At 61.0% G+C, this 55,965-nt stretch carries 54 protein-coding genes (2 of these 54 running past the window's edge); 14 read left to right on the plus strand and 40 right to left on the minus strand.

Annotated features, from left to right (window positions below):
- From AC07V8_RS08415 to AC07V8_RS08425, 3 genes are all read left to right on the plus strand, one after another.
- On the plus strand, window positions 1–804 hold the 3' end of the coding sequence (locus tag AC07V8_RS08415; RefSeq protein ID WP_211472047.1) for a carbamoyltransferase family protein. It extends 918 nt beyond the left edge of the window; the window shows 804 of its 1,722 coding nt (coding positions 919–1,722); its start codon lies beyond the left edge, outside the window; it ends in the stop codon at window positions 802–804.
- A 93-nt stretch (window positions 805–897) separates the two neighbouring features.
- Window positions 898–3,291, plus strand: a complete 2,394-nt coding sequence (locus tag AC07V8_RS08420) for a penicillin acylase family protein (RefSeq protein ID WP_494678239.1) — start codon at window positions 898–900, stop codon at window positions 3,289–3,291.
- A gap of 104 nt (window positions 3,292–3,395) precedes the next feature.
- The gene (locus tag AC07V8_RS08425) at window positions 3,396–4,142 is read left to right on the plus strand and encodes a thioesterase II family protein (RefSeq protein ID WP_494678238.1); all 747 of its coding nucleotides are present in this window, start codon (window positions 3,396–3,398) and stop codon (window positions 4,140–4,142) included.
- Between the two features lie 71 nt (window positions 4,143–4,213).
- Here AC07V8_RS08425 and AC07V8_RS08430 read toward each other — a convergent pair whose 3' ends face one another.
- The 4 genes from AC07V8_RS08430 to AC07V8_RS08445 all read right to left on the minus strand — a co-directional run bounded on the left by AC07V8_RS08430 (window position 4,214) and on the right by AC07V8_RS08445 (window position 8,013).
- Complete coding sequence (locus AC07V8_RS08430) at window positions 4,214–4,846, minus strand: response regulator (protein WP_211472043.1); 633 nt, start codon at window positions 4,844–4,846, stop codon at window positions 4,214–4,216.
- A complete protein-coding gene (locus AC07V8_RS08435; protein ID WP_494678237.1) occupies window positions 4,843–5,643 on the minus strand; it encodes a sensor histidine kinase in 801 nt (266 codons plus the stop codon). The genes AC07V8_RS08430 and AC07V8_RS08435 overlap by 4 nt, the downstream gene beginning before the upstream one ends.
- A 331-nt stretch (window positions 5,644–5,974) precedes the next feature.
- Window positions 5,975–7,315 (minus strand): ATP-binding protein, encoded by a 1,341-nt coding sequence (locus AC07V8_RS08440; protein WP_494678236.1) that lies wholly within the window; start codon window positions 7,313–7,315, stop codon window positions 5,975–5,977.
- Window positions 7,315–8,013: a response regulator gene (locus AC07V8_RS08445; protein ID WP_494678235.1), complete on the minus strand. Its 699-nt coding sequence runs from the start codon at window positions 8,011–8,013 to the stop codon at window positions 7,315–7,317. The genes AC07V8_RS08440 and AC07V8_RS08445 overlap by 1 nt, the downstream gene beginning before the upstream one ends.
- Before the next feature lie 227 nt (window positions 8,014–8,240).
- Between AC07V8_RS08445 and AC07V8_RS08450 the strand changes: the two genes are divergently transcribed.
- Both AC07V8_RS08450 and AC07V8_RS08455 read left to right on the plus strand, forming a co-directional pair.
- On the plus strand, window positions 8,241–9,056 hold the full coding sequence (locus AC07V8_RS08450; RefSeq protein WP_494678234.1) for a MipA/OmpV family protein: 816 nt from the start codon (window positions 8,241–8,243) through the stop codon (window positions 9,054–9,056).
- Window positions 9,057–9,080: 24 nt separating this feature from the next.
- Window positions 9,081–10,298, plus strand: coding sequence for an SDR family oxidoreductase (locus AC07V8_RS08455; RefSeq protein ID WP_494678233.1), 1,218 nt, complete (start codon window positions 9,081–9,083; stop codon window positions 10,296–10,298).
- A 77-nt stretch (window positions 10,299–10,375) separates the two neighbouring features.
- Here the strand turns inward: AC07V8_RS08455 and AC07V8_RS08460 are convergent, their stop codons facing one another.
- From AC07V8_RS08460 to AC07V8_RS08505, 10 genes are all read right to left on the minus strand, one after another.
- Window positions 10,376–10,621: a GlsB/YeaQ/YmgE family stress response membrane protein gene (locus AC07V8_RS08460; RefSeq protein WP_061943502.1), complete on the minus strand. Its 246-nt coding sequence runs from the start codon at window positions 10,619–10,621 to the stop codon at window positions 10,376–10,378.
- A gap of 193 nt (window positions 10,622–10,814) precedes the next feature.
- The gene (locus tag AC07V8_RS08465) at window positions 10,815–11,330 is read right to left on the minus strand and encodes a DUF3761 domain-containing protein (RefSeq protein WP_494678232.1); all 516 of its coding nucleotides are present in this window, start codon (window positions 11,328–11,330) and stop codon (window positions 10,815–10,817) included.
- Window positions 11,331–11,631: 301 nt separating this feature from the next.
- The gene (locus tag AC07V8_RS08470; RefSeq protein ID WP_494678231.1) at window positions 11,632–12,657 is read right to left on the minus strand and encodes a TonB-dependent receptor; all 1,026 of its coding nucleotides are present in this window, start codon (window positions 12,655–12,657) and stop codon (window positions 11,632–11,634) included.
- A gap of 80 nt (window positions 12,658–12,737) precedes the next feature.
- Window positions 12,738–13,058 carry a DUF2946 family protein gene (locus AC07V8_RS08475; RefSeq protein WP_494678230.1) on the minus strand — a complete coding sequence of 107 codons (321 nt, stop codon included), beginning with the start codon at window positions 13,056–13,058 and terminating at the stop codon, window positions 12,738–12,740.
- A gap of 155 nt (window positions 13,059–13,213) precedes the next feature.
- On the minus strand, window positions 13,214–14,839 hold the full coding sequence (locus tag AC07V8_RS08480; RefSeq protein ID WP_494678229.1) for an alkaline phosphatase D family protein: 1,626 nt from the start codon (window positions 14,837–14,839) through the stop codon (window positions 13,214–13,216).
- Between the two features lie 136 nt (window positions 14,840–14,975).
- Entirely contained in the window at window positions 14,976–15,548 is a 573-nt protein-coding gene (locus AC07V8_RS08485; protein WP_211443482.1) for a YceI family protein, read from the minus strand.
- A gap of 42 nt (window positions 15,549–15,590) precedes the next feature.
- Window positions 15,591–16,166: a YceI family protein gene (locus tag AC07V8_RS08490; RefSeq protein ID WP_494678228.1), complete on the minus strand. Its 576-nt coding sequence runs from the start codon at window positions 16,164–16,166 to the stop codon at window positions 15,591–15,593.
- 35 nt (window positions 16,167–16,201) lie between these two features.
- Window positions 16,202–16,726, minus strand: a complete 525-nt coding sequence (locus AC07V8_RS08495) for a cytochrome b (RefSeq protein WP_211472025.1) — start codon at window positions 16,724–16,726, stop codon at window positions 16,202–16,204.
- 189 nt (window positions 16,727–16,915) lie between these two features.
- Window positions 16,916–18,079 carry a hypothetical protein gene (locus AC07V8_RS08500; RefSeq protein WP_494678227.1) on the minus strand — a complete coding sequence of 388 codons (1,164 nt, stop codon included), beginning with the start codon at window positions 18,077–18,079 and terminating at the stop codon, window positions 16,916–16,918.
- Between the two features lie 2 nt (window positions 18,080–18,081).
- A complete protein-coding gene (locus tag AC07V8_RS08505; protein WP_494678226.1) occupies window positions 18,082–19,779 on the minus strand; it encodes a SulP family inorganic anion transporter in 1,698 nt (565 codons plus the stop codon).
- A 268-nt stretch (window positions 19,780–20,047) separates the two neighbouring features.
- Here AC07V8_RS08505 and AC07V8_RS08510 point away from each other — a divergent pair, with 268 nt between their 5' ends.
- Window positions 20,048–20,950: an NAD-dependent epimerase/dehydratase family protein gene (locus tag AC07V8_RS08510; protein ID WP_494678225.1), complete on the plus strand. Its 903-nt coding sequence runs from the start codon at window positions 20,048–20,050 to the stop codon at window positions 20,948–20,950.
- A gap of 73 nt (window positions 20,951–21,023) precedes the next feature.
- On the opposite strand, the gene AC07V8_RS08515 is transcribed toward AC07V8_RS08510, so the two are convergent.
- The 7 genes from AC07V8_RS08515 to AC07V8_RS08545 all read right to left on the minus strand — a co-directional run bounded on the left by AC07V8_RS08515 (window position 21,024) and on the right by AC07V8_RS08545 (window position 28,293).
- The gene (locus tag AC07V8_RS08515) at window positions 21,024–21,923 is read right to left on the minus strand and encodes an efflux RND transporter periplasmic adaptor subunit (RefSeq protein ID WP_494678224.1); all 900 of its coding nucleotides are present in this window, start codon (window positions 21,921–21,923) and stop codon (window positions 21,024–21,026) included.
- Between the two features lie 43 nt (window positions 21,924–21,966).
- Entirely contained in the window at window positions 21,967–22,170 is a 204-nt protein-coding gene (locus AC07V8_RS08520) for a DUF1656 domain-containing protein (RefSeq protein ID WP_061943467.1), read from the minus strand.
- Window positions 22,171–22,172: 2 nt separating this feature from the next.
- On the minus strand, window positions 22,173–24,296 hold the full coding sequence (locus AC07V8_RS08525; RefSeq protein WP_494678223.1) for an FUSC family protein: 2,124 nt from the start codon (window positions 24,294–24,296) through the stop codon (window positions 22,173–22,175).
- 12 nt (window positions 24,297–24,308) lie between these two features.
- Window positions 24,309–25,835: an efflux transporter outer membrane subunit gene (locus AC07V8_RS08530; RefSeq protein WP_494678222.1), complete on the minus strand. Its 1,527-nt coding sequence runs from the start codon at window positions 25,833–25,835 to the stop codon at window positions 24,309–24,311.
- 222 nt (window positions 25,836–26,057) lie between these two features.
- The gene (locus AC07V8_RS08535) at window positions 26,058–26,330 is read right to left on the minus strand and encodes a DUF4148 domain-containing protein (RefSeq protein WP_211443473.1); all 273 of its coding nucleotides are present in this window, start codon (window positions 26,328–26,330) and stop codon (window positions 26,058–26,060) included.
- A 366-nt stretch (window positions 26,331–26,696) separates the two neighbouring features.
- Window positions 26,697–27,815 (minus strand): tRNA 2-thiouridine(34) synthase MnmA, encoded by a 1,119-nt coding sequence (gene mnmA, locus AC07V8_RS08540; protein WP_494678221.1) that lies wholly within the window; start codon window positions 27,813–27,815, stop codon window positions 26,697–26,699.
- Entirely contained in the window at window positions 27,802–28,293 is a 492-nt protein-coding gene (locus AC07V8_RS08545; RefSeq protein WP_494678220.1) for an NUDIX hydrolase, read from the minus strand. Before AC07V8_RS08545 ends, mnmA begins: the two co-directional genes overlap by 14 nt.
- A 345-nt stretch (window positions 28,294–28,638) precedes the next feature.
- Here AC07V8_RS08545 and AC07V8_RS08550 point away from each other — a divergent pair, with 345 nt between their 5' ends.
- From AC07V8_RS08550 to AC07V8_RS08565, 4 genes are all read left to right on the plus strand, one after another.
- Window positions 28,639–29,754, plus strand: coding sequence for a Re/Si-specific NAD(P)(+) transhydrogenase subunit alpha (locus AC07V8_RS08550; protein WP_494678219.1), 1,116 nt, complete (start codon window positions 28,639–28,641; stop codon window positions 29,752–29,754).
- Window positions 29,755–29,878: 124 nt separating this feature from the next.
- Window positions 29,879–30,241: an aspartate 1-decarboxylase gene (gene panD, locus AC07V8_RS08555; RefSeq protein WP_061534353.1), complete on the plus strand. Its 363-nt coding sequence runs from the start codon at window positions 29,879–29,881 to the stop codon at window positions 30,239–30,241.
- A 59-nt stretch (window positions 30,242–30,300) separates the two neighbouring features.
- Window positions 30,301–30,627 (plus strand): NAD(P) transhydrogenase subunit alpha part 2, encoded by a 327-nt coding sequence (locus AC07V8_RS08560; RefSeq protein ID WP_098493953.1) that lies wholly within the window; start codon window positions 30,301–30,303, stop codon window positions 30,625–30,627.
- Window positions 30,624–32,060, plus strand: coding sequence for an NAD(P)(+) transhydrogenase (Re/Si-specific) subunit beta (locus AC07V8_RS08565; RefSeq protein ID WP_494678218.1), 1,437 nt, complete (start codon window positions 30,624–30,626; stop codon window positions 32,058–32,060). The genes AC07V8_RS08560 and AC07V8_RS08565 overlap by 4 nt, the downstream gene beginning before the upstream one ends.
- Before the next feature lie 76 nt (window positions 32,061–32,136).
- On the opposite strand, the gene AC07V8_RS08570 is transcribed toward AC07V8_RS08565, so the two are convergent.
- From AC07V8_RS08570 to AC07V8_RS08590, 5 genes are read right to left on the minus strand one after another with little or no spacing between them, the layout of a single operon-like run.
- Window positions 32,137–33,315: an FAD-dependent monooxygenase gene (locus AC07V8_RS08570; RefSeq protein ID WP_494678217.1), complete on the minus strand. Its 1,179-nt coding sequence runs from the start codon at window positions 33,313–33,315 to the stop codon at window positions 32,137–32,139.
- Entirely contained in the window at window positions 33,312–33,974 is a 663-nt protein-coding gene (locus AC07V8_RS08575) for an HAD family hydrolase (RefSeq protein ID WP_494678216.1), read from the minus strand. The genes AC07V8_RS08570 and AC07V8_RS08575 overlap by 4 nt, the downstream gene beginning before the upstream one ends.
- A gap of 46 nt (window positions 33,975–34,020) precedes the next feature.
- Window positions 34,021–35,385, minus strand: a complete 1,365-nt coding sequence (locus tag AC07V8_RS08580; protein ID WP_494678215.1) for an aminopeptidase P N-terminal domain-containing protein — start codon at window positions 35,383–35,385, stop codon at window positions 34,021–34,023.
- Between the two features lie 34 nt (window positions 35,386–35,419).
- On the minus strand, window positions 35,420–36,127 hold the full coding sequence (gene murU / locus AC07V8_RS08585) for an N-acetylmuramate alpha-1-phosphate uridylyltransferase MurU (RefSeq protein WP_494678214.1): 708 nt from the start codon (window positions 36,125–36,127) through the stop codon (window positions 35,420–35,422).
- A 27-nt stretch (window positions 36,128–36,154) separates the two neighbouring features.
- The gene (locus AC07V8_RS08590) at window positions 36,155–37,219 is read right to left on the minus strand and encodes an aminoglycoside phosphotransferase family protein (RefSeq protein ID WP_494678213.1); all 1,065 of its coding nucleotides are present in this window, start codon (window positions 37,217–37,219) and stop codon (window positions 36,155–36,157) included.
- 197 nt (window positions 37,220–37,416) lie between these two features.
- On the opposite strand from AC07V8_RS08590, the gene AC07V8_RS08595 reads away from it, so the two are divergent.
- From AC07V8_RS08595 to rsmA, 4 genes are all read left to right on the plus strand, one after another.
- Window positions 37,417–39,777, plus strand: coding sequence for an LPS-assembly protein LptD (locus AC07V8_RS08595; RefSeq protein ID WP_494678212.1), 2,361 nt, complete (start codon window positions 37,417–37,419; stop codon window positions 39,775–39,777).
- Between the two features lie 59 nt (window positions 39,778–39,836).
- Window positions 39,837–41,249, plus strand: coding sequence for a peptidylprolyl isomerase (locus AC07V8_RS08600; RefSeq protein ID WP_494678211.1), 1,413 nt, complete (start codon window positions 39,837–39,839; stop codon window positions 41,247–41,249).
- A gap of 23 nt (window positions 41,250–41,272) precedes the next feature.
- Entirely contained in the window at window positions 41,273–42,340 is a 1,068-nt protein-coding gene (gene pdxA / locus AC07V8_RS08605; RefSeq protein ID WP_494678210.1) for a 4-hydroxythreonine-4-phosphate dehydrogenase PdxA, read from the plus strand.
- A gap of 68 nt (window positions 42,341–42,408) precedes the next feature.
- Window positions 42,409–43,182 carry a 16S rRNA (adenine(1518)-N(6)/adenine(1519)-N(6))-dimethyltransferase RsmA gene (rsmA, locus tag AC07V8_RS08610; RefSeq protein WP_494678209.1) on the plus strand — a complete coding sequence of 258 codons (774 nt, stop codon included), beginning with the start codon at window positions 42,409–42,411 and terminating at the stop codon, window positions 43,180–43,182.
- Here the strand turns inward: rsmA and gloA are convergent, their stop codons facing one another.
- The 14 genes from gloA to miaB form a co-directional block, all read right to left on the minus strand.
- Window positions 43,183–43,593: a lactoylglutathione lyase gene (gene gloA, locus AC07V8_RS08615; RefSeq protein WP_494678208.1), complete on the minus strand. Its 411-nt coding sequence runs from the start codon at window positions 43,591–43,593 to the stop codon at window positions 43,183–43,185.
- A 93-nt stretch (window positions 43,594–43,686) separates the two neighbouring features.
- Window positions 43,687–44,631, minus strand: a complete 945-nt coding sequence (locus tag AC07V8_RS08620; protein ID WP_494678262.1) for a M48 family metallopeptidase — start codon at window positions 44,629–44,631, stop codon at window positions 43,687–43,689.
- A gap of 16 nt (window positions 44,632–44,647) precedes the next feature.
- Window positions 44,648–45,391 (minus strand): lysophospholipid acyltransferase family protein, encoded by a 744-nt coding sequence (locus AC07V8_RS08625; RefSeq protein ID WP_494678207.1) that lies wholly within the window; start codon window positions 45,389–45,391, stop codon window positions 44,648–44,650.
- 63 nt (window positions 45,392–45,454) lie between these two features.
- The gene (gmhB, locus tag AC07V8_RS08630; RefSeq protein WP_211443457.1) at window positions 45,455–46,012 is read right to left on the minus strand and encodes a D-glycero-beta-D-manno-heptose 1,7-bisphosphate 7-phosphatase; all 558 of its coding nucleotides are present in this window, start codon (window positions 46,010–46,012) and stop codon (window positions 45,455–45,457) included.
- Window positions 46,013–46,029: 17 nt separating this feature from the next.
- Complete coding sequence (gene glyS, locus AC07V8_RS08635) at window positions 46,030–48,147, minus strand: glycine--tRNA ligase subunit beta (protein ID WP_494678206.1); 2,118 nt, start codon at window positions 48,145–48,147, stop codon at window positions 46,030–46,032.
- The gene (gene glyQ / locus AC07V8_RS08640) at window positions 48,144–49,124 is read right to left on the minus strand and encodes a glycine--tRNA ligase subunit alpha (protein ID WP_494678205.1); all 981 of its coding nucleotides are present in this window, start codon (window positions 49,122–49,124) and stop codon (window positions 48,144–48,146) included. Before glyQ ends, glyS begins: the two co-directional genes overlap by 4 nt.
- 140 nt (window positions 49,125–49,264) lie before the next feature.
- The gene (lnt, locus tag AC07V8_RS08645; protein ID WP_494678204.1) at window positions 49,265–50,827 is read right to left on the minus strand and encodes an apolipoprotein N-acyltransferase; all 1,563 of its coding nucleotides are present in this window, start codon (window positions 50,825–50,827) and stop codon (window positions 49,265–49,267) included.
- Window positions 50,828–50,892: 65 nt separating this feature from the next.
- Window positions 50,893–51,774 carry a CorC family transporter gene (locus tag AC07V8_RS08650; protein ID WP_325672447.1) on the minus strand — a complete coding sequence of 294 codons (882 nt, stop codon included), beginning with the start codon at window positions 51,772–51,774 and terminating at the stop codon, window positions 50,893–50,895.
- A 178-nt stretch (window positions 51,775–51,952) separates the two neighbouring features.
- Complete coding sequence (locus tag AC07V8_RS08655) at window positions 51,953–52,219, minus strand: pentapeptide MXKDX repeat protein (RefSeq protein WP_211471979.1); 267 nt, start codon at window positions 52,217–52,219, stop codon at window positions 51,953–51,955.
- A 72-nt stretch (window positions 52,220–52,291) separates the two neighbouring features.
- The gene (locus AC07V8_RS08660; protein WP_494678261.1) at window positions 52,292–53,071 is read right to left on the minus strand and encodes a molybdopterin-dependent oxidoreductase; all 780 of its coding nucleotides are present in this window, start codon (window positions 53,069–53,071) and stop codon (window positions 52,292–52,294) included.
- Window positions 53,072–53,081: 10 nt separating this feature from the next.
- Complete coding sequence (locus tag AC07V8_RS08665; protein ID WP_494678203.1) at window positions 53,082–53,696, minus strand: cytochrome b/b6 domain-containing protein; 615 nt, start codon at window positions 53,694–53,696, stop codon at window positions 53,082–53,084.
- Window positions 53,697–54,019: 323 nt separating this feature from the next.
- Window positions 54,020–54,487, minus strand: a complete 468-nt coding sequence (gene ybeY / locus AC07V8_RS08670) for an rRNA maturation RNase YbeY (protein ID WP_494678202.1) — start codon at window positions 54,485–54,487, stop codon at window positions 54,020–54,022.
- A 5-nt stretch (window positions 54,488–54,492) separates the two neighbouring features.
- Window positions 54,493–55,650 (minus strand): PhoH family protein, encoded by a 1,158-nt coding sequence (locus tag AC07V8_RS08675; RefSeq protein ID WP_494678201.1) that lies wholly within the window; start codon window positions 55,648–55,650, stop codon window positions 54,493–54,495.
- 37 nt (window positions 55,651–55,687) lie between these two features.
- On the minus strand, window positions 55,688–55,965 hold the 3' end of the coding sequence (gene miaB, locus AC07V8_RS08680; protein WP_494678200.1) for a tRNA (N6-isopentenyl adenosine(37)-C2)-methylthiotransferase MiaB. Its footprint extends 1,063 nt past the window's final position; 278 of the gene's 1,341 nt are visible here — the last part of the coding sequence; its start codon lies off the right edge, out of view — the gene reads right to left on this strand; it ends in the stop codon at window positions 55,688–55,690.

Below are 55,965 nucleotides of genomic sequence, written 5' to 3' on the forward strand. Positions count from 1 at the left end.
CGCAACCTTTGCATGGCGGGAGGCGTGGCGTTGAATTGCGCGGCCAATGGCGTGATCGTGCGCGAGAACCTGTTCGACGACGTGTTCGTCCAGCCGGCCTCGAACGACTCCGGCACCGCGATGGGCGCCGCCTTTCTGATCTGGAACCAGATCCTCGGCCAGCCGCGCGAGTATGTCTTCAATCACTCCTATCTCGGCCCCGAATATTCTGACGGCGAGATTGAAGCGGTCTTGCAGCGCACCAGCCTTTCCTACCAAAAAGTGGATATCGCCAAGGAAGTGGCAAAAGTCCTGGCCGGCGGCAGCATCGTCGGCTGGTTCAGCGGCCGCATGGAATGGGGGCCGCGCGCGCTGGGCAGCCGTAGCCTGCTGGCTGATCCGCGCAACAAGGATGTGCGCGAACTGATGAACGTGAAGGTCAAGCATCGCGAGCTGTACCGCCCGTTCTGCCCGAGCATTCTCGGCGAGCATGCCGAGGAATGGTTTTGCGGCAGCGCCCGGGTAACCGCCGGCAAGTACATGCTCACCACTTCCACGGTGCAGCCGGGCAAGGCCGAGCTGATTCCCGCTGTCGTCCACTTCGACGGTACGGTGCGGGCGCAGGCTGTATATGAGCAAGACCATCCTGGCTACCACCGGCTGATCTCGGAATTCAAGGCGCTGACCGGCATCCCGCTGTTGCTCAATACCTCGTTCAACGATTCGGAGCCCATTGTGTGCACGCCGCAGGATGCGATCAGCACCTTCATGAAGACTGACATCGATTACCTGGCGTTGGGCAATTATCTGGTTTCCAAGCACTGACTGGTCCTGGTTCCAGGGAATTTTGCTGACGCCCGGGCGGTTTGAGCTGCCCGGGCGCGGCAGTAGCGGCGAGTTTAATCGAAAGAATTGGCAATGAAATCCAGAACGAATACAGTCCGGCGCTGGTTCAAGTACCTGCTGAGCGCTTTTTTTCTTTTCCTGCTTGCCGCGCTGGTTGGCGCGGCGGTTTTTTTGCGCGCCAGCCTGCCGCAGCTGGATGGCGACATCCGTGAGCTCGGTCTGGGCGATGCCATGTCCGTGGACCGCGACGCGGCAGGCGTGCCGACCATCAAGGCCGGCGATCAATTCGACCTGTCCTATGGCCTGGGCTATCTGCATGCGCAGGATCGTTTCTTCCAGATGGACTATCTGCGCCGGACCGGCGCCGGCGAACTGTCCGAACTGTTCGGGCCGGCTGGCCTGGAGCTTGACCGCGAACATCGTCTTTATCAGTTCCGTGCCCAGGCCGAGGCGCTGCTCGCGCGCCTTCCGGCCGACGACCGGCGCCGGCTGCAACGCTACGCCAAGGGAGTCAACGACGGCTTGCGCGGCTTGTCCGCGCGTTCGTTCGAATACGCTGTGCTCGGCATGCAGCCTGCGGAATGGCAGCCGGAAGATTCTTTGCTCGTCATCTGGGCCATGTATTTCCAACTGCAAGGAACGCTTCCTGCGCGCCAGATTGCGCGCACCTGGCTGCGGCAGCAAGCCACTTCCCAGCAACTGGCATTGCTGTTGCCATCGGCTAGCGAGTTCGATGCGCCGCTTGACGCCGCCTCCATCGCGGCGCCGGCCGTACCGCTGCCGGCCGCGGCGCCGGCCTGGTTCAGCGCCGCGGGGACCGGCGCCAGCAAGAGCGCATCGCTAGACTACCGTTCCTCCGTAGGCAGCAGCAACTGGGCGATCGCGGGCAATCGCAGTACGCGCGGCGGCGCGATTGTCGGCAACGATATGCATCTGATGCTGGGCCTGCCGAATACCTGGTATCGCGCCGTGTTCGACTATCCCGGCAAGGGTGGCGGCAACTGGCGGGTGGCTGGCGTGACGTTGCCCGGCTTGCCGGCGATGGTTGCCGGCAGCAACGGCCATGTGGCATGGGGCTTCACGGTGGCTTATGCGGATTGCTTCGAGCTCGTGCCGCTGGAACGGGATAGCGCCGATGCGCGCAGGTTCAAGCTGGATGGCGCCTGGCAGCTCGCGGCCGCCGATGTTGAAACGATCAAGGTGAAAGGCGCGCCGGCTGTCGCACTGACCGTGCTGAAAACTGCGCACGGTCCAGTGCGGGAAATCGATGGCAAATTCTACGCGATGCATTGGGTGGCCCAGTCGGAAGGCGGCGTGAACCTGGGAATTGTCCGTATCGCCGAGGCCAGCGATATCGCCGGCGCCATGGCGGCCGCCAGCCAGGCGGGCATACCTGCGGAAAACATGGTGGTGGGAGACCGGGCCGGCCACATCGGCTGGACCATCGCCGGCGCGCTGCCGGACCGCCGGGCCGGGCTGGCCAGCGACGACCCTGGCCGGCATGACGGCGGCGCCGGATGGCAAGCGCTGCTGGCGCCGGCCGACTATCCGCGGGTCGTCGATCCCAGCGGCGGGCAGCTATGGACGGCAAACAACCGGCAGCTGGCGGGCGATGCCTATCGCCTGATCGGCGACGGCGGCGCGGATATCGGCGCCAGGGCGAGCCAGGTGCGCGATGACCTCAGCGCTCTGGGAATGACGGATGAACGTGCCGCGTATCAGATCAACCTCGACGACCGTGCATTGTTCATGGAACGCTGGCGCGGCCAGGCGCTGCGTGTGCTCGATGGCGCGGCGCTGGCGGGGCGGCCGGAGCGGGCAGAGTTCCGCCGCCTGCTGATGGACAGTTGGAGCGGACACGCCAGCGTCGACTCGGTCGGCTATACGCTGGCGCGCGGCTACCTGCATCAGCTGTACGATGTGATCTTTGATGGCGTCAATGCCCGCCTGAAGCAGCTTGACAGCGGGGCCGACTATGAGTTGGCGAATCCGCGCTGGCCCGCGCTGGTAAGCCGCCTGCTCGATGAGCAGCCTGCCGCATGGCTGCCGGCCGCCGCGCGCAGCTGGAACGAGGTGCAGCTGATGGCTGTCGATCGGACGATTGCCTCCCTCAAGGCCAAGGGAGTGGCGCTGGACCAGGCCAGGTGGGGCGATCGGAATACGTTGAAGATCGCGCATCCGTTCGCGGCCAGCATCCCCGTGCTTGGCCGCTGGCTGGCTGTGGCACCGGAGCCGGTGCCGGGCGATTCGCATATGCCGAGGGTGGCCGGTCCCGATTTCGGGCAGTCGGAACGCATGGTGGTCTCCCCCGGCGCCGAGGAGCACGGTGTTTTCAATATGCCGGGCGGTCAGAGCGGCCATCCGCTAAGCCGGTTCTTCCTGGCTGGCCATGAAGCGTGGGTCAAGGGCGAGAGCACGCCATTCCTGCCGGGGGCGACTCGTTACAGCCTGAAATTTTCACCTTGATGCCGGGTCAGGCCGCCATATCATCGGGCGGCTCTCCGCGCCACAGGCTGTGCCCGCCTGGCATGCGGCGCGTGTCCTGGACTGTATCGGTAAATGAGATTGATATGAAAAACATGACGCACAATAACCGCTGGCTGGTGCGCCGGCCGATCGCCGCGCCGCGCCTCAGATTATTTTGCTTCGCCCATGCGGGCGGACGCGCCACCGATTTCCTGCCGTGGCAGGCGCAGCTGGATCCTCATGTCGAAGTCTGCGGCGTCCAACTGCCCGGCCGCGGTGCGCGATGGTCCGAGGAGCCGCGGATGGCTATGCCCTTGCTGGTCGAGACCGTCGCCCGTGTCATCGAACGCCATGCCGACGTTCCCTTTGCCTTGTTCGGACACAGCCTGGGCGCGATCCTGGCGTTTGAGGTTGCCCGCTATTGTCAAAGCCATGGCTTGCCGGTCCCGGTCCATTTGCTGGTGTCCGGCTGCAGCGCTCCGGGCCGTTTTGGCGGACAGCAATGGCATACCCTCGACGATGATGAGCTGATCGGAATCTTGAAACGGCTGAACGGCACGCCGGCCGAATTCCTGGAGCAGGAAGAACTGATGCAGCTGGTATTGCCCATGCTGCGCGCCGATTTCGAATTGGTAGGCACTTATGCATATTGCCGCGGGCCGCGGCTGCACATGCCGATTACCGCACTGGCCGGCGTGGCCGATGAACACGTGCGCTTGGATTCGTTCAGCGGCTGGGAAGACGAAACCCATGCCGGATACGATCAGTTCCGATTCGAAGGCGGGCATTTTTTCGTCCAGGAGCGCAGCGCCGAGGTTGTCGCTTGCCTGATGGAGAAGCTGGGATTCTGAACCGGCCGGCGTGGCGCAGCCATGGCCTGCCCAATCTGGCCGCGGCGCCGCGCTGCTCGCGCGGCATGCGTTCATTCAATCAGGTTATAGGTAACCGCATAACGGACCAGGTCGACATTGTTCTGGAAGTTCATTTTCTGCATCAGCCGCGCCTTGTGCGTACTGACAGTCTTGCTGCTGATCGATAGTTCTTCCGCGGCTTCGTTGACACTGTTGCCGCGGACCAGCAGGCGCAGGATATGGAACTCCCGGTTGGACAGGAATTCATGGGGCGGACGCTGGTCCGGGCTGCCTGCCTCGAACACCATCTGCTCCGCCAGCTCTGGATCGATGAAGCGTCCTCCCGCAACCACCTTGCGGATGGCCGCCATCAGTGTTTCAGGCTGGTTGTCCTTGGTCAGATACCCTGATGCGCCAGCCGCCAACACCCGGCGCGCGATGGGCGGCTCGTTGTGCATGGTGAGGACCAGCACCGGCGGATAGGATGCATGCGCGCGTATCCGCTGGATAAGATTTACCCCGCTAACGCCTGGCATGGTCATGTCGAGCAGCACAAGGTCGATGCCGCCGGCCCGTAAAGCATCCAGCACCTGTCCGCCGTTGGATGCTTCAGCCGCTACTTTCACCTCATTGCCCAAAGCGAAGAGCTGCTTCAAACCCTCACGCATGATAGCGTGATCATCTGCGATCAATACGCGTATCATGATTTACCCGGCGCTGCATTTCTGGGAATGACTACCTTGATTTTTGTTCTTTGATTGGTCAGGCTGGAAATTTCAAGTTCGCCGTTCAGCATCAATACGCGCTCGCGGATGCCGATCAGTCCGAAGGATTGTTTTTTCTGCAATGACGGGTCGAATCCTATGCCGTTGTCGAGCACCTCTAACACGTAATGACTGGCGGTTCCCTTCAAAGCGACTTCAGCCTTGCTTGCTTGCGCATGGCGGCCGATGTTGGTCAATGATTCCTGCACAATGCGGAAAATTTCGGTGGCGCGCTTCTCGTCCAGATCGATTTCGTCCTCCGTCGCGTGCAATGTGCACTGGACCTCCGGGTGGGTATCATTGAATTCATCGATCAGGTACTCCAACGCGGGGACGATTCCCATGTCTAGCGCCGACGGCCGTAGCGAGGCAACCAGGTTTCTTACCATCAGGATAGTTGAATCGACCAGCGTTATCATGGGTTGAATCATTGCCTGCAATGCCTCATCCTGCTTGCATCGCATGCCGATCACCGACACTCCCATGCGCAAGGCGGACAGGCGCTGGCCGAGCTCGTCATGAATCTCGCGTGACAAGTGCTTGAGTTCTTCTTCTCTCGCGCTGTCATTGCGCGCAGCCAGCTGCCGCGATTCCTCCAGATACCCTTGCGCCGTCTTTTTACAAATAACATTCCTGCCTGTCGCAAGAGCGCCGGCCGCGCCGCCTCCCGACAGGTGGTTCTCTACAACATGGAAAGCACAATCGCTGATGTTTTCATCTTTTTTGGAGATTTTCATTGTAAAGAATTCCGATAATTGTGATTTATAACCCTATGCTATTCATTTATGGTTTTCCGTACATCTGTTTGCTTTGTCAGCCAAGCAATTTATTTGGTGCACAGATTTTTACATACACAGACAGGTCTGTATAGCACTTTGGGTAATGATTTATATTTGCGTTACTGTTAAATCGAGGATTTTTCCCGGAATACGGGAAATCTCCGGAAATCGGTGTTTGCCGGAGATTTTCAATGACGCAAAGGGGGAGGGGGAGACTGGACATGCCGCGATTGCCGCGGCGTCCCGGCCGCTCGCCATGGCTGACGCATGGCGTTGATATCGACTTCTGTCAGTTTGATTTATCTGGAATAACCAAAGGTGATAGATGGGGCGAGCCTTGTCCGCTGCGTAAAGGGAAGTGCAGTATGAACATCGCGCCGCCCAGTTCCGAACCAGTGACTCGTACTCCGCCGCCAAGGCGTTCCGCAATTTTCTTGACGATCGCCAGTCCCAGTCCGTAGCCGCCGGTGGCGCGGTCGCGGCTGCGGTCGAGCCGGTAGAACGGTTCGAAAATCCGTTCCCGGTCATTCTCCGGAATGCCGACGCCGTCGTCTTCCACAATCAGTTTCCACGAAGCGGCGCCTGGCTCGGCCCGCACCCGGATGGTACTGCGGGTGTAGCGCAAGGCATTCTGCAGCAGGTTGGAAAAGGCGCGTCCGAGGCTGCGCGGCTCGATCACGATCTCCCGCATGGCGGGCGCGATCTGCCAGACGATGGTGCAGCGGCGCAGGCCGAGTTCTTCATCGGTGACGCCGGCGGCGGAACGCAGGAAATCCTCCAGCATGATTTTTTCCCTGCTTTCGGGCACCGTTGCCTGCTCCAGCATGCTCAGCGTCAGCAGTTCGCCGACCAGGATATCCAGTTCCTCGACGTCCTTGCGCATGGCCTGGATGCGTTTGTGGGTCTTGTTGTCTTCGGTGGTGTCCATCAGGTTGACCAGGCCGAACTCGAGCCGCGCCAGCGGCGTGCGCAACTCGTGCGAAGCGGCGTTGACCATGTCCCTTTGCGCCGTGATCAGGGCGCCGATGCGGTCGGCCATGTTGTTGAAGTAGGAGCACAGCTGCTTGATCGAAGAGTTCTCGGACAGCTTGGCGCGCGCGTCTAGCGCACCATCGCCGAAGCGGGCGGCGGTGATGCGCAGTTTTTCCAGGTCGCGCCAGTGCGGCGTCAGCCAAACCAGTATCGCCGCCAGCATGACGCTGAAAATAATCACATAGGCGAGCATCTCCATCCAGTCGGGAATAAGCGGATGGACTTCCACCAGACTGCCGTCATGCAGCGCGATGTAGACATTCGTGCGGTTGATGTCGCCGCCGCCGCTCCACGCCAGGCCGTATTGCGCCAGCTCCTGCCGGGTGGCCGGCGACAGCACACGCTTCTGTTCTTCGGATACGCGGCGGTAGCGCTGCCCATTGGAACGATTCATGCTGTCCAGCCTGGCTTGCCGGGTACTGTCGTCGAGCGGGCCCAGGTAGTCGCGCAGCAGCATCGCTTCACTGGCGTATTCGCGATGCATCTGCGCCATCAGGTGCGTCGAGAACAGATAGGGGAAGCCCTTTTGCACGAACACGATCGACAGGACCAGCAGCACGGCGACGGTCAGGTACAGGCGTATCAGGATTCTTAGCATTATTCGTCCCAGGCGATGGGGCTGAACAGGTATCCGCGTCCCCACACGGTCTTGATCTTGCGCGGTTCGTTGGCGTCGTCGTCGAAGCATTTGCGCAGGCGCGAAATGCTGACGTCCACGGTGCGGTCGAGGCCGTCGAAGCCGATGCCGCGCCAGCGCTTGAGCAGCTCGTCGCGGCTCAGGACCTTGCCGGCGGCTTGCACCAGGATCACGAACAGATTGTAGTCGGCGGTCTTGAGGTCGACTTCCGCGCCTTTCCAGCACACCTGGCGCGCCGACAGGTCAACTTCCAGTCCACCGAACTGCAGAAGGGTGCCGCGCGCCGGCTGGTCGCGCAAGTCCATCCAGCGCAGGATGACGCGCAGGCGCGCCAGCAGTAGGCGCGGCTCCACCGGCTTGAGCATATAGTCGTCGGCGCCGATTTCGAGGCCGGCGACCTGGTCGAAAATGTCGGCGCGGGCGGTCAGCATCAGCACCGGCAGCGCCGAGGTTTTGCGGATGGCGCGGCAGATATCCATGCCGTCCATGCCGGGCAGCATCAAGTCCAGCACCACCACATCCGGCTGTTCGCGGGCGATGGCGTCCAGCGCCAGGTCGCCGCGCAGCACCAGCGTGACTTCGAAATCGTAGCGGCACAGGTATTCCGATATCAATTCGGCAAGCCGTGCATCGTCTTCAATCAATAAAACCTTCTTCATTCATTTTCCTTTTTTTTCATCATAGCGTCTCGCTCCAGCTGCCGATGAGCCGATTACAAACAAACACATAAATGCCAAGGATTCACACATATTCCCTACCAATGCTTCACAGACGCGCGGCTCCGGCGTGTCGACAATGTGCTCTGTGAAATGCCTTGCGAATTTGCCGCATGCATCTGCATCGCAAATTTGCGCCACGAATTTACATCACCCCACCCGGAGAAACAATGAAACACCAAACCAAGTCCATCCTCGCTCTCGCCCTGTACGGCGTCCTGGCCTCGCGCGCGGCGCTGGCGCAGCAGGCGGCGCCGGCGCCGTCCAAATCATGGCTACAGGACAGCCAGGCGACGATCGGGCTGGGCGTCGGCGGCATGGCGCGCTATGCAGGCAGCGACGAATACCATGTGGTGCCGGTACCGATACTGAAAATCGCGACGCCATCCGGATTTTTTGTCGACACCATGGAGGGAGCAGGCTACCGTTACGACATCAACGACATGTTTTTCGCAAGCGCCGCCATCGGTTACGATGCCGGCCGCAAGGATTCCGACGACGGCCTGCAACCCGGCTCGGCAAAGCTGAAAGGCATGGGCGAGATCAAGGGCTCGGTGCTGGCCAATATCGAGGCCGGCATCAAGCTGGGCCGCATCGGCACACTGTCGCTGGCCATCTCGGAACCGGTCAGCAACCGCGAACGCGGCCTCAGCTACCGGGCCCAGATCAGCAGCACCGTGCTGGCGCTGGCCAAGGACAAGGTCAGCGTCAGCGCTGCCGCCATGTTCGGCGATGCCAAGTACAACCAGACTTTCTTTGGCGTCAATGCCATCCAGAGCCGTAATTCCGGCTATGCCCGGTACACGGCGGAATCCGGCCTGAATGCGGTGAATGCCTCGCTGACATGGACTCACAGTTTCAACCGGACCTGGTCGGTGTCCACCATGCTCGGCGCCACGCATTATATGCAAAAAGCCGCCAGCAGCCCGCTGGTGCTGGCCAAGACCAATTACAGCGGATTTGCAACCGTCAATTATTCATTTTGACCGAACCCGGATTGGTGCATCAACATGGTTTTTAATCTGTTTCCAAGATCGAAGTGGCTGCGCGACAAGCAGCAGGTGGCGCAGCGGAGTTTGCCGGTCGCCGCGCCGCCGCGGATTTTCCTTACCGGCGTCACCGGTTTTGTCGGCGGCGCGATTGCGGCCGAACTTGCCGGCAGCGACAGCTTCAAGGAAATGCTATTTCTGGTTCGTGCGGAATGCGCTGCCGAAGGAGTACGCCGGGTGCGCGAGTCGATCGCCCGCTTCACGCCAGCCGACATGCCGCTGCACATCTCTGAAAGCCAGATCATCCTGGCTGACTTGAAAGATGCGCAGGCGTTTGCCGATCCGCGGCTGGACCGGGTCAGCCACGTCATCCATGGCGCCGCGGTGACTTCCTTTGCCGACCGGCCGGATCTCTGGGAAATCAATGTCGACGCCACCATGCGCCTGGCCGAGCGCTGTTCGCGGCTGCCAGGCTTGCGGCGCTTCATGTATGTCGGCACGGCCATGGCATGCGGCGTGGCGCGCGGGCCGGTCGTGACCGAAAGCCTGCGCCTGCCGGTCGAGCGCGCGCATCTGGTGCCGTACACGGCCTCCAAGGCGCAGGCCGAGAATCAGTTGCGCGAGCGTTTTCCGGAACTGCCGCTGGTGACGCTGCGGCCGTCGATCATCGTCGGCCATACCTCGCTCGGCTGCAAGCCGTCGGCCAGCATTTTCTGGCTCTTGAAAGTCGTCTCGCAGCTGAACCGTTTTGTGTGCCCGCCGACGGCCTACCTGGATATCGTGCCGGTCGATTACTGCGCGCGGACGATAGTCGCCCTGACCCTGAAGGAAACGCTGGGCTTTTCCACTTATCACATCTCGGCGGGACGCAGCGGCAGCGTCATGGTGGAACAGTTGCTGCAAGCCTTCCAAGGCCTCAATGCGGTTGCGCGGCACCAGCCTTACGAAAGGGTGCCGGAAGCCGCATTGCGGCAGATGGCGCTGGCGTATGGCGTGCGCCACGCTGTGCAAGGCTGCGCCACGAGGGCGGGACGCAACGAGCCTATCAATACCCGCATGCTGCACAAGGCATTGATGCTGTACGGCCGTTTCTCCAGGCTCAATTATGTGTTCGATGAGCGCAGGCTTCTCAGCGAAGGGCTGGCGCCGGCGCCTTGCTTCCTCGACTATATCGGCCAGTGCGAACGCAGTGCGGCGAAAATGTCGCTGAAGGTGCAGATGGCGCATGACTTCAAATAGAGGAGGTTTCCGCCTCCGCAAAAGAAAAAACCCGCACTTGGCGGGTTTTTTGATCCATCGTCTGCTGTCGCTGAAATTCAGGCGCGCTTGATAAGCCGCAGGATGAACAGCAAGATCACGGCACCTACGGTGGCAGTCACGATCGAGGCGATCCAGCCGCCGCCAACCTGAATGCCAAGTACTCCGGCCAGCCAGCCGCCGATGAAGGCGCCGACGATACCGACGATGATATCAACCAGCACGCCGAAGCCGCCGCCCTTGACCAAAACACCTGCCAGCCATCCTGCAATCGCGCCAACTATCAACCAAGCGATGATGCCCATGAGATTTCCTTTCAGAGTTGACCATGTTTAGACTACCCGGCAAGAGTAGCGTAAACATCATCAAAAAAAGTCGTCCAATTGTAAAAGATAGATAAACCCGAAAGACTGCTTTACCGGCTGCGGCGCTGCAAGAAAAAACGGCCGCACGTGCAAACAGGGCCAGGTTATGCACCTGGCCCTGTAGCGTCAGCTGTTAGCTGCAAGCCTTGCCATGATCGGCGTGGTTGCCTGCTGCCTTGGCGGCTGCTTCTGTCATGTAGGAACCAGCCTTGGTTTTGCCATAGTACTTGGTGCCTGCGCAGTGATACACCTTGCTCGAGCTGTTGACCCAGACGTCGCCTGGATTAGCGCCGGCTGCAGGAGCGGCTGCCGCTGCGGCTGGTTTTGCCGGAGCCATCGCTGCAGGTGCGGCAGCTGCTGGCTTGGCCATGGCAGCTGGCGCTGCAGCAGGTGCTGCTGCCGGGGTAGCTGCAGGAGTAGCTGCAGGTGCGGCCGCTGCGGCTGCCGGTGCGGCGGCTGCAGCTGTGTACCATTCCTTTACGCCTTTATGGCCGGCGCAAGCGCCTTTCTTGGTTGCGTTGGAGGAATAGCTGCCGTCCTTGCACAGGCCGGTGCTGCCGGCCGGCGCTGCTGCCGGCGCCTGGGCGAAGCTGGCGGCGGAAGTCAGTAAAGCTGCTGCAACTGCTGCTGAAATAAACAATGCTTTCATTTTCTTCTCCATGGAGTAAATAGTGCTCACGTGTTGCTGATCTCAACACCTTGGGTGTCAATCTGTCTACTTGCAGCACGACCATGCAACTTGTTGTGCGCCGCACCTGGCAATATGACCGAGGTAGGTAATCAACGCGGTCATATTGGATATGGCTGACATAAACTTCGCTACAAATGAAAACAATTGTGAGATTTTTATGCTCGCAGGCGAATCAGTGTTGCGCTCCAGGCATCTTAATTGTCAAAGAAGTACTGATCCATGGAATGGCGGCCGGCAGCGGACTGCCGGCCGCATTTTGCTAGAACGCGTAGCGGACGCCCACCGTGGCGGTATAGCGCGGAGCAAGCTGTACGCCATTGACCTTCTGGTAGACCGGCAGCTGCACAAAGCCGTATAGCGAGACTTGTTGCGAGACTGGCACGCTCACGCCGGGGCTCAGATAGACCAGGGTGCCGCCGGTGCTGACGGTGTCGGCATTGGCGCCGACGTCATGCAGCACGCGCCGTACGTTGAGTTGGATTTGCGGCGTGAAGTTGCTGTTGCCCACATAGCGCAGGCCCAGGTTCAGATTGGCGCCGTCGCCGGGACGGTACTGATCGCTGGAATTGAGCGCCTTCTGTACGATGCCCTGGGCGAAATAGTCCCAGTTCTGGCTGAGCGTATCCATATAGTAGACGCCGAGGATGGCATCGGTGGTGCCTGTGCCTGGCTGCAGGCCGCGGTCGATAGGCACTGGTCCGGGCGCCGTCGGATCGCTGGACATGGCGGTGTCGGTATGGCTGCCGGTGGGCAGTTTCAAGCCGAACAGGATGCCGAAGTTATGCTCCGGCGTAAAACCCTGGTAGCGGCCGATGACCTTGAGGTCGCCGATGCTGGAGGTGCGGGAGTCGTACTGGCCGCCGCCGTCGCCGGGAGTGACGCCGTCCGAGGCGGTGCCCAGGGTGCTATGGCTGCGCATGATGTAAGGCAGTTGCAGGTTGATGCCCCAGTCCGGGTTGAAACTGTAGTCGAGACCCAGCGTCAGGTAGTTGTTGCGGGTGTATTTTTCGACTTCCTGCGGATTGCCGTTATTGGAAATCTGGCTGGCGGCGCCGGGCGAGATCTTGCCGGTGCCGCTGCGCAGCTGGTTCTGGTTCAGGTAATCGTAGCGCAGGTCCATTTTCAATCCGGACGAGCTGCCGATGCCGAGGTTGTCCCAATCGGAACTGAGGGTGCAGCCGCAGCTGGCGCAGGCTAACGCTGTCTGCGGCAAGAGGGCCGTCAAGGATATGGCCGCAAGCGGCAGCAAGGCAAGGCCGGCGCGACGAGAGAATGGCGTAGCCATGGTAAAGGGCTTTCTTGTTTAGATTGTAAGGCGTAAAGGCGCACTTTCATTGAATGAAGCTGCGCCGCCGGCTAAGCAAATCAGGACAAGGCGGGCGGGCCGCGCGATTGCGGATGCAGCCGGACGATGCTGGCATGCAGGGAGAATGGGGCTTGCGGAAGAGCGATGCCCTCGCTGGCCGGCAGCTGCCACTGGCTGATGCCGGGCGGCAGGCCGATATCGGCGGCATGCAGGAAACACAGCAGGCAATGGCCTTGGTGATCCTCGTCCGGGGTATCGTGATTGCCGGCGGCGGGCGCCTGCAGACGGTCGGCGCTACTGCACAGTTCGCCCAGCCCGAGCGGCTGGCCATGGGCAGCCGGCAGCAACTGCACCACGCTGGGCAGCAGGGCTGCAAACATGGCCAGGCAAACGGCAAGCTGGCGCAATCGGCGGGGCAGGCGGAACATAGAGCGGCACGGGTAAGCTGTTCGCCGAAGTGGCAAACTTAGCCGTATGGTAACGCCTCGCCACGAGAGCAGCAAGTCGGGTAAACCCTATGGATGCATGGATGACCCTAGGCTTCCGGATGCAGGTCGACCTTGAACAAATCCTTGCCGTCGACATTGTGCAGCGACACCGTCATGACCTTGCTCCTGGCGTCGACCTTCCCCACACCGAAGAATTGCAGCAGCTCGCTGGGCGGGCGGTTCTGCTTCATGTCGGCGGGGATGCTGACGTAGCGCACGTCCGGGCCGAAGGTGCGGTCGATTTCTCCCGGACCGAAAGTGCCGGCATGCAGGGGGCCGCCGACGAATTCCCAGAACGGCTTGAAGTCGGTGAACTGGGCTTTCTCCGGAGAGTAATAGGTGGCGGAGGCGTAATGGACGTCTGCAGTGACCCACACGACGTTCTTGATATCGTGCTGCTTGATGAATTTCAGCAGGCTGGCTACTTCCAGCTCGCGCCCGCGGGGCTTGCCGTTGTCGCCGTTGGCCCATGCTTCAAACGTCCCTTGCGGCACGTCCGGGTTGAGGTCGGGCACCACGATCGAGATCGGCATGTCGCTGGCGATGATTTTCCAGGCCGAGCGCGAGCGCAGCAGCGCCTGCTTGATCCAGCGCAGCTGGGCCGCGCCGAGAAAGGCGGCATCCTGCGTCAGCGCGCTCTGGCGATTTGGCGAGTTGGGGCCGCGGTAGCTGCGCTCGTCGAGCATGAACACTTCCAGCAGCGGGCCGTAGTTGAACATGCGGTAGACCCGTTCCGGATCGCTGGGATCGATGCGGAACGGATTGTATTCGAACATCGCGCGCTTGGCGTTGGCCGCCAGCGTCGACAGGTCGCGCTGTTGATAGCGCTTTTCGGCGGCGCCGATGGTCTGGCCGGGATACCAGTTGTTGCGCACTTCGTGGTCGTCCCATTGCACCAGGAACGGCACCTCCGCGGCAAAGCGGCGCTTGTTGACGTCCAGCAGGTTGTAGGCGAAGTTGCCGCGATAGTCGTCCAGCGTTTCCGCCACCTTGGACTTGGCCGGCGTCACCAGGTTTTGCCACAGCGTGCCGTCGTCGAGCCGGACTTCCTTTTCGATGACGCCGTCGGCGTAGATCTGGTCGCCCGAGTGGATAAAGAAATCCGGCTTGAAACGGCGCATGGTTTCATAGATCCGGTAGCCGCCCCAGGCTTCGTTGATGCCCCAGCCCTGGCCGGCTTCATCGCCGGAAAAAGCGAAAGTGATGTCGCGCCCCGCGCCGCCGGGAATCAGCAGGCTGCCGCTTTGCGGCGCGCTGTAGATGGCAGGATTCTGGATATCCTGGAAACGCACGCGGTAGAAAATGGATTGCCCGGTGGGCAGGCCGCTGAGATCGACCCGCGCCGAGAAGTCGCTGCTGGAAAGGGCTATCGGCCCGATAACTGTCTGCGCGTTCTGGAAGTTTTCGTTGGCGGCATATTCCACCACCATGCGCGAAGGCCGGTCGGCGCGGCTCCAGATAATCGCCTTGTCGCGGCTGATGTCGCCGCTCATCACGCCGCTCGGCATTTGCGGCCGCAAGCGCTCGGCCGTGACCAGGGCCGGCGCCGTGTTTTGCCCGGCGCTCTGCGCGATCACGCTGTGCAGCGGCGCGCCGCTCAGCAGAACACCGGCGCCGGCGCTGACCTTGCGTAGAAAAGTACGGCGTTTGTAGGGTGTGGCGTCGTTCGGCATGGCGTGCTCGGCGGGAGGGGCGGAGCAACGATTTTATCTTGCTTGTGTTACAGGCAGATGAACTGAGATGGACCTTCACGAGGCAAAAAAAAGCCGGCCAGCGCAATGCTGTCCGGCTCTGCTGCCAATGCTGGAATTAATTGTTCTTGACTGCTTCGACCTGGATAGCCAGTTTCACTTCCGGCGCGAATTTCGGCACGCCATAGCTGATGCCGAAGTCGCTGCGGTTGAATTCCGCGGTGGCGTCGGCGCCGCACACTTCGCGTTTCAGCATCGGATGCATGATGCACTTGAACGAATTGATGGTCAGCTTGACCGGCTTGGTGACGCCATGCAGGGTCAGCTCGCCGTCGATGGCCACCGGCTTGTCGCCGTCGAACTGGATCGAAGTACTTTTGTAGGTCACGTCAGGAAATTTCTTGACGTCGAACATGTCTGGGCCGGACGCATGCTCGTTCATCTTGGCGTGGCCGAAATCGATGGTGCTCGGGTCGATATGGATATCGATCGAACCGGTCTTGGCTGCGCGGTCCAGCGTGACGCTGCCGCTGGTTTTTTCAAACTTGCCGCGCCAGAACGAGATGCCCATGTGGTCTGCGGTGAAGCTCGGATAGGTGTGGTTGGGATCGATGGTGTATGTGTCCGCGGTAGCGAATGCGCTGGCGGCGCTGGCGGCGAGCAGGGAGGCGATGATGAGCTTGAGTTTCATTTCGGATGATCCTTTCAGTGGGATGATGTTTTGATAGACTGATTAATTCGCTACAAGATGAAACTTGATGGTGATTTCGTCCGCCACCATGCTGGTGTCTTTCCATTCGCCCTCACCGATATTGTAGGTGAGCCGCTTGATCGGCAAGGAGCCGTCGAATACCTGGGCGCCGCCTTCTTTCTTGACGCTCAGGGGGAAGCTGACATCGGTGGTCTTGCCCTTGATGGTCAGCTTGCCGCTGACGTCGTACTTGCTGCCTGCCGGCGCGCCGGCGCTGGCCTTGATCGAACTGGCGACAAAGCTGGCTTTGGCGAATTGCGCCGCATTGAACCATTCTTTTTTCAGCACTTCCTTGTTGTATTCAGGATCGCCCAGGTCGAAGCTGGCGATGTCGATGTCGACGCTGGCTTTTGTGGAAGCGGGCTGGGCGCTGTCGAAATCGATGGCCGGAGTGAATTTCTTGAACTTGGCTTCGACCGGCACGTTCATCTGCTTGAACACGATGGTCACGTTGCTTTTCGCCAGGTCGGCTTTCAGCGGCGCGGCCATGGACGACCAGCTGGCGCCGAGGGCCAGCAGGCCGGCGGCGGTTGCGAGGGTGAGCTTTTGCAAGGTCATGGAGATTCCTTTTGATTGATTGTTTGATTGAGGGACTAAGGCAGCATGCGTTTCAGCACGCCGTCGCGATCGATGAAGTGATGTTTGAGCGCCGCCAGCACGTGCAGCGAAACAGCGCCCAGCATGATCATGTTGAGGGTGTAGTGGACCAGTTTCAGGACGGGCTTGAGATCCGGGTTGGAGGCGATCAGCACCGGCATCGGCCAGATGCCCAGGTAAGTCACCGGCACGCCGGCCGCCAGGCTGTAGAAATAGCCGGACAGCGGCACCGCGAATATCAGCACATACAAGAGCACATGCAGGCCATGCGCGGCCATTTGCTGCCAGGGCTGCATGCTGGCCGGATACGGCGGCGCGCCCTTTGCCTTGCGCCATAGCAGGCGCAGGCAGGCCAGGCCGAACACTGTCACGCCCAGCCATTTATGCCATGAAAAGTATTTCAGCTTGGTGGGCGTGAGGCCGGGAATATCGACCATGGTCAGGCCAAGTGCAAAAGCTGCAACGATGAGAATAGCGACCAGCCAGTGCAGCACGATGGCTGGGATTGAGTAACGTTGCATAAAGTATCTGGACGTAAATGTAACAGCGAAAATAGGATCGGAAGCGCCGATTGCCGCTGCATGCCGGAAGGCGCATGCATCCGGGTATGACCTGCAAAACGGCAACGAGTTTCCGTCAGCGCATTCAGCGAGTCGCTATAGTATCGGAAATTTCTGAACCATGTTTTTCCGCGCCGCCCCGCGCCGTTGTTACGGCTTGCGCTGATAGCTGCCCTCGATGGCAGGGGCGCCGTCCATGTCGTCACCCTGGCCATACAGAGAGATCGTCACCTTGCCGGGTGTTGCCGAAGGCCTGATGCGCAGCTGTTCGACCTGTACTTTGTCGATGATGCAAGGGCTGTCTTTGCTGACCTGCAGCCGCACCAGCTGCGGGCTGCTTTCCAATACCTGCGTCCTGGCCTGGTTGCAGGTGATGGCGTTCACTGCATGCGCGGAGATCGCCACCGCGTCGCCCGAATAGATTTCGGCGTAAGGCGATGGCGTGGCGCTGGTCGGCAGCCATGCGCCGGTTGCCCAGCGCGGCACTTGCGGCGGCGGTGGCGGTGGGACCGGAACCGGCGGCACCGCCGGCACCGGGGATTCGGCCACGACAACCGCCGGCGCCATGGCCGTTTCCTGCGGCAATGCGGATGGCGCAGGATCTGCTGCCGGCGCCGCGCCGAGGTCCGGCGGTATGGCTGGAATCGGCAAAATCGGCAGCATCGGCGGTCTTGGCGCATTCGGTTCCGGCGCGGTCATTGCCGTCATTGCTGCCGCGGCTTCCGGCGCCGGATCCGTGATTGCCGGCGGCGGCGCGTCAGGCTCCGGCGCCGCCATTGCCGTCATTGCCGCCGCGGCTTCCGGCGCTGAATCCGTGACCGTTGGAGGCACTACCTGCTGGGCTTGCGCCTCGACCGGCGGCATGGCGAACAAAGGTTCTGGATTGGTTGCCGGCGCTATTGCCGTTACGGCAGGCCGGGTGGCTGGCGGGCTGTCGCCGCCATTCACGCCCAGCAGGTTTGGCAGGAGCGCGATGGCGGCCTGCCTTGAGATGGAAACACGCATCTGCGGCGCGTCGATAGTGCTTTGGACGCGCGACGTGCTGACCGCCTTGCCGTCGATCAGCACGGTCAGGTCCTGCTCCAGCGCTGCGCTGGTGACCGCCTGCATGCGCTGCTGCGCATCCTGGCTGAGCGTCACTTCCAGTTCGATGGAATCCGGGCTGCCGTTATAGGTATCCTTGATGTTCAGGCTGATTTCGGTGAAATCGCTTTGCGAGGAAAAGGCGATTTCGGCGGCATTGGCTGCTGTCGTCGCGCCGGCCGCAAATGCCGCGCACAGCGCAGCTGTCATTATTTTCCAGCGTGCACGCATGATTATTCTCCCTGGATGATATCGGTAGCTTGCTTGGTTGGCTGTTGCGCCGTCAACGCCAGGTGCACTGCCTCGGCGACGCTCAGCGCACTGAGAGAGGCGGCCGGGAAGGCAGGCGCGACAGCGTTTTTCATGATGTCGTAAACCGGATCCTTGAGGCGCGCGAGCAGCAGCCGCAAGCCGCTGGCGCTGACGAAGCTGAAAAAATCGTGCAGGCCTTCCAGGCTGGAACTGTCCAGGTCGGGCGACTCTTCCAGGCTGAGGATCACGGTGTGCAGTTCCGGCGCGGCGGCGATGGAACGGCGCGCCTGGCTCAGGATGCGTTCGGCGTTGGCGAAGAACAGCGGCTCGTTCGGCCGCAAAATGATGATGCCGGCTACCGGCTGGGCGGCGGGATGGGTGCGCATGTTGACGAAATCATGCGTATCGCCGAGCTGTCCGAGGATAGAAATGGTGGATTGCGAAAACTGCCGCAGCATCATGAAAATACTGATCACGATCGATGCCAGCAGGCCGTCCAGCACGCCCAGCAACAGCACGGCGATGACCGAGGCGATCACTACCAGGCGGTCGCGGCGCCACTGGAAGTAAGGACGGAACACCATCGGATTGAGGGTATGGCTGACGGCGTGGATCACAATTGCCGCCAGCACCGGCTCCGGTGTCAGGGCTATCCCCGGCAGCAAGGTCAGGACAATTGCCAGTATCACGAGCATTGCCACCCAGCCGGACAGGCGCGAAGTGGCGCCGGCCGCTTCATTGGCAGAGGTGGCGGAATAACCGGCGCCGACCGGCATGCCGTGGAACAGGCCGGAAAGCAGGTTGGAGGCGCCCAGCGCCAGCAGGTCGCGGTTGGGCGCCGTGGTGTCGCCGTGCTTGATGGCAAAGCTGCGGATCGCGCCATACGATTCGGCATACAGGATCATGCCCATGGCAAAGCCCAGTTCGCCGAGGCGCAGCCAGTCGGCGCGCGACAGCATGGGCAAGGTCGGCACCGCCAGCTGCAGATGGATGCTGCCGACCAGGCCGACGCCATATTGCTGCAGATTGAGCCACTGGCCGGCAGCGACGCCGATGACGATCACCAGCAGCGCGCCCGGCACCCGCCGCAGCCGCGCAAACAGGAACAGCAGAGCCAGCGCCGCCGCCATGACAGCGACGCTGATCCAGTTCCAGCGGCCGGCCTGCGCCAGCATTTCCGGAATGAAGCGGGTCATGTCGCTATGTTCGGGATGGACGCCGACCACGCCGGCGAACTGCTTGAGAATGATGACGATGGCCAGGCCGAAAGCAAAGCCGCGCAGCACCGGCTTGGCGATGAAGTCGGTGACGCTGCCCATGCGCGCCAGTCCCGCCAGCAGGAAAAACAGGCCGGTGATCATCACCAGGCCGATCGCCAGCGTCATGCGCAAGCCGATGTCGCCGTTGGCCATGGAGGCGGTGGCTGCCGCCAGCACTGCCGCGGAGGACGAAGTGGCGGAGACGATCGCAAAGCGGCTGCTGCCGAACAGGCCGTAGCACAGCAGGCCGGCGAACAGCGCGATGACGCCGGTTTGCGGCGGCAGGTTAGCGATGCTGGAGTAGGCGACGGCTTCCGGCAGCAGCAGCCCGGCGATCGAGAGGCCGGCGACCAGGTCCGCCGTGACCACGCGCTTCGGCGGCGGATTCAGGTCGGCATGTTGTGATTGTGCAGCGCTCATGCGCCTCCCTGACGATGAATGTTTATATTCTGATTTTATGCTGTTTTCGCAACAATGCGAAGCTGCAACTAGTCGCAACTAGCTGCGATTGGCCGCAACCAAGCAGTTTCCCCTCGCGCGCGATGATGGGTAATCGTCAAACGTTGTTGAGTTTAAGTCAAATATCATTTGTTGATACACCCATTTTTCTCAACAAACTATGCGCGCATAGTGTCGATATTGATCGCCGTTCAGGCATCGCCAGACATAACCCGGATCAGGAGAAAACATGCAGGTATTTATCACTGGAGCAAGCGGATTCATTGGCGGCTCCGTCGCCGCCCGTTTCATGCGGGAGGGATACAAGGTGCGCGGGCTGGCGCGGACGCAGGAACAGGCTGAGCGGCTGGCCGCGCTGGGCATCGAGCCGGTGCTGGGGACGCTGGCCGACGGCGATATCCTGAGCCGCGAGGCCAAGCGTGCCGATGCCGTCGTCAATGCCGCCAGTTCGGACAATCTGTTTGCGGTGCAAACCCTGCTGGATGCGCTGGCCGGCTCCGGCAAGGTGCTCATCCACACCAGCGGCTCCAGCGTGATCGGCGACGATGCCCGCGGCGACTGGCTGTCGGAGCAGGTGTTCGACGAAGACACGCCGTTCACGCCGGCGCCGGAGAAGGCCGCGCGCGCCGCCCTGGACAAGCTGATCCGCGACGCCGCGCAACGCGATGTGCGTTCGGTCATCCTGTGCAACACCATGATCTACGGCAGCGGTCTCGGCCTGAAGCGCGACAGCGTGCAGATTCCGCCGCTGGTGGCGCAGGCGCGCAGCAGCGGCATCGCGCGCTATGTCGGCAAGGGCGTCAACGTCTGGTCCAATGTGCATATCGAAGACGTGGCGGAATTGTATTTGCTGGCCTTGAAACAGGCGCCGGCCGGTTCCTTCTATTTTGTCGAAAACGGCCAGGCTTCATATGCCGAGATCGTCAGCGCGATTGCCGCGCGGCTGGGGCTGGGGCCGGCGCAATCGTGGCCGGTGCAGGACGCCATCGATGCCTGGGGATTCGGCCACGCGGTGTATTCCTTCGGCTCGAACAGCCGGGTGTCGGCGGCCAAGGCGCGCAGGGAGCTGGGATGGCAGCCGCGGCACACATCGGTGCTGGACTGGATCGGGAACGATATGAAGTTAGATTGAAAGTAGGGTGGGCACATCGTGCCCACGCGTAAATTTGCGGGCCGACGTGGGCACGATGTGCCCACCCTGCAGTTTATTTCGCAGCCGCTACCGGACGCTGCCCCGGCTTGACGATGACGGTGCAAGTCATGCCGGCCGCCAGCGTGATGCCTTCCGGCACCTTGTCGATATGGATGCGCACCGGCACCCGCTGCGCCAGCCGCACCCAGTTGAAGCTGGGATTCACGTTGGCCAGTCCGTAAGTGCCGAGCGCATTGTCGCGGTCGGTGATGCCGCGCGAGATGCTGTCGACATGGCCGTTGATGATCTGTTCGCTGCCGAGCAGGCGCATGTCGACCGCGTCGCCGACCTTCATCAAGGGCAGCTTGTTCTCTTCAAAATAGCCGTAGACCCAGAACGAATTGGCGTCGATCACCGCCAGCTTGGGCGATCCGGCCTGGGCGAAATCGCCGGCATGCACGTTCAGGTTGGTGATCCAGCCGTCTACCGTGGCGCGTACTTCGGTGCGTTCCAGGTTCAGCCTGGCGCTGTCGCGCGCGGCCAGCGCAGCCTGATACAAGGCTTGGGCGGCGGAAGCGTCGGCGCTGGAATTTTCCCGGTTTTCATTGGAGATGACATCGCCATCGAGCTTGGCGCGGCGCGCGGCGTCGCGCTGCTTGGTGGTGAGGCCGACGCGGCGTTCGGTCACCTGCGCTTCCGCCTGCGCCAGCGCCAGCACATAGCGCGCCGGATCGATTTTCATCAGCAGGTCGCCCTTGTGCACATAGCCGTTGTCGGCCACCGGCACCGCCACCACGATGCCGGAGACGTCGGCGGCGACGCTGATGACGTCGGCGCGCACCCGGCCGTCGCGGGTCCAGGGCGTATTCATGTAGCGGTCCCACAGCGCGCGCGCCAGCAAGACGGCAATCAGGACCACAAGCAGGGTGATGATGACCTGCAGCAGGGTTTTCAGGATGGTGGATGATTTCATGGCGACCTTAGAACAAATTTTTTACAGCGAATTAAATAGCGTATTACACAACGTGCAGCAACAGTCCGGCGCCGCCGAAAATGCAAAAGAACAGGGCGATGCGGAACAGGCTGGGATGCCAGACATAGCGGTACAGCCCGAGGCGGGTAAACAGCCAGTCGACCGCCATCTGCAGAAACAAACAGGCGATGAAGACCAGCAGCAAGGTCGGGATGAGTGCATCGAAGAGGGCGATTTCGCGTGGCATGGTCAATTCCCGGTAGTGGCGTCGGTGGCTGGGTTGAAGGGCGATAGCGGCGCTGTGGTTTCGGCCGGCGTCAGCACGGTGACGCGTTCCAGCATGGCGCCGCGCATCAGGTGCAGGTTGGCCAGCACCGCCGGCATCTCGGCGCAGGCGGCAATCGCCGCCAGCACGGCATCCAGCGCTGCCCGCAGGCGGCTTTGGCTGGGGCGCGCAAACAGATAGGCGATGCCGCGTATGCTTGCCTCGATCTTGCCGTGGACTTCCGGATTGCCGATGCTCAGGGTTTCCTGGCGCAGCTGCATCACGGCGCGGCCGATTTCCAGCACCGACAGCAGCCAGGTCATGACGGCGCGGTCATCTTCGTTATCCAGCGAATGGGTGATGGCGAAGCGCGCCAGCAGGTCGCGCGTGCCGCTTTCAAAGCGGCCGGCCAGGCCCGGCAGCGGCCGGTTGCAGGCTTCCACCACCTGGTTGCGCAGGGCGCGCGCCAGGCGCCGTTTGATCCAGCGGCTGTCGGACGGATCGATGATCTGGTACATGACCGAGGCGATGGCGACGCCGAGCAGGCCGCCGGCCATGCCGTTGAGCAGTTCCAGCATGTCGAACTGATAGTTGCTGCCGATGCTGGCGTAGGAAAGGAAAAACAGCAGGATGCCGGTGCCGATGCCGGAGTATTTCCTGGTGGTGGTGAGCCAGGCGCCGATCAGGATGAAGGGCGCCAGCGCAATGCACAGCATGGTGAAGTTTTCGGCCTGCGCTTGCAGGTAGTAGGCCGACAAGAAGCCGAAGAAGCCGCCCAGCGCGCCACCGATCATGAACTGGCGCACCACCTTGATGGGGGAGGGAGCCGCCGCAAACAGGGCGCTGACCACGGTCGCCATCACCACCGCATCGGTGCCGGAAACCCAGCCGGTCTGTATCCAGAACCAGGCGGAAAGGATGAAGCCGATTGCCGCCCGCAGCGCTGAGGTGACGATCAGGGTCGGATCGGTGCGCGCGACATAGTGCGCGGGCAGCTGGACGTCGTCCGCCATATGCATCTCGGCCTGGATCACAATCGCATGGATCCTGGCGTAGACCAGCAATTCGTCGGCGAACCTGGCCAGCAGTTCGGTGGCGGAATCGAAATCGAGCAGGTGACTGCCGTCGCCGCTGCTGGCGGCCAGGCCGCGGCGCAGGGCGGCCAGGCGCCCGGGAATGCCGTTGCGGACCTGTTTCAGCTGCATGCGGTCCTGGCTGGAGAGGGCGCGCACAATCGCCCGGTATTCCATCATCAAGGCCTCCAGCGTGCTGCGCTTGCCGGCTGCCTGCAAACGGCCGAACAGCTGGTCGAGCGAGTGGAAGGTGGTGGAGGCGGTCATGAAGGCGGTGTTCAGCTGGCGCAGCTGCAGGCTTTGCAGGTGGCCGCTGGCGCTTTCGAATACCGAGGAAGTGCGCAGCGCTTCCAGCGAAATCACTTCGCCGATAAAGCGCAGCACCATGCGTTCGCGCGCCGGCCGCGACACCGCGGCGCTGTCGTCCAGCGCGATGAATTTCTTGAAGTCGGCGAAGCGCTTGCGTACCGTCAGCAGCAAGACGTCGGACAAATGCTTGGGAAACAGCACGTCGCTGACCACGCCGGCGCACAACAGGCCCAGCATCACTTCGCTCAGGCGCGTCATGGCGATGTCGAAAGCCTGGGTCGGCTGCAGTGCGGCCGGCAAGCCGACGATAACCAGGGTATAGCCGGCCAGCACGAAGGCGTACGACTGGAAGTTGCGGAAGATGGTCGAGCCGGCGGTGCAGAACGCCAGCCAGCAGGCGCCGGCCGCCAGGAACAGCACCGGCTGCTGGGTAAACGCGGCGGCCAGGATGATCGATATGATGACGCCGACCGCAGTGCCGATGAAGCGGTAGAAACCCTTCGCCAGCACCAGGCCGCTGCGCGGCTGCAGCACGATGACGACGGTGACCATGGCGGTGCCGGGCTTGGAGAGGTCGAACAATAGCGACAGCCCCAGCGCCATCAGGGTCGCCAGCAGGATCTTGCTGACATGCAGCAGGTCCTGGCCGTGGTTTTCCACCCAGATGACGCCGGCCTGCGCCAGGTGATGCAGCCAGGACTGGCGGCGGCTTGCGGTCTCGCTCATGATGGCCGCCGCTTATTTGCCGGCGGCGATGGCGCCGTCTGTCGCAGCCGGCTGCGGCAGGTCGTCGCCGAGGCCGCCGCCCAGCGCCTGCATCAGCTGCGCCCAGCTATCCAGGTAGCCGGCGCGGATCTGGACTACGCGCAATTGCTGCTGCAGCAGCACCAGCTGGCTTTGGATGACGTTGATGTTGGCGGTCAGGCCGGCCTGGTAGCCGCGCCTGGCCAGGTCATAGGATTTCTTCGACAGCGCCAGCGCTTGTTCCGACTGGCCGCGCTGCTGCTGTTCCGATTTCAGCTTGATGATCTGGTCGGCCACGCTTTGCAGGGCCTGCACCAGCGTGTTGTTGTAACTCTCGATAGCGCCGTCGAGAGCAGCGGTCTGGGCGCCCAGATTGGCGCGCAGGCGGCCGCCTTCAAAAATCGGCAGCGAAATGGCCGGGCCGGCGCCGCGCACGCCGGAAGAGGCGCTCAGGAAATTGCTGAAGCCGAGCGCCTGCAGGCCGATGAAGGCAGAGATATTGATATCCGGATAAAAGGCGGCCTTGGCGACATCGATATTCTTGTTCATGGCCTCGACCCGCCAGCGTTGCGCGATCACATCCGGACGGCGGCCGACCAGGTGTGCCGGGACGTTGTCGGGCAGGGCGACCGGCAGTTGCGCGCTGTTGTCGCTGCCGTCGGCAGGGGCAGTCAGCGCAGCGGCCAGAAGCGGCCGCCGGATGGCCTCGCCGCTGCCGGGACCTTTGCCGCTCAGAGCCGCAATCTGATTACGCAGCAGGGCGATGTTCTCATCGATTTTCTCGATGCTGGAACGGGCATCGGGCAAGGCGGTTTCAGCCTGGGCGACTTCCAGCCGCGTGCCGAGGCCTGCGTTCAGCTTGCGCTGGGCGATGCTGGCGATCGAGGTCTGCTGCGCCAGCGTCGCGCTGGCGATGTCGCGCAGCGCGAACTGGGTCGCCAGCTGCAGGTAGCCGCGCACTATCGCCGTTTCCAGATTCAATTGGGCGCTGCGGGCCTCGGCGGCGCTGACGTGGACCGTATCCAGCGCCGATTCCAGCGCGCTGCGGTCCTTGTCCCAGAGGTCGAGGTCGTAGCTGGCCTTGACGGTGATTTCATTGTCCCAGTTCCAGCTGCCGCCCAGCGGCGGCGGGAAAATATATTCCTCGGAATACAGGCCGCGCGTGCTGCTGGCCTCGGCGCCGACTTTCGGCAGTGTCGCCGCGCGCGCCACGCCGGCCAGCGAAGAAGCCTGGCGGATGCGGGCCTGGGCGATTTTCAGGCTGGGGCTGTCGGCGACGGCCTGCTGTACCAATGCATTGAGCTGCGGATCGCGGTAACTTTCCCACCAGGCGCTGGTCGGCCACGCTGCGTTGCCGGCGCTGCTCAGTGCAGAGCCTGCGGCCAGCGTGCTGCCGTCCGCCAGCTTGGATTGCGGATTGATGCCCGAGAAATCAGCGCAGCCGCTTAACAGGATGGCCAGCGCACAGGCCGCCAGCAGGCTGGCGGAAAGGTGAGGCTTGGAAGGGGTAGTTGACCGCATGGTGACCCGAAATAGTGGAGCGAAAAGGAGGTCTGAGTAGTGAACTTTTGAAGCGATCCTTTGACGCGGTCTGTCGATGCAGCGCTGACCACGCTATGGCATGGTGTACGGGACCATGACCGGATAATAGCAAAACGCCAGCATGGCTGGCGTTTTGCTTAACTCTCTAAACCTGAGGAGTTACTGTCGCATCAGTGACTGATTGCTAGTTGCTGTTACGACTTAGTTGCCGCTGTAAACCGATGGCTCGGTCTTGTCGATCTGGCTCACGACTTCAGCGCGGGTGACCGTCTTGCCGGCGGCAGCAACCGTCGGATACTGGTTGCGCGCCTGGTTCAGCGTACCGTCTTTTTGCGCTTGCGCGACTTCCGCCTGGACGTCGGCACGCGATTTGGTGGAGACGAACGGTGTTTCAGGTGGATATGGGGTAACTGCAAAAGCGCTGCCGGCAGCGGCTAAAACGGCGAGACCAGCGATAAGTTGTTTGGCATTCATGTTTTTCTCCAATGATTGATAGATGGCACCGGGCTCGGCGGCGCAGGCATGGTGCTATGTTGCCCGTCGGGTCCTGCCTCGGTGAGCGGCGCACTTGCATTGCTGATTCAGTGTTGCTTGTGTGTTGCGCCCATCGATGAAGCTCAGTGTAGAGACTTCACTATCAACAATAAATAACCTTATTGGAAATTTACTATTCCATAATTGGCAATAATATTTGGGAACTTATTGTTGCAATTACACGACAAAATGTGTTTGGGCAAAAATTTCGGATTTATTTGGATGAATGATCCGGCCAGGACGGCGCGGAATGCGGGGACGCCCGGTTTTACGCCTGCGAGACGTAAAACCGAGACGGGCCTCGGACTACATGCCTGAGGATTCGATGATGCCGCCGCCGAGGCAGACGTCGCCGTCGTACAGCACGGCAGACTGGCCCGGCGTCACGGCCCATTGCGGATCGCTGAAGCGCAGCGCGAAATTCTCGCCAGCCTCGACCTGCACGCTGTCGAATGCACAAGCCATGTCGGCTTGCCGGTAACGCGTCTTGGCTGACAAATGCATATTTTGCGGCGCTTCGCCGGCGACCCAGCTGAGCTGGCCAGCCTGCAGCGTCGACGACAGCAGCCACGGATGATCGTGGCCCTGCACGATGTACAAGGTGTTGTTTGCCACATCCTTGCGCGCCACATACCAGGGATCGCTGTCGCCGCCGGCGTTCTTGTGCGTTTTCATGCCGCCCAGGCCGATGCCCTTGCGCTGCCCCAGCGTGTAAAAACTCAGGCCGACGTGCTCGCCCACCACATCGCCGTCCGGCGTTTTCATCGGTCCCGGCTGGTAAGACAGGTAGCGGTTCAGGAATTCGCGGAACGGCCGCTCGCCGATGAAGCAGATGCCGGTGGAATCCTTCTTCTTGGCGTTCGGCAGCTGGATCTGTTCGGCGATCTTGCGCACTTCGGTCTTCTGGATTTCACCCAGCGGAAACAAGGTGCGCGACAGCTGCGACTGGTTCAGCCGGTGCAGGAAATAGCTTTGATCCTTGCTGGCGTCGACCGCCTTGAGCAGCTCGAAGCGGCCTGAATCGGCTTGCCGCACGCGGGCGTAGTGGCCGGTGGCGATCAGGTCGGCGCCGAGTTTCATGGCATGGTCGAGGAAAGCCTTGAACTTGATTTCGGCGTTGCAGAGGACGTCCGGATTGGGCGTGCGGCCGGCCTGGTACTCGCGCAGGAATTCGGCGAATACCCGGTCCTTGTACTCGGCGGCAAAATTCACGGCCTCGATATCGACGCCGATGACGTCGGCCACGCTGACCGCGTCTATCCAGTCCTGGCGGGTCGAGCAGTATTCGGAATCGTCGTCGTCTTCCCAGTTCTTCATGAACAGGCCGATCACTTCATAACCCTGCTGCTTCAGCAGCCAGGCCGACACCGAAGAGTCGACGCCGCCGGACATGCCGATCACCACGCGCTTCTTAGGAGAGCTCATGTTCTACTCCATAGGCGCTGGGATGGGTATTGACCATGGACAAGGGCGCACGCTGGCCGCGCAGGTAGTCGTCCACGCATTGCAGCACTTGCGGACTGCGGTGGCGTTCGCTGCAGGCCGCCATTTCGTCGCGCGACAGCCACAAGGTGCGCAGGATGCCGTGATCCAGCGGTTGCTCGTGCTGGGCGCCCAGGTCGCCGCAGAAAGCGAAACGTAAGTAAGTGACCGCTTTGCCGGTGCGCGCCGACACATAACGGGCCATGTACATGCCGACCAGCGCGGTCGGGGTGAATTCGTGCGCTGTTTCTTCCAGCGTTTCGCGCGCGACCGCCTGCAGCAGCGACTCGTTGGGATCGAGATGGCCGGCTGGCTGGTTGATGCGGATGCCGTCACTGGTCGCTTCTTCTATCAGCAAGAAGCGGCCGTCGCGCTCTATGATCGCGGCGACCGTGACGGAGGGTTTCCAAACGTCAGTCATAAATTCCTCGGTTAATCCGATATTTTAACTTGCCTGCCGTTTTTCGATCAGAAGTACCTGCGCAGTGCGAAGAGATGCCCCGATGCGGCGACCGGATCAGATGCTAGCCGGGGGCGCCTAGCCATAATTGCAACAGGGAAGCTAATTTTAGGATAAATAACCTACATCAAGACGCAGGTTGTTTGGCCGCAATTTTTCCGTGTAATATTCCATGCAGATAATTACGGGACAGTGTCCAGGCCACCCGGGTGCGGCGGATTGCGCTGTTTCCGACCTGTTTGTGGGGGATTGCCAGGGTAAATCCTCCATAAATCCACAGAATTCTTAACATAGTGGGAGAAGTACATGAAAATCGGCATCCCCGCCGAGACGCGGCCTGGTGAAACCCGGGTTGCCGCGACTCCGGAGACGGTAAAGAAGCTGGTAGCGGCAAAGCACCAGGTGCTGGTGCAGTCCGGCGCAGGCGTTTCTTCCAGCATTACGGATGAAGCCTATGCCGCCGCCGGCGCTGAAGTGGTGAGCGCCGCTGCCGCCTTCGGCATGGAAACCGTGCTGAAAGTGCGCGCTCCCAGCGCCGAGGAATTGCCCCTGCTGAAAAGCGGCACGGTCGTGGTCGGCATGCTCAATCCTTTTGATGCCGACAATATTGCTGTTATGGCAAGCCATGGCCTGACTGCCTTTTCACTGGAGGCTGCGCCGCGCACTTCGCGGGCGCAGTCGATGGACGTGCTGTCGTCGCAAGCCAACATCGCCGGCTACAAGGCAGTCTTGATGGCGGCCAATACCTATCAGCGCTTCATGCCGATGCTGATGACCGCCGCCGGCACCGTCAAGGCGGCGCGCATGCTGATCATGGGCGCCGGCGTCGCCGGCCTGCAGGCGATCGCCACCGCCAAGCGGCTGGGCGCGGTGATCGAAGCTTCCGATGTGCGGCCTGCAGTGAAAGAGCAAATCGAATCGCTCGGCGCCAAATTCCTCGATGTGCCTTTCATCACCGATGAAGAAAAGGAAATCGCCCAGGGCGTGGGCGGCTATGCACGGCCGATGCCGGCCGACTGGATGCGGCGCCAGGCGGAACTGGTGCACGAGCGCGCCAAGCAGGCCGACATCATCATCACCACCGCGCTGATTCCCGGCCGCAAGGCGCCGGTGTTGATCAGCGAAGAGACGGTCAAGGCCATGAAGCCGGGCTCGGTGATCCTCGACATGGCGGTCGACCAGGGCGGCAACTGCCCCCTGTCGGAAAGCGGCAAGACCGTCATCAAGCACGGCGTGCACATCATCGGCGAAGGCAACCTGGCGGCGCTGGTGGCGGCCGATGCTTCGGCGCTGTATGCGCGCAACCTGCTGGACTTCCTCAAGCTGATCATCAATGCCGAAGGCGGGCTTGTGATTAATCGTGAAGACGATATAGTGGCGGCCACTTTGCTGTGCAGCGCCGGCGAGGTACTGCGCAAATAGGGAAGCAGGGCAGTATCTTGAACGATGACGTTTGAAGGTACTGCCGTTTTTATCAATAGCTGTAAATAAAGCTGTAATGCGCCACCGGCTGCGGCCGGCGGCCTTGTAAACTGGAGAAATAACTATGCAACGCATCATGCTGCGCGCAAAGATTCATCGCGCCACCGTTACCCAAGCCGACCTGCACTATGAAGGTTCGTGCGGGATTGATGAAGACCTGCTGGAAGCAGCCGACATCCGCGAGTTTGAAAAGATCGAGCTGTACAACGTTAACAACGGCCAGCGCTTTTCGACCTACGCCATCCGCGGCAAGCGCGGCAGCGGCGAGATTTCGCTGAACGGCGCCGCCGCCCGCTGCGCCCATCTTGGCGATCTGCTGATCATCTGCACCTACGCCCCACTTTCCGACGAAGAAGCGCGCAGCTACGTGCCGAAAGTGGTGTTTGTCGACGACAACAACAAAATCACCGGCCTCAAGAAAATCTAGAACGGTTCGCAGTTCAGTTGCGCCAGTCAGCAGCGCAGTCCTTCTATCAAAGGGAAACCATGGAAGTCACGCACACCATCACTAACCTGATCATCTTCGTACTGGCGATCTACGTCGGCTACCACGTGGTCTGGACCGTCACGCCGGCGCTGCATACGCCGCTGATGGCGGTTACCAACGCCATCTCCGCCATCATCATCATCGGCGCCATGCTGGCGGCCGGCCTGACCGAAGGCATGGTCGGCCAGGTCGCCGGCACGCTGGCGGTGGCGCTGGCGGCAGTCAATGTGTTCGGCGGCTTCCTGGTGACCCAGCGCATGCTGGAAATGTTCAAGAAAAAAGAACCGAAGGCCAAGCCGGCGGCTAAAGAGGGAGCGGCGCAATGAGCATGAACCTGGTGACCTTGCTGTACCTGATCGCCTCGATCTGCTTCATCCAGGCGCTCAAGGGTTTGTCGCATCCATCTTCGGCGCGGCGCGGCAACGCCTTCGGCATGGCCGGCATGGCGATCGCGGTAGTCACCACGATTGCCCTGATCGTCAAGCTGAAAGCGGAATCGCAGGGCGCTGGCCTGGGCTTCTGGCTGGTGGCTGGCGGCGTGATCGTCGGCGGCGGCATCGGCGCGGTGCTGGCCAAGCGCGTCGAGATGACCAAGATGCCGGAGCTGGTGGCGGCGATGCACTCGCTGATCGGTCTGGCGGCGGTCTGTATCGCGGTGGCAGCGGTGTCCGAGCCCTGGGCTTTCGGCATTGCGGCGCACGGCGACGCGCTGCCGGTCGGCAATCGTATCGAACTGTTCATCGGCACCTTCGTCGGCGCGATTACCTTCTCGGGTTCGGTGATCGCCTTCGGCAAACTGTCGGGCAAGTATAAATTCCGCCTGTTCCAGGGCGCGCCGGTGAGTTTCCGCGGCCAGCATTTCATCAACCTGTTGCTGGCCGTAGCGATGTTGGGGTTGGGGCTTATCTTTGTGCTGACCCAGTCCTGGCTGCCCTTCATCCTGATGGCTGTCATCGCGTTTGCGCTGGGTGTGCTGATCATTATCCCGATCGGCGGCGCCGATATGCCGGTGGTGGTGTCGATGCTCAACAGCTACTCGGGTTGGGCCGCGGCCGGCATCGGCTTTTCGCTGAACAATTCGATGCTGATCATCGCCGGTTCGCTGGTCGGTTCCAGCGGCGCGATCCTGTCCTACATCATGTGCAAGGCGATGAATCGTTCGTTCTTCAATGTGATCCTGGGCGGCTTTGGCGGCGATGCAGCTGCTGCGGCATCGGTTGGCGCACAAGCCCAACGCCCGGTGAAATCCGGCTCCGCCGACGATGCCTCGTTCCTGCTGGGGAATGCTGAAACCGTCATCATTGTTCCAGGCTACGGCCTGGCGGTGGCGCGCGCGCAGCACGCATTGATGGAACTGGCTGAAAAGCTGTCGCACAAGGGGGTCACCGTCAAGTTTGCGATCCATCCGGTGGCAGGGCGCATGCCGGGTCACATGAACGTGTTGCTGGCGGAAGCCGAAGTGCCGTACGATCAGGTGTTCGAGATGGAAGACATCAATAGCGAATTTGCCCAGGCTGACGTGGTGCTGGTGCTGGGCGCCAACGACGTCGTCAATCCGGCCGCCAAGGATCCGAAGTCATCGATTGCCGGCATGCCTATCCTGGAAGCCTACAAAGCCAAGACCGTCATCGTCAACAAACGCTCGATGGCCTCCGGCTATGCCGGGCTGGATAATGAGCTGTTCTACATGGACAAGACCATGATGGTGTTCGGCGACGCCAAGAAGGTGATTGAAGATATGGTGAAAGGGATAGAATAAGCCCCGGCCGCTCTTGCCGAAAAGCCGCGCCAGGTTTATCCGGCGCGGCTTTTTTTATGCTGAACGCGGACTGCGATCAGCGCCGGCCGAACATCATCTGCTGCGCCAGCAGGCGCCGCGCCGGCTTGATCACATCGACCAGGCCGAGCGAAAGACCGAGCAGGGTTTGCGACAACGCGCCGTCGGGCGCGCTGGCGAAGATCCGCGCCATGACGTCGGTCAGATGTATCGTCAGGCCGCGGTCGGACTGTCTGGCGGCCGTGAACTGCAGCAGCGTCTCCGAGGACATGTCGGCCGCCAGCATGCGCGCCAGCACCGTGGCGTCGCGCAGGCCCAGGTTCAGGCCCTGGCCGGCGACCGGATGCAGGGTTTGGGCCGCGTTGCCGATCGCTACTGTCCTGGCAGAGGCGGCGGGACGTGCATTCAGGCCGAGCGGAAAACTGTTGCGCGGCGTGGTCTTGGTGAACCGTCCCAGGCGGCCGCCGAAGGCTTGCGTCAACGCTTCCAGGAAAGCGGCGTCGTCCAGCGCCAGCAAATTATTGGCGGTAGCGGGGCGCACGCACCAGACCAATGCATAGTTGTTGCCGTGGCCGTCGTCCTGCGGCAGCAGCGCCAGCGGGCCCTGGTCGGTGAAGCGTTCAAAGGCGCGCTGGGCAATCGGGGCGCTGGCCTGGACATGGGCGACGATGCCGACCTGCTGGTAGTCGCGCTGCAGCGCTTTGTCGCTTTGCGCGCCGAACACGCCGCCTTCGGCCTGCACCAATAATTTAGCGTGCACGGCACGCCCGTCTGACAGTTGCAGTTCCACCCGGTCTTCATGTCCGGTGCTGGAAGTCACCTGCAGCGGCCGCAGCAGCTGGACATCTTGCAGCGCAGGCAGTGCAGCCAGCGCGGTCACCAGCGTGCCGTAGCGCGTGACATAGCCGAGCGCGGGCAGCTGGAATTCGTCGCGCTGGATCAGGGTGCGGCCGAAGTGGCCGCGGCGCGAGACGTGGATCTGGTGGATGGCGGTGGCGGCAATCGGCCAGGCGCCGATTGCCTGCAGGATCTGGCTGCTGCCATAGGACAGCGCCAGCGAACGCGGATCCTGGCGCGCCAGTTCAACCGTCTTGGCGTCGATCAGGGCGATGCGCGCCGCCGGCACCCCGCGTTTTACCAGCAGTGCGGCCAGGCTCAGGCCGACCGGGCCGGCGCCGCAGATGGCGATGTCGGCATCGCCATCGTTCCTGTTCTGCAGATTGGCGTTCTCGTTCATGCCGGCAGGCCCCAGTCGCGCAGCTGCGCCGCGGTTACCGCCGGATCGCTGTGATGGATGGCGCGCCAGCCGAGTGCGCGCGCGGCCAGCACATTCCGTTCGACGTCGTCGATGAAGACCAGATGCTCTGGCTGAGCCTCGGGATGGTGTACGCGTATGCGTTCCAGCATGCGCTGGTAGATGCGCGGATCCGGCTTGATCAGCTTTTCTTCGCCCGACACCAGGATGTCCTTGAAGCGTTGCAGGACCGGCTGGTAAGGAGCGTTGCCGCGGGCGTAGGGGAAGGTTTCGGCCGACCAGTTGGTCAAGGCGTACAAGGGCACGCCGCCGGCTTCCAGCGCCTCGAAAATCGCCAGGCCCGGCGCCAGCGTGCCGCCCAGCATTTCCGTCCAGCGGCTATAGAAAGCTGCAATCAGCGGTGCATGTTCCGGATGGCGGGCGCTGAGGCTGGCGGTTGCTTCAGCCAGCGGGCGGCCGCCGTCCTGCTGGATATTCCATGCGCCGTTGCAGATGTTGGCGAGGAACCATTTGCGCTCCGTTTCGTCGGCGATCAGCTTGCGAAACAAGTAGTCCGGATTCCAGTCGAACAGGACGCCGCCGAGATCGAACACGACGATGGTGGGTGTGGCAGCGATGGTGGCAGTGGTCATAGCCGTCATGATAACAGCGCCTGCAGCGTATTGCAGTCTGGCGGCAGGCTTGGCGTCACTTGCGCATCAAGGCTTCGATCTCGGCCACCGAGGTCGGGACGTCGCGGGTCAGGTTGATATTGCCGTCGGCAGTCACCAGGATGTCGTCTTCGATGCGGATGCCGATATGCCAGAACTGTTCCGGCACGCTTTCCGCCGGCCGCACGTAGATGCCGGGTTCGACCGTGGTGACCATGCCCGGCTGCAGCTTGCGCCATGGCTTTTGCTGGCCTTCCGGCGCGGCTTCGCCTGGTTCGCCGCTTTTTTCACGATAAGCGCCGACGTCATGCACGTCGAGGCCGATCCAGTGGCCGGTGCTGTGCATGTAGAACTGGCGGTAATCGCCGTTGGCAATGACGTCGTCGAGGCTGCCGACCTTGTTCTTGAGGAGCAGGCCGGTGTCGAGCATGCCTTGCGCCAGCACGCGCAGGGCGGCATTGTGGCCATCGATGAAGCGCTGGCCCGGGCGGGTGGCGGCAATCGCCGCGTGCTGCGCCGCCAGTACGATCTCATACAAGGCTTTTTGCGGGGCGGAGAAGACGCCGTTGGCAGGGAAGGTGCGGGTGATGTCGGAGGCGTAGCTTTCGAATTCGCAGCCGGCGTCGATCAGCACCAGATCGCCATCCTTCAGTTCGGTATTGCCGGCGCGATAGTGCAGCACGCAAGCGTTGGCGCCGGCGGCGACGATCGAGGTATAGGCCGGCGATTCGGCGCCGTTGCTGCGGAATTCGTGCAGGATTTCCGCTTCCAGGTGGTATTCGCGCAGGCCGGGACGCGCCATGCGCATGGCGCGGCGATGGGCGCCGGCGGCAATCTGGCCGGAGCGCTGCATGATGGCATGTTCGGAGGCATCCTTGAACAAGCGCATTTCGGCCAGCAACGGATCCAGGCTGTGGATCGTGGCTGGCGCGCTGACGCCGACGCGCGCCTGGCCGGCCAGCTTGGCGAGCCAGCCTTGCAGCTGGCTGTCGCGGTTGGCCTGCTTGCCCAGCGTGTAAAAGATCGCCGGCGCATCGGCCAGCAGCTTCGGCATTTCGCTGTCGATCTCGTCGATCGCAAAGGCAGCGTCGAAGCCCAGTTGTTCACGCGCGGCAGCCGGGCCGAAGCGGAAGCCGTCCCAGATTTCGCGTTCCAGGTTTTTCTCGCGGCAGAACAAAATTGCCTTTGGATCCTTGCCGGCGACCAGCACGATCACGGCGTCCGGTTCGGTAAATCCGGACAGGTAGTAGAAGCTGCTGTCGTGACGGTAGGGGAAATCGGAATCGGCGTTGCGTATTGCCTCCGGCGCTGTCGAGATGATGGCGACGCCGCCACCCATGGCTTGCATTTGCGCGATCAGTTTGCTGCGGCGTGTGCTGTAAGGAGTCATGTTGGCGCTCATTCCTAATTTCTGTAACAGGTTGTCGTGCGCTGCCTTACAGCGGCGCGTTGAGTTGATCCAGGCGTTCGATGGTGCCGACGTCGGCCCAGTCGCCGCGGTACACTTCGCCGCCGAGCTGGCCGCGCGCGGCGTATTCGCGCATCAGGGTGACCAGCTTTTCCGGCTGGCCGGGGCTGACGGCGTCGAACATCTCGGGACGGTAAACGCCGATGCCCGAGTAGGTATAGGTATGGCCGGGCTCGCCTTCATTGCTGACGGAAAAGCTGTGCAGTCCGAAGTCGCCTTGCGGATGGTGGGGCGGGTTTTTCACCAGGTAGAGCCAGGCTACGTCGCGCTTGTCGAGCGGATAGGGCTGGCCCCACAGGTCGTTGTCTTCCAGCGTGTTCTTGACTTGTTCGAAATTGAAATGCGGGCAATAGACATCGCCGGCAATCGCCACGAACGGTTGTTCGCCGAGCAGATGGCGGGCGTAGGCGATGCCGCCGGCGGTTTCCAGCGCGACCTTTTCCGCCGAGTAGCGGATGGCGGCGCCGTACTTGCTGCCGTCGCCCAGCGCTTCTTCGATCATGTATCCCAGATGGGCATGGTTGATGACGATCTCGGTAATGCCGGCGCGCACCAGGTTGACCACGTGCCAGACGATCAGCGGCCGGCCGCGGACCTTGAGCAGGGGCTTGGGAAGGGTGTCGGTCAGCGGACGCATGCGCTCGCCGCGGCCGGCCGCAAATATCATTGCTTTCATGGATGCTTTTATTCGTGCTGCGGTTGGTTAGAAGGTATAGCCGACTTGCACTGTTTTATCTTCCAGCTTGTCCAGCATGCGCACCAGCGGTATCAGTTCGCGGTAGCGCAAGGCCGTCTTGCGGACGTAATCCATGACCAGCGGGATGTCTTTGAGGTAGGCTTCCTTGCCGTCGCGGTGATACAGGCGCGCGAACAGGCCGAGGATTTTCAGGTGCCGCTGCAAGCCCATGTACTCGAAATCGCGGTAGAAGCTGTCGATGTCCGGCGCCACCGGCAGGCCGGCGCGCTTGGCCCGTTCCCAGTAGCGGATCATCCAGTCCAGCACCTGGGCTTCGTCCCACTGGATGTAGACGTCGCGCAGCAGCGAAACGATGTCGTAGCTGATCGGACCGTATAGCGCGCCCTGGAAATCCAGCACGCCGGGATTGCCGTCTGCGAGCACCATCAGGTTGCGCGAATGGTAGTCGCGGTGGATGAACACCTGCGGCTGCGCCAGATTGTTGGCGAGGATGGCGTCGAACACCTTGTTGAGATCGGCGCTTTGCTGGTCGCTCAGGGTTGCCTTCAGATGCTTGCCGATATACCACTCGGGGAATATTTGCAATTCTCGCAACAGGAAGGCGCGGTCGTATTCTGGCAGCACGTCCGGCTGGCTCTTGGTTTGCAGCAATACCAGCGCTTCGACGGCATCCATATAGAGCTTGTGCGCATTGTCGATGCTGCCGTCGCCGGTGAGTTGCTGCAGATAGGTCGTGGAACCCAGATCGGACAGCAGCAGGAAGCCCCGTTCGACATCTTGCGCCAGGACCGTCGGCACCGACAGGCCGATGCCGGCAAACAGCGCGCCGATCTCGATGAAGGGCCGCACGTCCTCCTGCGGCGGCGGCGCATCCATCACGATCAGGGTGCCGCCGGCGGCCGTGTCTACGCCGACCGCATCGATGCGGAAATAACGGCGGAAGCTGGCGTCGGCGGAGGCAGGGCGCAAGGTCGCGGGCAAGGTGGGAATGTCGCTGAGCGTAGTTAGCCATTCGACAATTTGAGTCTGGCGCAGATCGGGTAAAGCAGGGGCAGACTGTGATAAAGACATTAAGCAATCCAGTAAAACGGCTGTTGATGGTGAGTTCCCATATAATAAGGGATTAATTTCAAAAAATCGCCTGCTATGGTGTTTGCCAAATTCATTTCATGACCCGGTCCTCCTCAGCGCTTCCTAAGTATCCCCAGCCACGTTCAGGTCAGGTCCGGTCCGGTCCGGCTGCGTCCCAATTGCCGGCTTTGCGGCGCATGACCATTCTGGTGGCTTCGGTCATTGCGGCGGTTTCCATGCCGATGTGGGCCTGGGCGCAGGCAGTCGAAGTGGCGACGCCGGCAGCGCCGGATGCGCAGACCAACCCGCCGAAAACCAAGCCGCCGCGCGTCAACGATACCGATGCGCCGACCAACATCGAGGCCGAACAGATGACCGGCCGCCCGGACCGTTTGCTGAACCTGGATAACGATGTGGACCTGACCCGCGGCGGCACCAACGTCAAATCCAAGACGGGAATTTACCGGATTGTCGAGAATGAGGCCGAAGCCCATGGCTGCGTACGGATGAATCGCTATGGCGACAGGTACACCGGCGACGACCTGAAGCTGAACATGGATTCAGGGCAAGGCTACCTGACCAATCCGACCTACTGGTTCGTGGCCAACGATGGCCACGGCAGCGCCGAGCGCATCAATTTTCTCGATGAGGACCGGTCGGAAATCGTCAAAGGCAACTATACGACCTGTCCTGGCACCAAGCCGGACTGGTACATCAAGTCCAGTACGCTGGATGTCGACAGCGGCCTGGGCGAAGGGGTTGCCCACAACGGCATTCTGTATTTCAAGAGCGTGCCTATCCTTGGTGCGCCGAGCATGTCGTTCCCGCTATCGAACGACCGGCAGTCCGGCGTTTTGCCGCCGATCATCGGCACCACCAACAATGGCGGCCTGGAATTCAATCTGCCGTATTACTTCAATATCGCGCCGAATCGCGATTTGACGGTCTATCCCAACATCATCAGCCAGCGCGGCTTGCAGATGGGGGCGGATGCGCGTTACATGGGCGTGGGTTATAGCGGCCAGACCAAGGTCGAGTACTTGCCTGACGACAGGCTGACCAAGAGCGATCGCTATGCCTTGCAGTCGATCCATACGCAGACGCTGTATCCCGGCTTGACGATGGGCTGGAACGTGAATTTTGCCTCGGATAACAACTATTCAGACGACTTCACGCGTTCGATTACCCAAAGCTCTTTGCGTACCTTGAATCGAGAATTCGATTTGAACTATAGCGGTTCGTTCTGGAGCGTGGCGGCGCTGGCTTCGCGCTATCAGATACTGCAGGATTTTAATGCTGCAGGGAATCCGACGCTCAGCCGTCCCTATGACCGCATGCCGCAAGTGACGCTTACTGCGGGTAAGCAGGATATCTATGGTTTTGACTGGACCGTGAACGCGCAATACACGCGTTTCTGGAATAGCCAGTATGATTTTCCGCAAGGCAGCGGCATGCCTTACACCAGCAGCACTTTGAATCCGCTGGGCGGCGAGCGGGTCTACATCAATCCGCAGCTTTCCTATCCGATTATCCGTCCTGGCTATTTCATTACGCCAAAGATCCAGCTGGATGCTACCGCCTATAGCATCACGCCGAACAAATTCGGCGTAGCGAATCCGCCCACCCAGGCGCCGGGTATAACCGGCTCGACAGCCCTGGGCAACGATTTCAGCCGGGTCCTGCCGACTTTTTCGCTGGATGCCGGACTGATCTTCGAACGCGATGCCAAATTCTTCGGCAAGCCAATGACGCAGACGCTGGAGCCGCGCATGTTCTATGTGCGCACGCCGTATCATGACCAGAGCCAGTTTCCCTTATTCGACAGCGGCGCCGCGGATTTTAACTTTGCCCAGATTTTCACGGAAAACCGCTATACCGGCCATGACCGCATCAGCGACGCCAATCAATTGACCACGGCTTTGATCTCCCGCTTTATCGAGGAATCGGGCGTGGAGCGCCTGCGCCTTGGGATTGGCCAACGCATGTACTTTACGCAACCGCGTGTTGCCCTGAATGCTGCCGATAACATCACCACCAGCCGTTCGGATTTGCTGCTGATGGCGGGTGGCCAGGTGACGCCGACGCTGGGTGTCGACAACACCATTCAATACAGTCAGAGTAATAATCAGTGGGTGCGTGCCAGTTCCAACATCAAATGGCAGCCAGGCCCGAAAAAAGTCATCAATTTCTCCTATCAGCTGGATCACAACAACTTTGATCCGCTCCTCCTGGATAATAAATACCTGAAGCAATTCGACGTATCCGCCCAGTGGCCCTTGAGCAAGCGCTGGTATGGCGTAGGCCGCGTAAGTTATTCCTTGCAGGAAAAAACCGTCGGACAAAGCCTGCTTGGACTGGAGTACAAGGCCGATTGCTGGGTCTTCCGCGTGGTGGGCCAGCGCACGCCGACGTCGTCAACCCGCACGACTACGGGTATATTCGTGCAACTTGAGTTGAATGGTTTATCAAGTATCGGGTCGAATCCGATGCAAGCCCTGCGTAGCAGCGTTCCAGGTTATCAGAATATCAATCAGCCCGACTCTTTCATTAGCCGTTGAACCTGTTATTCTCCCCGTCATTCTTCAGATTATTCTCACCCATGAACGTTTTTCCAATTATGCGTAAAACCAATCAAACTCAACTCACGGCAATTGCATTCGTGCTGTTGTCCGCAACTGCCGGCGGCGCCTGGGCGCAAGCTGCGTCGAAGCAGATTACGCCTCCTCTGGTTGCCCAGGCTGCAGCACCGGCAGCTGCAACGGCAGCGCCGGCATCCAAGGCAACTCCGCAAACCGTCGACGCCATCCTCGCGGTGGTGAACACGGATGTGATCACTCAGCAGGAATTGGCCAAGCGCATGGGCGACGTGGTGCAGCGCATGAAGGCACAGAATATTGAATTGCCGCCAGTGGCTGAGCTGCAAAAACAATTGCTTGAACGCATGATTCTTGAGCGCGCCGAAGTGCAGCTGGCAAAAGAAAACGGTTTGTCGGTGGACGACGTCATGCTGGACCGCGCAATCGGCCGGATTGCCGAGCAAAACAAGCTGTCGATGGCGGATTTCCAGAAACAGCTGGCAGCCGACAAGATTCCTTACCCGGCTTTCCGTGAGGAAATTCGGCAGGAAATGCTGCTGCAGCGCCTGCGTGAACGCGAAGTCGACAACAAGATCCAGATTTCGGAATCGGAAGTCGATAATTACATCGCCGCCGACAGCAGCAGCAAGCAAAATGCACAGGAACTGGATTTAGCGCAGATTCTGGTGCGCGTTCCTGAAAACGCAACGGCCGAACAGATTGCGCAGCGCGCCAAGCGTGCGGAAGAAGCCATGCAGCAGATCAAATCCGGCGGCAACTTCGCCGCTGTGGCTGCAGCATTTTCCGATGCCAGCGATGCCCTCACTGGCGGCGACATGGGATGGCGTTCGCAAGACCGCCTGCCTTCCTTGTATGTCGAGGCGGTCGCCAACCTGGCTCCCGGCCAGGTATCGACAATCCTGAAGAGCGCCAACGGTTTCCATATCGTCAAGCTGATCAACAAGCGTGCCGCTGCCAGCGTGCCCAAAGATACGGCAGCCGCACCGGTGCAGCAGACCCATGTGCGCCATATCCTGATCAAGGTCACGCCGACCGTGACCGCGGCGGAAGCGCGCCGCCGGCTGGTCGACTTGAAAGAACGCCTGGACAACAACGCCGCCAAGTTTGAAGACCTGGCCAAGCAGTACTCCAACGATTTGTCGGCGTCCAAGGGCGGCGATCTGGGCTGGGTGTATCCCGGCGACACCGTGCCTGAATTCGAACGGGCAATGGATGCCTTGAAGCCCGGCCAGGTCAGCGAACCTATCGAATCGCCATTCGGCTACCACCTGATCCAGGTGGTGGAACGCAAGACCAACGATGTGTCGAAAGAGCGTCAGCGCCTGGCGGCCCGCATGGCGATCCGTGAACGCAAGACTGAAGAAGCCACCAACGAATGGCTGCGTCAGTTGCGCGACCGTACTTATGTCGAATACCGCAACGACGATCACTGATCGCGTTGTCCTGAAAGCTGCGCATGCCTGATCCATCCACGGCCGCTTCGACCGGCGCACAGCAGCGGCCGGTATTGGCCGTCACCTGCGGCGAACCGGCCGGCATCGGCCCTGAAGTCTCGATCAGGGCCGCCTGGGAACTGCGCGCCCAGATCAAGAGCGTGCTGATCGGCGACGCGGCTTTTCTGGCGATGACTGCGGCGGCGATCGATCCGCAGATCAGGCTGGTCGCCTTGTCGCAGCAAGCCTTCCGCAACAATGGCTTGCCGAATTTCTCAACTGACCAGATCGCCGTGATCGACTGCCAGCTGGACGCCCATGTGCAGCCGGGCGTGCTGGATGCGCGTAACGGGCGGGCAGTGCTGCGCACGCTGGATATCGCGATTGCCGGCGCGCAGCAGGGCATTTTCGACGGCATCGTCACCGCGCCGCTGCAAAAAAGCACGATCAACGATGCCGGCGTGGCGTTCACCGGCCATACCGAATACCTGGCTGAAAAAAGCGCCACCGCCCAGGTAGTCATGATGCTGGCGACCGACCGCACCACGCCGCCGCTGCGCGTGGCGCTGGCGACCACGCATCTGGCGCTGAAAGATGTCGCCGCGGCGATCACTTTTGAAAGCCTGAGCCGCACTATCGCTATCCTGGATGCCGATCTGAAGAATAAATTCGGGCTGGCGCAGCCGCGTATCCTGGTGACCGGCCTCAATCCGCATGCGGGCGAGGGCGGCTATCTGGGCCGCGAAGAAATCGATGTCATCAGCCCCGTATTGCAGGCCGCCAAGGCGAATGGCATTGCGGTGAGCGGCCCTTACCCTGCCGATACCTTGTTCCAGCAAAAATACCTGGCGGAGGCCGACTGCGTTTTGGCGATGTATCACGACCAGGGTTTGCCGGTACTGAAATATGCCAGCTTCGGACACGGCATCAACATCACGCTCGGCTTGCCGTTTATCCGTACTTCGGTGGATCACGGCACCGCCCTGGATCTCGCCGCTGCCGGCCTCGGCCACGCCGATCACGGCAGCATGCTGGCTGCGCTGAATGTGGCGGCGCAGATGGTGCGCTTGAGCCAATCCGGGAAAAAATAACTCCTTGCTTCGGTGCTTGAACAACGCGTGTTTGTTTTAGCCGCTCTGCCTCGCAAATAAAGAAAAATATGAAGAATCACATTCCCCGCAAGCGCTTCGGCCAGAATTTCCTGACTGATGACACCGTGCTGTACAACATCATCAGCGCGATAGCGCCGCAAGCCGACGACAACATGGTTGAAATCGGCCCCGGCCTGGCGGCCATGACCAGCCTGCTGCTGGAGTCCTTGCAGCAATTGCACGTGGTCGAACTGGATCGCGACCTGGTAGCGCGGCTGCAAAAGAATTTCGATCCGGCGCGCCTGCATGTGCATTCCGCCGATGCCTTGAAATTCGACTTCAGCAGCATTCCCCTGAGCGGCGACAAGAAATTGCGCGTGGTCGGCAATCTGCCTTACAACATTTCCAGCCCCTTGCTGTTCCACCTGGCGCAGATCGCGCCGCAGGTGCAGGACCAGCACTTCATGCTGCAAAAGGAAGTCGTGGAACGCATGGTGGCCACACCCGGCAGCAAAGCTTTTGGCCGCCTGTCCGTCATGCTGCAATGGCGCTACACCATGCAGCTGATGTTCATCGTGCCGCCGACCGCTTTCGATCCGCCGCCGAAAGTGGAGTCTGCCATCGTACGGATGATTCCGATCGCCCAGCCTCTGGCTTGCGACCAGAAGAAACTGGAAGATGTCGTGCTGAAAGCCTTTACGCAAAGGCGCAAGGTGATCCGCAACTGCCTGGCCGGCATGTTTACCGAGAATGACTTGATTGATGCTGGCGTCGATCCGCAGTCGCGGCCTGAAACCGTGTCGATGGAATTGTTTGTGGCGTTGGCGAATCGCCTGGCCTGATTACAACGCGGCGCTGGCGGAAATGCCATCCTTGCGTTCGATCAGTTCGATTTTATAGCCATCGGGATCCTGTACGAAAGCGATCACCGTGCTACCGCCCTTTACCGGACCGGCTTCGCGCGTGACGTTGCCGCCTTGCGCCTTGACGTCGGCGCAGGCCTTGTAGGCGTCTTCCACAGCCACCGCCAGGTGGCCGAAGGCGGTGCCCTGCTCGTAGCTGTCAACGCCGTAGTTATAGGTCAGTTCAAGTTCCGCATGGTCGGGATTGCTGCCGTAGCCGACAAAAGCCAGGGTGTATTTGTACTCTGGATTGTCGTTGGTGCGCAGCAACTTCATGCCCAGCACCTTGGTGTAGAAATCGATGGAGCGTTGCAGATTGCCGACGCGCAGCATGGTATGGAGGATTCGCATGATTGTTCTCGATGGTTGGGAAGGAAGATTTTCTCAAAACCTGCGTCGCTATTTTAAGGCGGCGCGGGCGGCAGCGTGCGCCAGGCCTCAGCCTTAAAAAACCGGCAGGGTTTCCTGAGCGCTGTCGCGCAGGGTTTTCCGGGCGGTTTCAAACTCGGGGAAAATCGATTGCACCGTGGCCCAGAAACGCGGGCTGTGGTTCATTTCGCGCAGATGCGACAACTCGTGGGCGATCACGTAATCGATCAGCGGCAGCGCGAAATGCATCAGCCGCCAGTTGAGGCGGATCTTGCCTTCGGAAGTGCACGAACCCCATTGCGTGGTGGCCGACGACAGCGCAAACGACTGATAGGTGACGCCCAGCTTTTGCGCATAGATCGGCAAGCGCTCGCCGAATACACGCTTGGCTTCCAGCTGCAGCCAGCCCAATACGCGATCCTTGAGCTGCTGCTCGCCGGCATCGGCCGGCAGGCAGACGATCAGCTGGTCGCTGGCGTCGTCGAAATGGATGCCGGCTTTTTGCGTGGCGTGGATGCGCAGGGTAATGCTGCGGCCCATGTAGGGCAGCGTTTCGCCGTCGCGCCATTGCATCTGCGGCTGCATGCGGCGGGTGGAGCGGTCGCGGTACTCGCTCAGCTTGGTAAAAATCCAACGTTTCTTTTCGCGGATGGCCACTTCGATATCGCCCAGCGTGACCCATTTCGGGGCCGTAACGCGCAGGCCGTCGTCGCTGATCAGGAAGCCGATGGAGCGCCGTTTGGAGCGCAGCAGGGTGTAATCGAGGATGTGTTCGCCAAAATGCAGGCGGCGCTTGCCTGGCGCCAGCGCGACAGCTTCGCCAGCCAGGGGGGGCTGTGGCGCCGGTGTTGAGCGAGGGTTCGATCTTGGATTGGGGGCTTGCGGAGCTGGCGGCGTGCTGGCGATTGAATCGTCGGCAAACAGGTCCAGCTGCAACGCTTGTTGCTGCGGCAGCTTGCCCTGGGGCCGTGCATCCGGCCCCAGGCGTGGCTTAATTGGTTTTTGATGCAATAGTTTCAATGTTGGCGAGTGAATATTATTTTTGCTTGGAATAGACATGGGGTGAAATCACCCGCATTTCAGATTCTATCCAATTTTCGACTTTTGCCATGAGCTCGCTGCTATCCAGGTTTTCCGGAGCGATCGGCTTGCCGATGGAGACCGTGATCAGGCCCGGTTTCTTGATGAAGGAATTCTTCGGCCAACATTCGCCGGCGTTGTGGGCGATCGGCACCACCACGGTATTGGTTTCAACCGCCAGGCGGGTGCCGCCGTTCTTGTACTTGCCGGTCTCGCCGACAGGGATCCGCGTGCCTTCCGGGAACATGATGATCCATTGGCCGTCAGCCAGCCGCTTGCGGCCTTGCACCACCACCTGGGCGAAAGCGTCGCGGCCTTTGCTGCGGTCGATCGGAATCATGCGCAGCAGGGCGATGCCCCAGCCGAAGAAGGGGATGTAGGTCAGCGATTTTTTGAACACGAACACCAGCGGCCGCGGCGTCATCTGCAGCAGGAAGATGGTTTCCCAGGCCGACTGATGCTTGCTCAGCACGACTGCCGGCGCATCCGGGAAATTCTCGAAGCCCTTGACCTCGTAGCGGATGCCGCAGATGACCTTGGCCATCCACACCACGATGACGTTCCAGCGCGCCGTCAGGTAGTAGCGGCGCGCGTAGGGAAATGGCGCAAACAAAACGCAGGCGAACGACCAGACCACGGTGAGGATGGCCATCAATACGGCAAACAGCAGCGAACGCAGAAACAGGGAAAAACGCAACATGCAGACTCCAGGTATTTTTTCTAAACAAGTACGCTGAGGCGCCCACGGCCCCTCAGCGTGCAATCACACTGCCAGTTCCATCGGCTTTTTCAGCAGGAAATCAACCACCGCCGCCAGGTCCGGATAAATCAGGGTGCCGGGCGGCAGGCCGCCTTTTTCGCGGGTCTTCTCGCCCTTGCCGGTCAGCACCAGGTACGGTGCGCAACCGGCGACGAAGCCGGCCTGCAGGTCGCGCAGCGAGTCGCCTACCGTGGCCACGCCGCCGCGCAGGCTGATCTCGAAGCGCTTGCCGATATCGTGGAACATGCCGGCTTTCGGCTTGCGGCAATCGCAGTTGTCGTCGGCCGCATGCGGACAGAAAAAGATCGCGTCGATTTCGGCGCCGACCAGCTGCGCTGCCTCATGCATTTTCTGATGGATAGCCATCAGCGCCTGCATGTCGAACAAGCCGCGCGCGATGCCCGACTGGTTGGTCGCCACCACCACCCGGTAGCCGGCCTGATTGAGGCGCGCGATGGCTTCCAGCGAACCCTTGATCGGCACCCACTCGGCGGGCGATTTGATGAAAGCGTCCGAGTCGTGGTTGATGACGCCGTCGCGGTCCAGGATGATCAGTTTCATGTAAGCTCGTTAAAAGGTTACGCCGCCAGCTTGGAAATATCGGCGACCTGGTTCAGCATCACATGCAGGTTCGCCAGCAAGGCCAGGCGGTTGTTGCGCAATTGCAGGTCGTCGGCCATCACCATGACGTCATTGAAGAAACCGTCGACGTTTTCGCGCAGCCGCGCCAGGGCTTTCAGCGCAGTGCTGAAATCGCCTTTGGCAAAGGCGGCATCGACTTCCGGCTTGAGCGCATTCATGGCTGCGAACAGCGATTGTTCGGCGCTGTCCTGCAGCAGATCCGGCTGCACGGTGCTGCCGACGCCTTCGGTCTTTTTCAGGATGTTGGTGATGCGCTTGTTGGCAGCGGCCAGCGCTTCCGCTTCCGGCAGCGCGGCAAACGCCTGCACCGCATCGAGCCGTTCGATGATGTTGTCAAGCCGCTCAGGCTGTTGCGCCACGACTGCTTCGATTTCGTTCGGCGAATAGCCGCGTTCGCGCAGCAGGCCGCGCAGGCGGTCGTACAGGAAAGGCAGCACATCGCTGCTCGGGTCCTTGAAGTTGGCATTGCCGGTAAACTGCTGGGCAGCGTTGGCCAGCAATTGCATCAGCGAGACCGGCAGGCGCTTTTCCAGCAGCATGCGCAGGATACCCAAGGCATGGCGGCGCAGCGCGAACGGATCCTTGTCGCCAGTCGGCTGCAGGCCGATGCCCCAGATGCCGACCAGGGTTTCCAGCTTGTCGGCCAGCGCCACCGCCGTGCTGGTGTCGGTGGTCGGCAGGGCGTCGCCGGCAAAGCGCGGCTGATAGTGTTCCGAAATCGCCAGCGCCACCGCTTCTGCTTCGCCGTCATGGCGCGCGTAGTAGTTGCCCATCACGCCTTGCAATTCCGGGAATTCGCCGACCATGTCGGTCAGCAGGTCGGCCTTGGCCAGCAGGGCGCCGCGCTCAGCCAATGCGGCCAGCGATGCATCGCTGCCGAGCAGGCCGGCGATCGCCACCGCCAGTGCCTTGACGCGTTCGGTGCGCTGCAGCTGGTTGCCGAGCTTGTTGTGGTAGACCACGTTGGCCAGCAGCGGCACGCGCTCGGCCAGCTTCTTTTTCTGGTCTTGCTCGAAGAAGAACTTTGCATCCGACAGGCGCGGCCGCACCACGCGCTCATTGCCTTCGATGATGTAGTGCGGTTCGCTGGTCTGTAGATTCGAGACGATCAGGAAACGCGAGCGCAGCTTGCCGGCGCTGTCGGTCAAGGTAAAATATTTCTGGTTGGTTTGCATGGTCAGGATCAGGCATTCCTGCGGCACGCTGAGGAATTCATCCTCGAACTTGCAGGCATACACCACCGGCCATTCGACCAGCGCCGCCACTTCATCCAGCAGCGCTTCCGGCATCAGCACCTGGTCATCGCCTGCGGCGGCCAGCAGGGCGCTGCGGATTTTTTCCTTGCGTTCGCTGAAGCTGGCGATCACCTTGCCTTGTTCCGCCAGCGCCGCTGCATAACTGCCGGCATCGGCCAGCGTGATGCGGCCTTGCGACAGGAAGCGATGGCCTTCGGTCACGCGGCCGGCGTCCAGTCCGAGCAGGGTCAGCGGCAGCACCTGGCCGCCATGCAGCGCAACCAGGCTGTGCGCCGGCCGCACGAAGCGTACGGTATGGCCGGCGGCATGGCCGTGCTGGCGTTGGTAGCTCATGACTTTCGGGATCGGCAGCTTGGCGACGCTGTCTTCCAGCACTGCCTGCAAGCCGCTTTGCAGCGCTACGCCTTTGGCGGTGTAGCTGAAGAAGAAGCTTTCGGCCTTGCCGTCGGCTGCGCGTTCCAGCTCGGCCGGGGTGATCATCACCTTGCCGCATTGCGCGGCGATGGCGGCCAGTTTCTTGACCAGCGGCGCCGACGGCCGGCCTTCTGCATCCAGCGCCACCGACACCGGCAGCACTTTTTCACGCATGGTCTTGTCAAGCGAAACGGCGCGCACATGGCTGATGGAGACTGCCAGCCGGCGCGGTGTGGCGAACGCGGTGGCGAGTGCGCCTTCTTCCAGGAAATCGCGCGCTTTCAAGCCATTGAAGATACCCATGGCGAAGGCGTCGCCCAGTTTCGCCAATGCTTTCGGCGGCAGTTCTTCGGTAAAAATTTCGATCAGCAGGGTATCGCTCATACTGCATCCCCTGCGCGCTGAGCTACAGCCGCCATGTATTCATCTCCAAATTCTTGCAATAACAGTTCGGCGTTTTCCTTGGTGATTTCCCACATCGGGAAGCCCAGTTTTGCCCGTGAATCGTAGTACGCCTGCGCCACCGCGCGCGACAGGTTGCGGATCCGGCCCATGTAGGCGGCGCGTTCGGTGACCGAAATAGCGCCGCGCGCATCCAGCAGATTGAAAGTGTGCGCCGCCTTCAGCACCATTTCGTAGGCTGGCAGCGCCAGCGGCACTTCCAGCAGGCGCTTGGCCTGGGTTTCGTAGTTGCCGAACAGCGGGAACAGGAATTCGGTATCGGCGTATTCGAAGTTGTAGGTCGACTGCTCGACTTCATTCTGGTGGAACACGTCGCCATAACTGAGGGTCTTCTTGACGCCGTTTTCAATCCACTCGGTCCATACCAGGTCGTAGACGTTTTCCACGCCCTGCAGGTACATGGCCAGCCGTTCGATGCCGTAAGTAATCTCGCCCAGCACCGGCTTGCAATCGAGGCCGCCGACTTGCTGGAAATAGGTGAACTGGGTTACTTCCATGCCGTTCAGCCAGACTTCCCAGCCCAGGCCCCAGGCGCCCAGGGTCGGGTTTTCCCAGTCGTCTTCGACAAAGCGCACGTCGTTGCGCTGCAGGTCGAGGCCGAGCGCCGCCAGCGAGCCGAGATACAGGTCCAGGATGTTTTCTGGCGCGGGCTTCAGCACTACCTGGTATTGATAGTAATGTTGCAAGCGGTTCGGGTTCTCGCCGTAGCGCCCGTCTTTCGGACGGCGCGAAGGCTGGACATAGGCGGCGCGCCAGGGTTCAGGACCGATGGCGCGCAGGAAGGTCGCGGTGTGCGAGGTGCCGGCGCCGACTTCCATGTCGTAGGGTTGCAGCAGGGCACAGCCTTGCGCATCCCAGTAATCTTGTAATTTGAGAATGATTTGTTGGAATGTAAGCATCGTTTTTGTTGCTTTTCAATACGGCAAAATGCCGGTTAGTGAGCTAAATACTGAATGAAATACCGGGGGTGGCGCAGAGCGCAACACAGAGCGCAATAAAGGACCTGCTAAAAGCAGCGATTTTAACGGGTTTTGCTGGCTTAGTCCCGTTTCTGGCCCAGCTTGCCGCGCACCTGCCGACCGCGCCACCAAGCGCCGGCCAGCATCAGCAGCACAGCTGCCAGCAAGGTGCGGTTGCCGAACAGGATATAGGGCGTCATGCCGCTATATCCTTGCACCGAGACCGCCAAGGTGGCGCGGGTGTATGGCGCCAGCTGGGCGCTGACCACGCCGTGCGGGTCGATCAGGGCGGTGGCGCCGGTATTGGTGGCGCGCAGCATCGGCCGGCCGCTTTCCAGGCTGCGCATCTGCGAGATCTGCAAATGCTGCGGCAAGGCGATGGTATTGCCGAACCAGGCGATATTCGACATGTTCAGCAACAGCGTCGCGGTTGGCTTGCCGGCGGCGTTGGCGGCGGCAAGCTGGGCGCCGATTTCATCGCCGAACAAGTCCTCGTAGCAGATATTCGGCAAAATCCACTGGTCTTTCACCGCGAACGGCGCTTGCACCGCCGCGCCGCGCTGGAAATCGCCGAGCGGGATATTCATCATGTCGACAAACCAGCGGAAGCCGAACGGCACGAATTCGCCAAACGGCACCAGGTGCTGCTTGTCGTAGCGGAATGCAGGAACCGACTGATCCTGCGGGGCGATGCCGATGACGCTGTTGGAATAGCGGTAGGGGCCATCGATATAGGGAATGCCGAGCGCGATATGGCTGCCGCTCTGGCGCGAGAAATCCGACAAGGCAGGCAGGAAATCCGGCGGCAGCTCGGTTTGCAGGATCGGCACCGCAGTCTCCGGCGTGGCGATCAGGTCGGCCGGCGCGGCGCGGATCATGTCGGCATACAGGCGCAGCGAATTGATGATCTGGGCCGTATTGAATTTCTCTTCCTGCGGCACGTTGCCCTGCAACAGGCGCACGGAAATCGGCTTGCCATGCGGCGCGGTCCAGTTGATCTGGTGCAGGCCGAGGCCGGCCAGCAGCGCCAGCAAAGCGGCCACGGCAGGCAGTTTGCGTCGCGGCAGCAAAGCCAGGCAGCCGGCAATGACCGCCGAGATGCAGCCCACGCCGTAGACCCCGACCAGCGGCGCAAAACCGCTCAGCGGACCGGCGGTATGGGCATAGCCCGAGATCAGCCAGGGAAAGCCGGTGAACAGCCAGCCGCGCAGCCATTCCGTCAGTCCCCACACTGCCGGGAAGATCGCCAGCGCAAACAGCAGCGGCGAGGCGTTCCAGCGCCGTTGCAGCCACAGGCTGAAGCCGGCGCACAGCGCAGTATATAAACCCATGATGGCGGCCAGCAGCGCTACCGCCAGCACCGCCAGCCAGCCGGGCAGGCCGCCGAAATCGTGCAGCGAGATGTAGATCCAGTAAACCCCGTGCGCAACCCAGCCGAAGCAGTAGGCCCAGCCGAGCAGGGCGCCGCGTTTGATGCTGCCTGCGCCATCGAGCCGCAACAGGCAAAAGACCAGCAGCGCCAGGGTCAGCAGTTGCAGCGGCCAGAGGCCGTAGGGAGCAAAGGAAAAGACGTTGATGGCGCCGGTGACGGCGGCCAGCGCCAGCAGCAGGGGGAATGGAATGGAGCTAAGGCGAAAGTGCATGGGCAGCGATGCTAGTAGAGGTAAGTCGGACAAGCGCAGCGCCGGACCGACCTACGCTCGCATCTTCAGGATTCTTCCTGGCCAGATTCTGACAGCTTTTCGACCAGCAGGACATGCACTTGACGGGCGTCGGCGCGCAATACTTCGAAGCGCACATTGTCGATGGTGAATTCATCGCCTTTGCGCGGCACGCGGCCCAGGTGATTGGCGACCAGGCCGCCGATGGTGTCGACATCTTCATCGACCAGCGCGGTTTCCAGCGTCTCGTTGAATTGCTCGATCTCGGTCAGCGCCTTGACGCGCCAGCGGCCGCCGTGGTCGCCGTCGCGGATCGCCAGGATATTGTCTTCTTCCTCGTCGAAATCGTACTCGTCCTCGATATCGCCGACGATCTGTTCCAGCACGTCTTCGATGGTGATGAGGCCGGCGACGCCGCCGTATTCATCGACCACGATCGCCATGTGGTTGCGGTTGGCGCGGAAGTCGCGCAGCAAGACGTTGAGGCGCTTCGATTCCGGGATGAACACCGCCGGACGCAGCATGTCGCGCACGTCGAAGGAATCTTCGGCGTAGTAGCGCAGCAGGTCTTTCGCCAGCAGGATGCCGATCACCTTGTCGCGCTCGCCGTCGACGGCAGGAAAGCGCGAGTGGGCGGTCGACAGGACTTCGGGCATCCAGTCTTCGATAGGCTTGGTGACGTCGATCATGTCCATTTGCGAACGCGGAATCATGATGTCACGGGCGGAGAGGTCGGATACCTGGAACACGCCTTCGATCATCGACAGCGCATCGGCGTCGATCAGGTTGCGTTCGTGTGCGTCTTGCAGCACATCGAGCAGTTCAGCGCGATTTTCAGGTTCGGGAGAGATCAGTGCGGTCAGGCGTTCAAATAGTGACCGGTGGGGTTTAGCGTCAAATGATTTGACGCTACTAGGGTGCTCTGGCATATGGCGTTAGCCTTGGTTTCACATTGTTTCGGAAGCAATAGCATACAACAAATATGTGACGGGACGACGAAACGCATGTGTCATCGATGTCATATCCTGGCAGAAATCACAGTTCAAGCGCATAAAAAAAGCGGATAGCGCAGAAAAGCACTATCCGCCGGCGTTGCTAAAGAGGTAATTATTTCTTCATTTCATCTTTAGCCATGCCGTCTTTGCTCATGTCGTCTTTCGACATGGCGTCCTTGGACATGGCTTTCTTGTGGTGCATTTTCTTGTGCGGCTTGGCCATGTCGTCCTTGGCCATGCTGTCCTTGCTCATCGCGTCTTTGGACATGGCGTCCTTCGCCATCGGAGCCGCGTCCTTCGACATCGCATCTTGGGCAAAAGCACCGCCGGCAGTCATCATCAGGCCGCTAAGCAACAGGATTGTGAGGCTTTTTTTCATTTTCAATCTCCAGGTAAAAGTGGCAAAAGCGCCATGAAAAGTCATTAAGTGCAGCAAATGGCAGGCCCCGTGTCAGGATCCGCCAAACCAGTTGTACCCCTGGTCTTCCCAGTAGCCGCCGGGGTATTTATTGGTCACTTCCATCGAAACGATATGTTTCGGATTCTTGTAGCCGAGCTTGGTCGGCATCCGCAGCTTCATCGGGAAGCCGTACTTCGCCGGCAGGATCTGGCCGTCGTAAGTCAGGGTGAGCTGGGTTTGCGGATGCAGCGCGGTCGCCATGTCGATGCTGGTGTGGTAATCGTCGCCGCATTGGAAGTCGATATATTTGGCGCTCAGGTCGGCGCCTATCATCTTCAGGAAATAGGAGAACGGGATGCCGCCCCAGCGGCCGATGGCGCTCCAGCCTTCCACGCAGATATGGCGGGTAATCTGCTCGTTCTGCGGCATCTTGTGCAACTGCTCCAGCGTCCAGGGGCGCTTGTTGTCCACCAGCCCGAGGATTTCCAGCTGATAGTCGCTGCCGTCGATCTCCGGTACATCTTCGATGCCGTAGAAGGCGTTGAAGGGGAAGGGCCGGGTCATTTGGGCCTGCGTATAAGTGGGCGCCAGCCGTTTGGGATCGAACAGCCATCCCTGCACGCCATCGTTCATGCGTGAAATGCGTTCCAGCATGCGGTTGATGGATGGCTCGTCGGTAATATTGCAGCCAGTCAGCAGCGACAGGCCGCCCAGGGTCAGCGCTCGTTTGGCGAACAGGCGGCGCGACGGCAACGCCAGCTCGCGGCGGGCATCTTTCAATATGGATTCGGCGTCAAGCTGCGAAGCCGGTCCGAGATTTTTCTTGATCATCATGATCTCCTCAGCGGCCGCGCAGCATGGCGAGCAGCGTGCGCGGCACCAGCGCCACCATGATCACGTGCACCACGATGAAAGCGACCAGGAAAGCCATGGCGCAGAAATGGACGATACGGGCACTGTCATAGCCGCCCATCAGATCGCGCAGGACAGGCAGCTGCACGGATTTCCAGATCGCCAGGCCGGACACCACCAGCAGTATCAAATCCAGGATGACCGACACATAGGCCAGCTTCTGCACGGCGTTATAGTGATCGAGCGCATCGTGCTGCAGCTTGCCGCGCAGCGCCTTGAGCATGTCCTGGATCACTTCAGCCGGACGCAGAGGCAGGAATTTCTTCCACAGGCGGCCGCTGCCGGTATTCATCAGCAGGTACACCAGGCCATTGAAGACCAGCAGCCACATCGCTGCGAAATGCCATTGCAGGGCGCCGCCCAGCCAGCCGCCCAGGGTCCATTCGCTGGGAATGCGGAACGGGAAGATCGGCGAAGCGTTATAGATGCGCCAGCCGCTCAGGATCATGATGATGACGGCCAATGCATTGAGCCAGTGTGTGATGCGCAGCCAGACCGGATGAACGACCGGTTTCTTGAGCGTATTGAGGACGGAGGATGCCATTTAGACCCCCTGCAGAAGGAGGGGCGCGGCCAATATGCGCAGCGTGACTGGATTCATGATTGTCTCCGGAGACTGAGTAATGTTGTTTTCATGTGCCTTAGTCGTAGGCCAAATCAATTCATTACATCATTTCATCATAATCTTATTACTTAAAAATGCATGGAATGGATTTGAAGTGTTTGATAATTATTTTGTTGCCATTTGGGTATTTCTATCCAGGAATACAGAGAATGTCTTAGGTTAGGGGAGACGATCCGGGGGAAAACAGGCGCTGCAAAAGAAAAACGCCGCAAAGGCGGCGTTTCTTGAAAGCTGGGCGAGGTTCAGCGGTCGGCATAGGGATTGGGCCAGCCCAGTGCTTCCAGGATGTCAATTTCCAGGCTTTCCATCTCGGTGGCTTCTTCCTCGTCTTCGTGGTCGTAGCCTTGCGCATGCAGGACGCCGTGCACCACCAGGTGCGCGGCATGTTCCACCACGGTCTTGTTCTGTTCCTTGGCTTCGCGTTCCAGCACATCGGTGCAGAGGATGATGTCGGCCTGGGTGACGCCGTTGTCGTCTTCTTCCTGGTCTTCGGAGTAGGCAAAGGTCAGCACGTTGGTGGCGTAGTCCTTGCCGCGGTAGTCGCGGTTCAGGGCGCGCCCTTCTTCGGCATCGACAAAGCGGATCGTCAGTTCGGCCGGCGCCAGCAGGGCGGCTTGCACCCAGCGCCGCAATTTCGGGCGCGTGACGCTGTCCTGCAGGCGCGGGTCGGGATATTGCACCGACAGGGAGAGTTTATTTTTTTGCGGCATTGCGCTTACTTTCGATTCCGTGCTGTTTTGGTGATGCCGGTCTGTACCGGCTTGGCAGGTTTCGCTGCCGGCGGCGTCGCGCCTTCGATGACGCCATGGGTGGACGCCACCGGCGCCGCCTGCGAGGCGGTTTCGTAGGCGTCGACGATCCGGGCCACCAGAGGATGGCGCACCACGTCGCTGCTGTTGAAGCGGGTAAAGGCGATGCCGCGCACGTCTTTCAGGATGTTCATGGCATCGATCAGGCCGCTCTTCTGGCCGCGCTGCAAATCGATCTGGGTAACGTCGCCGGTGACCACGGCCTTGCTGCCGAAGCCGATCCGGGTCAGGAACATCTTCATCTGTTCCGGCGTCGTGTTCTGCGCTTCATCCAGGATGATGAAAGCATGGTTCAGGGTGCGGCCGCGCATATAGGCCAGCGGGGCGATTTCAATCGCCTGCTTTTCAAACATCTTCTGCGTGCGGTCAAAGCCCAGCAGATCGTAGAGCGCGTCATACAGCGGGCGCAGGTAGGGATCGACCTTTTGCGCCAGGTCGCCCGGCAGGAAACCCAGGCGTTCGCCGGCTTCGACCGCCGGGCGCGTCAGCACGATGCGCTTGACCGCGTCGCGTTCCAGCGCATCGACCGCGCAAGCCACCGCGAGATAAGTCTTGCCGGTGCCGGCCGGACCGATGCCGAGGGTGACGTCGTGTTCCAGGATGGAGCGGATGTATTGGCTTTGATGCGGGGTACGCCCGCGCAAATCGCTGCGGCGGGTTTTCAGGACCGGGCTTTCGATATCGGTCTCGGTCAGTTCGGCATCGGCCGGATCTGCACCGGTTTCGTCACCAGGGTCAGCGCCGTCCTTGCCATTGCTCTTGGCCACTTTCGGTTTCTTGCCCATGCCTAGTTTGGCACGCTGTTCCACCAGCGCCAGCTGGATTTCATCGACCGAAATCACCTTGTTGGCGACGGCGTAAAACTGGTCGAGGATCTCGACCGCGCGTTCGGCATTGCTGCCGGCAGCGATGAACTTGTCGCCGCGGCGGAAAATCGAGACATCCAGCGCCGCCGAAATCTGCCGCAGGTTTTCATCCAGCGGTCCGCACAAGTGCGCCAGCCGCGTATTGTCGAGCGGCTGCGGGATGAAGTAATGCGGCTGGGTAGGAGTTTTAGTTTTCAAACTGGCGTGTGCGTATCTGGGTTGATTGATATGTCGGCTATGCGGCGACGACGACTTCGCCGCGCAGGGTATAGGTCAGCGTTTCTGTAATCGTGACGTCGATCAGCTCGCCGATCAGGCGCGCGCCGTTTGGACCGGCGTTGAAATTGACCACCCGGTTGTTCTCGGTGCGGCCTTGCAGCTCGGCCGGGTTTTTCTTGGACGGGCCTTCCACCAGGATACGCTGCACGGAACCGACCATCGCCGCGCTGATCCTGGCCATGTTTTCTTCCACCACCGCCTGCAAGTGCTGCAGCCGCTTGAGCTTGACTTCAT

It is taken from the genome of Collimonas sp. GW821-FHT02H07, from assembly GCF_059421505.1.

Bases quoted from the DNA above. Each gene is read 5' to 3' on its own strand.
- AC07V8_RS08420 (WP_494678239.1), top strand. From the start codon at position 898: ATGAAATCCAGAACGAATACAGTCCGGCGCTGGTTCAAGTACCTGCTG.
- AC07V8_RS08425 (WP_494678238.1), top strand. From the start codon at position 3,396: ATGAAAAACATGACGCACAATAACCGCTGGCTGGTGCGCCGGCCGATC.
- AC07V8_RS08430 (WP_211472043.1), bottom strand. From the start codon at position 4,846: ATGATACGCGTATTGATCGCAGATGATCACGCTATCATGCGTGAGGGT.
- AC07V8_RS08435 (WP_494678237.1), bottom strand. From the start codon at position 5,643: ATGAAAATCTCCAAAAAAGATGAAAACATCAGCGATTGTGCTTTCCAT.
- AC07V8_RS08440 (WP_494678236.1), bottom strand. From the start codon at position 7,315: ATGCTAAGAATCCTGATACGCCTGTACCTGACCGTCGCCGTGCTGCTG.
- AC07V8_RS08445 (WP_494678235.1), bottom strand. From the start codon at position 8,013: ATGAAGAAGGTTTTATTGATTGAAGACGATGCACGGCTTGCCGAATTG.
- AC07V8_RS08450 (WP_494678234.1), top strand. From the start codon at position 8,241: ATGAAACACCAAACCAAGTCCATCCTCGCTCTCGCCCTGTACGGCGTC.
- AC07V8_RS08455 (WP_494678233.1), top strand. From the start codon at position 9,081: ATGGTTTTTAATCTGTTTCCAAGATCGAAGTGGCTGCGCGACAAGCAG.
- AC07V8_RS08460 (WP_061943502.1), bottom strand. From the start codon at position 10,621: ATGGGCATCATCGCTTGGTTGATAGTTGGCGCGATTGCAGGATGGCTG.
- AC07V8_RS08465 (WP_494678232.1), bottom strand. From the start codon at position 11,330: ATGAAAGCATTGTTTATTTCAGCAGCAGTTGCAGCAGCTTTACTGACT.
- AC07V8_RS08470 (WP_494678231.1), bottom strand. From the start codon at position 12,657: ATGGCTACGCCATTCTCTCGTCGCGCCGGCCTTGCCTTGCTGCCGCTT.
- AC07V8_RS08475 (WP_494678230.1), bottom strand. From the start codon at position 13,058: ATGTTTGCAGCCCTGCTGCCCAGCGTGGTGCAGTTGCTGCCGGCTGCC.
- AC07V8_RS08480 (WP_494678229.1), bottom strand. From the start codon at position 14,839: ATGCCGAACGACGCCACACCCTACAAACGCCGTACTTTTCTACGCAAG.
- AC07V8_RS08485 (WP_211443482.1), bottom strand. From the start codon at position 15,548: ATGAAACTCAAGCTCATCATCGCCTCCCTGCTCGCCGCCAGCGCCGCC.
- AC07V8_RS08490 (WP_494678228.1), bottom strand. From the start codon at position 16,166: ATGACCTTGCAAAAGCTCACCCTCGCAACCGCCGCCGGCCTGCTGGCC.
- AC07V8_RS08495 (WP_211472025.1), bottom strand. From the start codon at position 16,726: ATGCAACGTTACTCAATCCCAGCCATCGTGCTGCACTGGCTGGTCGCT.
- AC07V8_RS08500 (WP_494678227.1), bottom strand. From the start codon at position 18,079: ATGCGTGCACGCTGGAAAATAATGACAGCTGCGCTGTGCGCGGCATTT.
- AC07V8_RS08505 (WP_494678226.1), bottom strand. From the start codon at position 19,779: ATGAGCGCTGCACAATCACAACATGCCGACCTGAATCCGCCGCCGAAG.
- AC07V8_RS08510 (WP_494678225.1), top strand. From the start codon at position 20,048: ATGCAGGTATTTATCACTGGAGCAAGCGGATTCATTGGCGGCTCCGTC.
- AC07V8_RS08515 (WP_494678224.1), bottom strand. From the start codon at position 21,923: ATGAAATCATCCACCATCCTGAAAACCCTGCTGCAGGTCATCATCACC.
- AC07V8_RS08520 (WP_061943467.1), bottom strand. From the start codon at position 22,170: ATGCCACGCGAAATCGCCCTCTTCGATGCACTCATCCCGACCTTGCTG.
- AC07V8_RS08525 (WP_494678223.1), bottom strand. From the start codon at position 24,296: ATGAGCGAGACCGCAAGCCGCCGCCAGTCCTGGCTGCATCACCTGGCG.
- AC07V8_RS08530 (WP_494678222.1), bottom strand. From the start codon at position 25,835: ATGCGGTCAACTACCCCTTCCAAGCCTCACCTTTCCGCCAGCCTGCTG.
- AC07V8_RS08535 (WP_211443473.1), bottom strand. From the start codon at position 26,330: ATGAATGCCAAACAACTTATCGCTGGTCTCGCCGTTTTAGCCGCTGCC.
- mnmA (WP_494678221.1), bottom strand. From the start codon at position 27,815: ATGAGCTCTCCTAAGAAGCGCGTGGTGATCGGCATGTCCGGCGGCGTC.
- AC07V8_RS08545 (WP_494678220.1), bottom strand. From the start codon at position 28,293: ATGACTGACGTTTGGAAACCCTCCGTCACGGTCGCCGCGATCATAGAG.
- AC07V8_RS08550 (WP_494678219.1), top strand. From the start codon at position 28,639: ATGAAAATCGGCATCCCCGCCGAGACGCGGCCTGGTGAAACCCGGGTT.
- panD (WP_061534353.1), top strand. From the start codon at position 29,879: ATGCAACGCATCATGCTGCGCGCAAAGATTCATCGCGCCACCGTTACC.
- AC07V8_RS08560 (WP_098493953.1), top strand. From the start codon at position 30,301: ATGGAAGTCACGCACACCATCACTAACCTGATCATCTTCGTACTGGCG.
- AC07V8_RS08565 (WP_494678218.1), top strand. From the start codon at position 30,624: ATGAGCATGAACCTGGTGACCTTGCTGTACCTGATCGCCTCGATCTGC.
- AC07V8_RS08570 (WP_494678217.1), bottom strand. From the start codon at position 33,315: ATGAACGAGAACGCCAATCTGCAGAACAGGAACGATGGCGATGCCGAC.
- AC07V8_RS08575 (WP_494678216.1), bottom strand. From the start codon at position 33,974: ATGACGGCTATGACCACTGCCACCATCGCTGCCACACCCACCATCGTC.
- AC07V8_RS08580 (WP_494678215.1), bottom strand. From the start codon at position 35,385: ATGAGCGCCAACATGACTCCTTACAGCACACGCCGCAGCAAACTGATC.
- murU (WP_494678214.1), bottom strand. From the start codon at position 36,127: ATGAAAGCAATGATATTTGCGGCCGGCCGCGGCGAGCGCATGCGTCCG.
- AC07V8_RS08590 (WP_494678213.1), bottom strand. From the start codon at position 37,219: ATGTCTTTATCACAGTCTGCCCCTGCTTTACCCGATCTGCGCCAGACT.
- AC07V8_RS08595 (WP_494678212.1), top strand. From the start codon at position 37,417: ATGACCATTCTGGTGGCTTCGGTCATTGCGGCGGTTTCCATGCCGATG.
- AC07V8_RS08600 (WP_494678211.1), top strand. From the start codon at position 39,837: ATGCGTAAAACCAATCAAACTCAACTCACGGCAATTGCATTCGTGCTG.
- pdxA (WP_494678210.1), top strand. From the start codon at position 41,273: ATGCCTGATCCATCCACGGCCGCTTCGACCGGCGCACAGCAGCGGCCG.
- rsmA (WP_494678209.1), top strand. From the start codon at position 42,409: ATGAAGAATCACATTCCCCGCAAGCGCTTCGGCCAGAATTTCCTGACT.
- gloA (WP_494678208.1), bottom strand. From the start codon at position 43,593: ATGCGAATCCTCCATACCATGCTGCGCGTCGGCAATCTGCAACGCTCC.
- AC07V8_RS08625 (WP_494678207.1), bottom strand. From the start codon at position 45,391: ATGTTGCGTTTTTCCCTGTTTCTGCGTTCGCTGCTGTTTGCCGTATTG.
- gmhB (WP_211443457.1), bottom strand. From the start codon at position 46,012: ATGAAACTGATCATCCTGGACCGCGACGGCGTCATCAACCACGACTCG.
- glyS (WP_494678206.1), bottom strand. From the start codon at position 48,147: ATGAGCGATACCCTGCTGATCGAAATTTTTACCGAAGAACTGCCGCCG.
- glyQ (WP_494678205.1), bottom strand. From the start codon at position 49,124: ATGCTTACATTCCAACAAATCATTCTCAAATTACAAGATTACTGGGAT.
- lnt (WP_494678204.1), bottom strand. From the start codon at position 50,827: ATGCACTTTCGCCTTAGCTCCATTCCATTCCCCCTGCTGCTGGCGCTG.
- AC07V8_RS08650 (WP_325672447.1), bottom strand. From the start codon at position 51,774: ATGCCAGAGCACCCTAGTAGCGTCAAATCATTTGACGCTAAACCCCAC.
- AC07V8_RS08655 (WP_211471979.1), bottom strand. From the start codon at position 52,219: ATGAAAAAAAGCCTCACAATCCTGTTGCTTAGCGGCCTGATGATGACT.
- AC07V8_RS08660 (WP_494678261.1), bottom strand. From the start codon at position 53,071: ATGATCAAGAAAAATCTCGGACCGGCTTCGCAGCTTGACGCCGAATCC.
- AC07V8_RS08665 (WP_494678203.1), bottom strand. From the start codon at position 53,696: ATGGCATCCTCCGTCCTCAATACGCTCAAGAAACCGGTCGTTCATCCG.
- ybeY (WP_494678202.1), bottom strand. From the start codon at position 54,487: ATGCCGCAAAAAAATAAACTCTCCCTGTCGGTGCAATATCCCGACCCG.